Annotated in this window: 53 protein-coding genes, 1 tRNA gene and 1 pseudogene; 19 read left to right on the top strand and 36 right to left on the bottom strand. The window is 67.8% G+C overall.

Annotated elements, in window-relative coordinates:
- Positions 1–792 (bottom strand): terminase large subunit domain-containing protein (locus SPI01S_RS19400; RefSeq protein ID WP_169804554.1); only part of this gene is annotated, 792 nt, incomplete at its 3' end.
- On the bottom strand, positions 789–1,280 hold the full coding sequence (locus tag SPI01S_RS19405; protein WP_066726633.1) for a hypothetical protein: 492 nt from the start codon (positions 1,278–1,280) through the stop codon (positions 789–791). The genes SPI01S_RS19405 and SPI01S_RS19400, both read right to left, overlap by 4 nt.
- 270 nt (positions 1,281–1,550) lie before the next feature.
- Here SPI01S_RS19405 and SPI01S_RS19410 point away from each other — a divergent pair, with 270 nt between their 5' ends.
- Positions 1,551–2,564 carry an alpha/beta hydrolase gene (locus SPI01S_RS19410; RefSeq protein WP_218017636.1) on the top strand — a complete coding sequence of 338 codons (1,014 nt, stop codon included), beginning with the start codon at positions 1,551–1,553 and terminating at the stop codon, positions 2,562–2,564.
- Between the two features lie 41 nt (positions 2,565–2,605).
- Here SPI01S_RS19410 and dapF read toward each other — a convergent pair whose 3' ends face one another.
- Complete coding sequence (dapF, locus tag SPI01S_RS19415) at positions 2,606–3,553, bottom strand: diaminopimelate epimerase (protein WP_066726637.1); 948 nt, start codon at positions 3,551–3,553, stop codon at positions 2,606–2,608.
- 10 nt (positions 3,554–3,563) lie between these two features.
- Positions 3,564–4,238 (bottom strand): glutathione S-transferase family protein, encoded by a 675-nt coding sequence (locus SPI01S_RS19420; protein WP_066726638.1) that lies wholly within the window; start codon positions 4,236–4,238, stop codon positions 3,564–3,566.
- Positions 4,239–4,337: 99 nt separating this feature from the next.
- Between SPI01S_RS19420 and SPI01S_RS19425 the strand changes: the two genes are divergently transcribed.
- On the top strand, positions 4,338–6,797 hold the full coding sequence (locus tag SPI01S_RS19425; RefSeq protein ID WP_066726639.1) for a DUF2339 domain-containing protein: 2,460 nt from the start codon (positions 4,338–4,340) through the stop codon (positions 6,795–6,797).
- Here the strand turns inward: SPI01S_RS19425 and SPI01S_RS19430 are convergent.
- Positions 6,790–7,233, bottom strand: a complete 444-nt coding sequence (locus SPI01S_RS19430; protein WP_066726640.1) for a DUF6456 domain-containing protein — start codon at positions 7,231–7,233, stop codon at positions 6,790–6,792. The two genes, SPI01S_RS19425 and SPI01S_RS19430, sit on opposite strands and share 8 nt — an antisense overlap.
- Positions 7,234–7,322: 89 nt before the next feature.
- On the opposite strand from SPI01S_RS19430, the gene SPI01S_RS19435 reads away from it, so the two are divergent.
- The 4 genes from SPI01S_RS19435 to epsC all read left to right on the top strand — a co-directional run bounded on the left by SPI01S_RS19435 (position 7,323) and on the right by epsC (position 10,721).
- Positions 7,323–7,886, top strand: coding sequence for a helix-turn-helix domain-containing protein (locus tag SPI01S_RS19435; RefSeq protein WP_066726642.1), 564 nt, complete (start codon positions 7,323–7,325; stop codon positions 7,884–7,886).
- 69 nt (positions 7,887–7,955) lie between these two features.
- On the top strand, positions 7,956–8,324 hold the full coding sequence (locus tag SPI01S_RS19440; protein ID WP_066726644.1) for a hypothetical protein: 369 nt from the start codon (positions 7,956–7,958) through the stop codon (positions 8,322–8,324).
- 125 nt (positions 8,325–8,449) lie between these two features.
- Positions 8,450–9,757, top strand: coding sequence for a dicarboxylate/amino acid:cation symporter (locus tag SPI01S_RS19445; RefSeq protein WP_066726646.1), 1,308 nt, complete (start codon positions 8,450–8,452; stop codon positions 9,755–9,757).
- A gap of 4 nt (positions 9,758–9,761) precedes the next feature.
- Positions 9,762–10,721 (top strand): serine O-acetyltransferase EpsC, encoded by a 960-nt coding sequence (gene epsC / locus SPI01S_RS19450; protein WP_066726648.1) that lies wholly within the window; start codon positions 9,762–9,764, stop codon positions 10,719–10,721.
- Positions 10,722–10,808: 87 nt separating this feature from the next.
- On the opposite strand, the gene SPI01S_RS19455 is transcribed toward epsC, so the two are convergent.
- The 8 genes from SPI01S_RS19455 to SPI01S_RS21990 all read right to left on the bottom strand — a co-directional run bounded on the left by SPI01S_RS19455 (position 10,809) and on the right by SPI01S_RS21990 (position 16,782).
- Positions 10,809–10,884 (bottom strand) — tRNA-Val (locus SPI01S_RS19455).
- A 61-nt stretch (positions 10,885–10,945) separates the two neighbouring features.
- Positions 10,946–11,890 (bottom strand): helix-turn-helix domain-containing protein, encoded by a 945-nt coding sequence (locus SPI01S_RS19460; protein ID WP_066726650.1) that lies wholly within the window; start codon positions 11,888–11,890, stop codon positions 10,946–10,948.
- 138 nt (positions 11,891–12,028) lie between these two features.
- Complete coding sequence (locus tag SPI01S_RS19465; protein WP_066726652.1) at positions 12,029–12,904, bottom strand: hypothetical protein; 876 nt, start codon at positions 12,902–12,904, stop codon at positions 12,029–12,031.
- A gap of 12 nt (positions 12,905–12,916) precedes the next feature.
- Positions 12,917–14,392, bottom strand: coding sequence for an NAD(P)(+) transhydrogenase (Re/Si-specific) subunit beta (locus tag SPI01S_RS19470; RefSeq protein WP_066726654.1), 1,476 nt, complete (start codon positions 14,390–14,392; stop codon positions 12,917–12,919).
- Positions 14,393–14,394: 2 nt separating this feature from the next.
- Positions 14,395–14,688 (bottom strand): proton-translocating transhydrogenase family protein, encoded by a 294-nt coding sequence (locus tag SPI01S_RS19475; protein WP_066726656.1) that lies wholly within the window; start codon positions 14,686–14,688, stop codon positions 14,395–14,397.
- Between the two features lie 46 nt (positions 14,689–14,734).
- Positions 14,735–15,490, bottom strand: a complete 756-nt coding sequence (locus SPI01S_RS19480; RefSeq protein WP_066726657.1) for a hypothetical protein — start codon at positions 15,488–15,490, stop codon at positions 14,735–14,737.
- A gap of 34 nt (positions 15,491–15,524) precedes the next feature.
- On the bottom strand, positions 15,525–16,643 hold the full coding sequence (locus SPI01S_RS19485) for an NAD(P) transhydrogenase subunit alpha (protein WP_066726658.1): 1,119 nt from the start codon (positions 16,641–16,643) through the stop codon (positions 15,525–15,527).
- A 1-nt stretch (position 16,644) separates the two neighbouring features.
- Complete coding sequence (locus SPI01S_RS21990) at positions 16,645–16,782, bottom strand: aa3-type cytochrome c oxidase subunit IV (RefSeq protein ID WP_084253615.1); 138 nt, start codon at positions 16,780–16,782, stop codon at positions 16,645–16,647.
- 160 nt (positions 16,783–16,942) lie between these two features.
- Between SPI01S_RS21990 and SPI01S_RS19490 the strand changes: the two genes are divergently transcribed.
- On the top strand, positions 16,943–18,370 hold the full coding sequence (locus SPI01S_RS19490) for a sigma-54-dependent transcriptional regulator (RefSeq protein ID WP_066726660.1): 1,428 nt from the start codon (positions 16,943–16,945) through the stop codon (positions 18,368–18,370).
- On the opposite strand, the gene folP is transcribed toward SPI01S_RS19490, so the two are convergent.
- The 7 genes from folP to glmM form a co-directional block, all read right to left on the bottom strand.
- Positions 18,355–19,452, bottom strand: coding sequence for a dihydropteroate synthase (gene folP, locus SPI01S_RS19495; protein WP_066726662.1), 1,098 nt, complete (start codon positions 19,450–19,452; stop codon positions 18,355–18,357). The two genes, SPI01S_RS19490 and folP, sit on opposite strands and share 16 nt — an antisense overlap.
- Before the next feature lie 94 nt (positions 19,453–19,546).
- Positions 19,547–20,677: a site-specific DNA-methyltransferase gene (locus tag SPI01S_RS19500; RefSeq protein WP_066726664.1), complete on the bottom strand. Its 1,131-nt coding sequence runs from the start codon at positions 20,675–20,677 to the stop codon at positions 19,547–19,549.
- 251 nt (positions 20,678–20,928) lie between these two features.
- Positions 20,929–21,498 (bottom strand): hypothetical protein, encoded by a 570-nt coding sequence (locus tag SPI01S_RS19505; protein ID WP_066726665.1) that lies wholly within the window; start codon positions 21,496–21,498, stop codon positions 20,929–20,931.
- A 228-nt stretch (positions 21,499–21,726) separates the two neighbouring features.
- The gene (gene rnhB / locus SPI01S_RS19510) at positions 21,727–22,353 is read right to left on the bottom strand and encodes a ribonuclease HII (RefSeq protein ID WP_066726667.1); all 627 of its coding nucleotides are present in this window, start codon (positions 22,351–22,353) and stop codon (positions 21,727–21,729) included.
- Complete coding sequence (gene thiD / locus SPI01S_RS19515) at positions 22,346–23,506, bottom strand: bifunctional hydroxymethylpyrimidine kinase/phosphomethylpyrimidine kinase (RefSeq protein ID WP_066726669.1); 1,161 nt, start codon at positions 23,504–23,506, stop codon at positions 22,346–22,348. The genes rnhB and thiD overlap by 8 nt, the downstream gene beginning before the upstream one ends.
- 4 nt (positions 23,507–23,510) lie before the next feature.
- Entirely contained in the window at positions 23,511–23,735 is a 225-nt protein-coding gene (locus tag SPI01S_RS19520) for a DUF1272 domain-containing protein (protein WP_066726671.1), read from the bottom strand.
- Entirely contained in the window at positions 23,735–25,075 is a 1,341-nt protein-coding gene (glmM, locus tag SPI01S_RS19525) for a phosphoglucosamine mutase (RefSeq protein ID WP_066726673.1), read from the bottom strand. The genes SPI01S_RS19520 and glmM overlap by 1 nt, the downstream gene beginning before the upstream one ends.
- Positions 25,076–25,146: 71 nt before the next feature.
- On the opposite strand from glmM, the gene SPI01S_RS19530 reads away from it, so the two are divergent.
- Positions 25,147–26,394, top strand: coding sequence for a dicarboxylate/amino acid:cation symporter (locus SPI01S_RS19530; RefSeq protein WP_066726674.1), 1,248 nt, complete (start codon positions 25,147–25,149; stop codon positions 26,392–26,394).
- A gap of 136 nt (positions 26,395–26,530) precedes the next feature.
- Positions 26,531–26,851: a hypothetical protein gene (locus SPI01S_RS21995; RefSeq protein ID WP_084253616.1), complete on the top strand. Its 321-nt coding sequence runs from the start codon at positions 26,531–26,533 to the stop codon at positions 26,849–26,851.
- Between the two features lie 69 nt (positions 26,852–26,920).
- On the opposite strand, the gene SPI01S_RS19535 is transcribed toward SPI01S_RS21995, so the two are convergent.
- The 6 genes from SPI01S_RS19535 to pgi all read right to left on the bottom strand — a co-directional run bounded on the left by SPI01S_RS19535 (position 26,921) and on the right by pgi (position 31,341).
- Positions 26,921–27,385, bottom strand: coding sequence for a GNAT family N-acetyltransferase (locus SPI01S_RS19535; RefSeq protein WP_066726677.1), 465 nt, complete (start codon positions 27,383–27,385; stop codon positions 26,921–26,923).
- 134 nt (positions 27,386–27,519) lie between these two features.
- Positions 27,520–28,866, bottom strand: a complete 1,347-nt coding sequence (gene gorA, locus SPI01S_RS19540; protein ID WP_066726678.1) for a glutathione-disulfide reductase — start codon at positions 28,864–28,866, stop codon at positions 27,520–27,522.
- A complete protein-coding gene (vapC, locus tag SPI01S_RS19545) occupies positions 28,866–29,276 on the bottom strand; it encodes a type II toxin-antitoxin system VapC family toxin (protein WP_066726680.1) in 411 nt (136 codons plus the stop codon). Before vapC ends, gorA begins: the two co-directional genes overlap by 1 nt.
- Entirely contained in the window at positions 29,273–29,479 is a 207-nt protein-coding gene (locus tag SPI01S_RS19550; protein ID WP_066726682.1) for a type II toxin-antitoxin system VapB family antitoxin, read from the bottom strand. Before SPI01S_RS19550 ends, vapC begins: the two co-directional genes overlap by 4 nt.
- Positions 29,480–29,539: 60 nt before the next feature.
- The gene (locus SPI01S_RS19555; RefSeq protein ID WP_066726684.1) at positions 29,540–29,848 is read right to left on the bottom strand and encodes an alkylphosphonate utilization protein; all 309 of its coding nucleotides are present in this window, start codon (positions 29,846–29,848) and stop codon (positions 29,540–29,542) included.
- Positions 29,845–31,341: a glucose-6-phosphate isomerase gene (gene pgi / locus SPI01S_RS19560; RefSeq protein ID WP_157084803.1), complete on the bottom strand. Its 1,497-nt coding sequence runs from the start codon at positions 31,339–31,341 to the stop codon at positions 29,845–29,847. Before pgi ends, SPI01S_RS19555 begins: the two co-directional genes overlap by 4 nt.
- 105 nt (positions 31,342–31,446) lie before the next feature.
- Here pgi and lepB point away from each other — a divergent pair, with 105 nt between their 5' ends.
- The 3 genes from lepB to era all read left to right on the top strand — a co-directional run bounded on the left by lepB (position 31,447) and on the right by era (position 34,070).
- A complete protein-coding gene (gene lepB, locus SPI01S_RS19565) occupies positions 31,447–32,310 on the top strand; it encodes a signal peptidase I (protein WP_174539138.1) in 864 nt (287 codons plus the stop codon).
- Positions 32,311–32,312: 2 nt separating this feature from the next.
- Positions 32,313–32,978, top strand: coding sequence for a ribonuclease III (gene rnc, locus SPI01S_RS19570; protein ID WP_066726686.1), 666 nt, complete (start codon positions 32,313–32,315; stop codon positions 32,976–32,978).
- 183 nt (positions 32,979–33,161) lie between these two features.
- Positions 33,162–34,070, top strand: coding sequence for a GTPase Era (gene era / locus SPI01S_RS19575; protein ID WP_066726687.1), 909 nt, complete (start codon positions 33,162–33,164; stop codon positions 34,068–34,070).
- A gap of 125 nt (positions 34,071–34,195) precedes the next feature.
- Here era and SPI01S_RS19580 read toward each other — a convergent pair whose 3' ends face one another.
- From SPI01S_RS19580 to SPI01S_RS19595, 4 genes are all read right to left on the bottom strand, one after another.
- Entirely contained in the window at positions 34,196–34,486 is a 291-nt protein-coding gene (locus SPI01S_RS19580; RefSeq protein WP_066726688.1) for a UvrB/UvrC motif-containing protein, read from the bottom strand.
- 45 nt (positions 34,487–34,531) lie between these two features.
- Entirely contained in the window at positions 34,532–35,065 is a 534-nt protein-coding gene (locus tag SPI01S_RS19585) for a hypothetical protein (protein ID WP_066726695.1), read from the bottom strand.
- Positions 35,066–35,132: 67 nt separating this feature from the next.
- Complete coding sequence (locus tag SPI01S_RS19590) at positions 35,133–35,873, bottom strand: ABC transporter permease (protein WP_218017637.1); 741 nt, start codon at positions 35,871–35,873, stop codon at positions 35,133–35,135.
- Positions 35,870–36,796: an ABC transporter ATP-binding protein gene (locus SPI01S_RS19595; RefSeq protein ID WP_066726725.1), complete on the bottom strand. Its 927-nt coding sequence runs from the start codon at positions 36,794–36,796 to the stop codon at positions 35,870–35,872. Before SPI01S_RS19595 ends, SPI01S_RS19590 begins: the two co-directional genes overlap by 4 nt.
- Positions 36,797–36,878: 82 nt before the next feature.
- On the opposite strand from SPI01S_RS19595, the gene SPI01S_RS19605 reads away from it, so the two are divergent.
- From SPI01S_RS19605 to SPI01S_RS19615, 3 genes are all read left to right on the top strand, one after another.
- Positions 36,879–37,367 (top strand): DUF2975 domain-containing protein, encoded by a 489-nt coding sequence (locus tag SPI01S_RS19605; RefSeq protein WP_157084804.1) that lies wholly within the window; start codon positions 36,879–36,881, stop codon positions 37,365–37,367.
- On the top strand, positions 37,367–37,609 hold the full coding sequence (locus tag SPI01S_RS19610) for a helix-turn-helix domain-containing protein (protein ID WP_066726701.1): 243 nt from the start codon (positions 37,367–37,369) through the stop codon (positions 37,607–37,609). The genes SPI01S_RS19605 and SPI01S_RS19610 overlap by 1 nt, the downstream gene beginning before the upstream one ends.
- A gap of 130 nt (positions 37,610–37,739) precedes the next feature.
- Entirely contained in the window at positions 37,740–38,015 is a 276-nt protein-coding gene (locus tag SPI01S_RS19615; RefSeq protein ID WP_066726703.1) for a DUF1488 family protein, read from the top strand.
- A 95-nt stretch (positions 38,016–38,110) separates the two neighbouring features.
- Here SPI01S_RS19615 and SPI01S_RS19620 read toward each other — a convergent pair whose 3' ends face one another.
- The 4 genes from SPI01S_RS19620 to SPI01S_RS19635 form a co-directional block, all read right to left on the bottom strand.
- A complete protein-coding gene (locus SPI01S_RS19620; RefSeq protein WP_066726705.1) occupies positions 38,111–38,944 on the bottom strand; it encodes a TauD/TfdA dioxygenase family protein in 834 nt (277 codons plus the stop codon).
- 97 nt (positions 38,945–39,041) lie between these two features.
- Positions 39,042–39,464, bottom strand: a complete 423-nt coding sequence (locus tag SPI01S_RS19625; protein WP_066726707.1) for a DUF2147 domain-containing protein — start codon at positions 39,462–39,464, stop codon at positions 39,042–39,044.
- 150 nt (positions 39,465–39,614) lie between these two features.
- On the bottom strand, positions 39,615–40,760 hold the full coding sequence (locus tag SPI01S_RS19630; RefSeq protein ID WP_084253618.1) for a sensor histidine kinase: 1,146 nt from the start codon (positions 40,758–40,760) through the stop codon (positions 39,615–39,617).
- Positions 40,745–41,440 (bottom strand): response regulator transcription factor, encoded by a 696-nt coding sequence (locus SPI01S_RS19635; protein WP_218017638.1) that lies wholly within the window; start codon positions 41,438–41,440, stop codon positions 40,745–40,747. The genes SPI01S_RS19630 and SPI01S_RS19635 overlap by 16 nt, the downstream gene beginning before the upstream one ends.
- Positions 41,441–41,602: 162 nt before the next feature.
- On the opposite strand from SPI01S_RS19635, the gene SPI01S_RS19640 reads away from it, so the two are divergent.
- Positions 41,603–42,277, top strand: coding sequence for an outer membrane protein (locus tag SPI01S_RS19640; RefSeq protein ID WP_066726713.1), 675 nt, complete (start codon positions 41,603–41,605; stop codon positions 42,275–42,277).
- 233 nt (positions 42,278–42,510) lie between these two features.
- Here the strand turns inward: SPI01S_RS19640 and SPI01S_RS19645 are convergent, their stop codons facing one another.
- Positions 42,511–42,903, bottom strand: coding sequence for a TetR-like C-terminal domain-containing protein (locus SPI01S_RS19645; RefSeq protein WP_157084805.1), 393 nt, complete (start codon positions 42,901–42,903; stop codon positions 42,511–42,513).
- On the opposite strand from SPI01S_RS19645, the pseudogene SPI01S_RS23400 reads away from it, so the two are divergent.
- The 3 genes and pseudogenes from SPI01S_RS23400 to SPI01S_RS23405 all read left to right on the top strand — a co-directional run.
- Positions 42,902–43,030, top strand: a pseudogene (locus tag SPI01S_RS23400) (BlaI/MecI/CopY family transcriptional regulator); the annotation flags it as partial. The gene SPI01S_RS19645 and the pseudogene SPI01S_RS23400 overlap by 2 nt on opposite strands.
- Before the next feature lie 181 nt (positions 43,031–43,211).
- Positions 43,212–43,841 (top strand): hypothetical protein, encoded by a 630-nt coding sequence (locus SPI01S_RS23155; RefSeq protein ID WP_066726716.1) that lies wholly within the window; start codon positions 43,212–43,214, stop codon positions 43,839–43,841.
- Positions 43,723–44,076, top strand: coding sequence for a hypothetical protein (locus SPI01S_RS23405; protein ID WP_084253621.1), 354 nt, complete (start codon positions 43,723–43,725; stop codon positions 44,074–44,076). The genes SPI01S_RS23155 and SPI01S_RS23405 overlap by 119 nt, the downstream gene beginning before the upstream one ends.
- A 167-nt stretch (positions 44,077–44,243) precedes the next feature.
- On the opposite strand, the gene SPI01S_RS19660 is transcribed toward SPI01S_RS23405, so the two are convergent.
- Positions 44,244–44,855 carry a hypothetical protein gene (locus SPI01S_RS19660; RefSeq protein ID WP_066726719.1) on the bottom strand — a complete coding sequence of 204 codons (612 nt, stop codon included), beginning with the start codon at positions 44,853–44,855 and terminating at the stop codon, positions 44,244–44,246.
- Between the last annotated feature and the right edge of the window lie 411 nt (positions 44,856–45,266).

Genomic DNA, 45,266 nt, shown 5'->3' on the forward strand with positions numbered 1-45,266 from the left:
GGGCCGCGCCCGCCGCTGCCGCTCGATCAGCGCGCGCGGCCACAAGGCGCCGGCCACATCGTCGACCATCTCGCCGTCCAGCTCCTGCCGACCGAGCCGCGTGCCCGCATACTCGGCCAGCATCGCCTCGACGAAGCTGCGCGGCAGGTGGAGGTTGTCGCGGGTACGCCCGCGCGTCTCGTGCACGCCGGGCAGCGCCATCACCCGCCGCATCAGCTTCACCGGGCGCGGCGTCGTCGTCACCACCACGCGCGGCTGCGCGCCGCGCCGCATCCCCATCATCAGATTGTCCCAGGCCGCATCGCCGCATCCGGCCGACCATTTCGCCAGTTCGTCCGCCCAGGCGAAGTCGTGCTCGGGCCCGCGCAGCTTCTCCGGCGCCTCGGCCGAATAGACCAGCGCCCGCGCGCCCGATTCGAACACCAGTTCGCCCGCCGTGGCCCGCCAGTGAAGCGTCTCGCCCTCCAGCCCCACGGCAAGCAGGCCGGACGGGCCCTCCACCATCACCCGCCGCGCATCCTCGATCGTCGCGCCGATCAGCGCGATCCGCGCGCCCGGCACGTCGCGCGCCATCTGGCTCACCCATTCGGCGCCCGCGCGCGTCTTGCCGAAGCCGCGCCCGGCGCGGATCAGCCAGACCCGCCAGTCGCCCTCGGGCCAGAACTGGCCGTCATGCGCCCACCGTTCCCACCATTCGTTGAACACGCGCAGCTCGCTGTCGGACATGCGCTCCAGCATCCGGGCGCGTTCCCTGGGCGGCAGCAGCGCCAGCCGCTCGAGCGGATCCCTCATGTGCCCTTCTCCGCCTTGAGCCGCTTTTCCAGTGCGTCCAGCCGCTTCGACAGCGCGGCCTGTGCCTCCTCTCGGCTGATCCGCTGTACCGGCCCGCCGGGGCGCTTGCGCCGGCCCTCTACCGTGGGCCGATGGTTGCGCAGCAGGTTGAGCGCCAGTTCGGCATCGAGCGGTTCCTCCGGACCGTCGCCGGTGCCGAATTCGACGTCGTTCACGCCCGCGCCTGCCCGGCGCAGCAGCCTTTCCTCCAGCCGGTCATACCCCATCAGCAGCGCGTCGCGCCAAAGTGCGGCGAATTCCGGATCGCGCCGGCGCAGCGCATAGACGCCTGCATTGGACATCCCGGTCTCCGCGCAGGCAAGGCCCACGTTGCAGGTCACCGCCAGCATATCGAGGAAGGTCTGCCGCTTCTCGCGCGTCCAGCCGCGATCCGATACGCTTCGGATCTGCCGCCGCCGCTGGTTCCCCGAAGCGATCGTCAGTGCCATCCGCTCTCTCCCGAAAACGCGAACGGGCCGAAGCACCCCGTGCCCGGCCCGTTCCCTCAAGCCGCGCCCCGCGACTCGCAATTCTTCAGCGTTCCTGTTTTGTGCCACAAGAGCGTGACGATGTCAAGCGCTTTTAACCTGATTGGTACATTCAGGCGGCTTCCCGGGTGGCGGGAGTCGGTGGATAGCTGAGGTTCGACAGTAGCATCCGCGATGGGCTTCCAATTTCAACGCCCGCAGGTAATTGGTCAGCCGACCAAAGGGGGAATGATGACGAGATTTTACCGCGCGGCACTCGCAGCTGCGTCTGCCTTCGGCCTGGCCAGCGCAACGCCGGCCCAAGTCACGGCGCCATCGACCGAAGGCGACCTGGCGGTGTATGCACGCCCCCAGAAGCTTGTGGCACTTCCAGACGGGCGCCGCATGAACCTGTATTGCACCGGTAGAGGCGCGCCGACGGTGCTCCTGGAAGGCGGATGGACCACGACCACGATGTGGTGGCGCGCGATCCAGGCCCGGGTTTCCTCGACGACCCGCGTCTGCAGCTATGATCGCGCTGGGTATGGCTTCAGCGATGCGGGACCTCTGCCCCGCAGCGCAGCGGCAATGGCCAAGGATCTGGGGCTGATGCTGAATGCAGCTGGCGAGCGCGGGCCCTATGTCGTCGTTGCCCATTCGCTCGGCGGCCTGGATGCGCGCATGTTCGCCACCGAACATCGCCGCGAGGTGAAGGGCATGTTGCTGATCGATCCGACTGTTCCCGGGCAAGTCGCCAAGATGGGGGCAGCATCGGCGTCGTACAAAGCCGACATGGATGGGTTGACCGCGGCCGTGGCACGGTGTTCGCAAGGCATCATCGCGGGCACGATCAAGCCGGATACACGCGAAAGCCGCGCCTGCGTCGATCCAGAGAGCAAGGCACTGCCTGCTGCGATCAACGCGACGCATCGCGCGCAACAATTGACGGCCGGCTACCAGCAGACTGCCGCTTCGGAACTGCAGAGCCTCGATCGATCGAGCCGGGAAGTCGAAGCGGCCCAGCGGTCCTATGGCACGATGCCGCTGATCGTGATGACCGCCGGCAAGTCGAACTTCAATCCGGACCTGCCTCAGAAGGAACAGGCCGAGTTGGATCGCACCTGGTTCGGTCTCCATGAGCAAGTTGCCAAACTGTCAAGGAACGGCCAGCACCGGGTCGTATCGGAGTCGTCGCACTTCATCCCGAAGGACGATCCCGATTCGGTTGTCGCTGCGATCGGCGAACTGGTTCGCCAAGCCAGGTAATCTTGTGCCGAACGGCGGCTTCGAGCGGAGCCGCCGTCTGGCTATCCCGCCAAGCCGGCGACCATCGCGTCCCACGCCGCGCGCTCCTCGTCGCGCGCGCGCAGCATCTCCACCGCGCCCAGCGTTCCGGCGGCGAGGTCCAGCTCTACCGCCCGCTCCGCCTCGAAGGTCGCGTTGCCGCTCAGCATCACCCGCCGGTCCGCCTCGGCCTGGCCGCGGACCATGCCGCCGCGGTTGAACACCTCGATCGGCGTGCCGAACGGCACGCGGCCGGTGAGGGCGGCGCTCAGCACCGAGGCCGCCATCGCGCTGCCGCAGCTGTCGGTCAGGCCCACCCCGCGTTCGAAGGTGCGGACGAACAGCCGGGCGGGGCCGCGCTGTTCGACGAACGAGACGTTGCCGCGCGCCGGCAGCAGCGTCGGGCGGCTTTCGCACCAGGTACCCAGGGCGACCAGTTCGGCCTCGTCGACCCGGTCGACAAAGGTCACCAGATGCGGGTTGGGCATCGCCACCGCGGTGAAGGCGCGGGGGTTCGGCAGGCCGTTGATAGGCGCCTCGATCACCTGCTCGGGCGCGCCGACCAGGCCGACATCGGCGGCAAGGATCGAGTTGGGCCCGACCAGCGTGCGGATCGTCGCCACGCCGGGGGCGATCTCGGGGTCGCGGGCGACGCTGGCGGAACTGGTCTTCAGCTTCACCTGCGCGGCGTCCAGCCCCAGCAGGTCGAAACCGAGCCGGGCGGTGCAGCGCAGGCCGTTGAGGCACGTCTCCGCCTCCGAACCGTCCGAATTCCACATCCGCATGCCGAAGGCATGGGCCCCGTCCCCCGGCACCAGCGCCAGCAGGCCGTCGCCGCCGACCGGGCCGTCACGGTCGGCGAGCAGGCGGGCGAGGGTCGCCCATTCCGCTTCGACGAGCGTCAGCGCGCGGGCGTCGATCAGCGGGAAGTCGTTTCCCGAGCCATGGCATTTGGTGAAGGCGATACGCATGGCCGTCCATCTAGGCGGTGACGGCCGCCTTGGCTACGCCTCCACCCAACGCCGCCACCTGCGCCCTGTCGCGCGCGATGATCGTCGCGAAGCTGGGCCGCGCGTGGATCGCCTCGACATAGGCGGCGGTGCGCGGATAGCGCGCGGGGTCGACGCACACGCCGACGCAGCCCAGCGTGGCGAGCGGACTGGCGATGGCGATATCGGCGAGGGTCAGGCGGTCCTCCACCAGGAAGCCGCTGTCGGGGATGGTCTTCTCCAGATAGGCGAAGATCGGCGGCAGCTGCTCGTTCTCGGCCTGGTCGGCGGCGTCGTGATCGCACGGCAGCCGCATCACCCGCGGCTTGACGAACCGATTGGAGAAGATAGCCGAACCCGCCCCCATCATGACAGTATCCGCCAGCTCGTCGAACCAGATCGTCCGCGCACGGGCTTCCGGCGCCGGCGGTATCAGGTTGGGCTCGGGGAACTTGGCCTCGAGATAGGTCACGATCGCGGTCGAATCGGCGATGGTGAACTCGCCGTCGCGAAACCCCGGCATCTTTCCGAACGGGCTGATCGCGCGGAATTCCGGATCCGGACTGCCGGGGCTGGTGAACTTCAACTGCAGTTCCAGCCCCTTCTCGGCGCCGAACACCATGCATTTCCGGACGTATGGCGACAGTGTTGAACCATAGACGATCATCAGCGTCCTCCCCTTTATGCCGCACCACATAGCCGATTTTACGGCACGTTGCGCGCCTCTTGCGCGACAGGGCCGCTCGAACATGCAAGGCTCGGCGCGATGAACGGTTTCGCTTTCCTGCTGCTCGCCTGTGCCACGGCAACCGCCTTTGCCCTGCTCAAGCGGCGGATCGACCGATTGGAGCGCGACGTGCGGGCAATGACGGCCCGGATCGCGCGCCTCGATGCGGCCGAGGCGCTCGCCCCGTCCGAGCCGCGAGAGGCCGCCCCTATCGAGACGCCGGGCGACATGCCCACCCCCGTGGCGCCCCCGAAGCCGGCACGCGCGGCCGCCCGCAGCTTCGCCCTGCCCCGGTTCAGCTTCGAAACGCTGGTGGGCGGGCGCCTGCCGATCTGGATCGGGGGCGTCGCGCTGGTACTCGCCGGCTTCTTCCTCGTCCGCTACTCAATCGAACAGGGCCTGCTGGGGCCCGCCGCGCGGACGGCCATCGCCGCGGTGTTCGGCCTGGCCCTGATCGCCGCGAGCGAAGGCGTACGCCGGTTGCCCGCGACCCGGGACGACGCGCGCCTGGGCCAGGCACTCGCCGGTGCCGGCATCGCCAGCCTCTATGGCACGCTCTACATGGCGGCGGCGCTCTACCATCTGGTCACGCCGCTCACCGTCTTCGGCACGGTGGTGCTGGTCACGCTCGGGGCGATGGGGCTGGCGCTGCGCCACGGCCCGCCGACCGCCGTCATGGCACTCGCCGGCGGTTTCCTCGCGCCGCTGGTCGCGGGATTCGAAGCTGCAGGCATTGCACCGCTGCTCGTCTATCTGGGCCTGTTCGTTGCCGCATTGTTCGGGCTGGCGGTGCATCGCCGCTGGGGTTGGCTGGCGCTGGCGGCGAGCGTCGCAGGACTTGCCTGGACCCAGTTCCTCATCGCCGTGCTCGACGGGCGCGGCAATCTGTCCGCCATCGGCTTCTACACCATGCTGCTGGCGGGCGGCGCGAGCGCGGCGCTTCCGGCCGCCGGGCTGCGCAATCGCTGGCTCCGCCTGGCGCCGCTGCTCGCCGGGCTGCTGCAACTGGTGGCGATCGCGCCGGGGCTCGATTTCGGCCCGCTCGCCTGGAGCTTCTACCTCGTCCTCGCCGCCGCCACGCTGCTCCTCGCCTGGCGCGATCACGTGTATCTGCCGGGCGCGCTCGCCAGCGCGGTGCTGCTGCTCGCGCTCGAGTCGCTGGCGCTGACATCGCCGCACCGGGGCGCCGCCCCGGTCGCTGCAATCGTGGCGACCTTGCTGTTCACCGGCGCCGGGCAGTGGCGCTGGGGGCGCGGCCCCGGCTGGGCGGCGCTTGCGCTGATCGGCGCAGCAGGGCCGGTGCTGGTCGCGCATGGTCTTGCGCGGGACCTGCTGCCGGCCGCGGCGTGGGGGCTGATCGAGGGGCTCGCGGCGACCGCCTGCGCGCGGCTCGCCTGGCAGCTGCGCCGCGAGACGGACGATCGCCTGCTCGCCGCCGCCACCCTCGCAACGGCGCTGCTCGCCGCCGTCGCGCTGGCGCAGTTCGTGCCGCAGGGCTGGATCTCCGTGTCGTTCGCCGCGGTGCTCGGCGGGCTCGCGCTCTGGGCGCGGCAGGTGCGCGCGCCGGCGCTGTTCGCCCTGCCGATCCTGCCGCTGCTCGCCGCGCTGGTCGCCGCCGCGCTGCCCCTGAGCGACCTGCTCGCCGCCATCGGCACGTCGCTGTCCGGCGGCCGCCTGCCCTATGCGGACCTGCCGCGCTTCGCCGATTTGCTGCGGGTCCTCGCCTTGCCAACGGCCGCTGCACTTGCCTTCCTGGCCGATCCGCGCGCGTTCGGCCGCGCCCGGCGTGCGGCCGCTGTCCTCGCCGCGACCGGCGGCGTGCTGCTGCTCTACGTGCTCGCCAAACAGCCCTTCGGTATCGCGACGCCCGACCGGTTCCTCGCCTGGGGCTTCATCGAGCGCGCGCTGCTGACCCAGGCCGCGCTCGCCGCCGGCTGGGCGCTGTTCCGCGGCACACGCCTGCCGATGCTGGCCCGGGCGCTGTTCGTCCTCGGCCTCGCCCGCCTCTTCTGGTTCGACTTCCTCGTACTGAACGTGGCGATCGTCGCCCAGCGCGCGGGCCCGCTGCTCGCCCTGCACCTCGCGCTGGCCGCCTTCTGGTGCTGGACGCTGCCCCGGCTCCGCATCCCCGCCGCCCTGCTCAGCGTCGCGGCGGCCCTCGCGACGGTGCGCTGGCTGACCCATGGCATGCTGCTCACCGGCGCGATCGGCAGCCTGGAGAATGGCGGCTATTCGGCCATGCTCCTCGTCCTTGCGCTCGCCTGGCTGTGGCGCGGCATCGCCGCCGGACGGCACGACCTGCGCCTCGCCGGGCTCGGCCTGCTGACCGTCACGACCTGCAAGGTTTTCCTGGTCGATGCCGCTGCGCTCGACGGGCTGCTGCGTATTCTCTCGTTCCTCGGCCTGGGCGTGGCGCTGATCGCGATCGGCTGGGCCTATGGCCGCTTCCTCGCCGCCCCCGGGCCTGCCTCCGTCGACGCACCGCCACCCGTCACCTGAGCCGATAATGATCCGCCACCCGGTCGAGCGCGAGGCACAGCACCAGCTTGCCCGCGCGGGCCGGCCAGCCCAGCCCCTTCTCCGCGACGCTCAGCCCCTCTCCCGCGCACACTACCCGCCACAGGATATCCGAGAGCCCGGCCCCGGCTGCCGCGATGGCCGCATCGAAACGGCGCTTCGCCGCGATCTGCGCCAGCGTCGGGTCCAGCGGCTCGGGCGCGGCGCGGCGTCCGCCCTCGCGCGGCGCGGGATCCCAGCGCATCGTCACGCGGGGGCCCAGCGACGCCATCTCATAGTCGCCCCGCAGCCGCTCGCCCGCTTCATATTGTCGCGCATCGACATGGCCGCGGGCCCGCAGCCAGTCGAGCGGCGACTCGGCCAGGTTCACGGTCACGCTGCGGCCACGACCGGCCGGTCGCTCCACCAGTTCGCGCATCCTTCGATCTCCTTTTGTTCCCTTCCTGCCTCTTGCCACGGCGGCGCATCTGTAGGAAACCGCAAAACCGATTTGGTTAGGAGCAGGACATGATCACCGCCATTCGCGAGGTCCGACGCGCCAAGGGACTGACGCTCGACGACGTCGCGCGCCGCTGCACGCCGCCGACCACCGCGCAGACGATCGGCCGGCTCGAGACCGGCACGCGCACCGTATCGGTCGCCTGGCTCAACCGGATCGCCGCCGCGCTGGAGGTGGATGCTGCCGACCTGGTCCGGCTCCCCGACCGGCCCGATATTCCCGTCGCGGCACTGCTGGAAGCAGACGGCGCCCACGCGCCGCGTCGCCCCGCGACCCTGGTATCGCCGCGACCGGACGCGGGCACCATCGCCATCGCCGTCGAGGCGAGCATCGGCGAGTATCGCGCCGGCGACGCCATCTGGTGCGAACCGCTTCCCCCTGCGGCGTTCGGCCGCGCCCTCAACCGCGACGTGCTGGTGCCGCGCCCCGCCGGCCGCTTCCTGTTCGGCCGCCTGATCGGCCGCGAGGGAGACCGGTTGCAGCTGCTCCCGCCCGGCGCGGGCGGCCGCCAGCAGGTGGTGTCGGATCCCCCCTGGATCGCCGTCGCCGTCCAGCTGATCCGCGCGCTATAGGCATTGTTACGCCCTTGCCCGCTGCAGCTGTTGCGCGCAAAATGCTGCGCAACAGGAGGGAAGAAGACCATGAAGAAACTGGCTTTGATTGCATCCGCAGCGATTCTCGCCGCAGCCGCCCCCGCGCTGGCCGACGATTGGGATTTCATGCTCACCAATGCCACGGGCAAGGCGATCGCCAAGATCGAAGTCGCGCCTGCCGGCAGCGGCAGCTGGGTCGACAACAAGGTCGATGCCGAGCTCAACAAGGACGGCAAGGTGAAGGTCGGGGGCAAGACCACCATCCATTTCGACAAGGCGGCGAGCGCCTGCAAGTTCGACCTGCGCGGCACCTTCGACGACAAGACGACCGCCGTCTGGCCGAACATCAACCTGTGCGACAACAGCTATGTCACCCTTGCGTTCACGGGCGACAAGCCGACCTTCAAGGCCAATTGATCCGGCGACGGGCGGCCCCGCGCCGCCCGGCCGCCCCAAGCCCGGGCAGCGGGCCTGATAGCAATTCTTTGTTCTCCTAGCACATCAGTGGGATATCTAGGCAGCTCGACAAGGAGCTGCCCCGCATGGCCCATGCCATCCCCACCCGCTTTCGTTTCAGTTTCGCGCTTCAGGTGCTGCTCGGCATGGCCGCCGGCCTCGCCCTCGGCTTTGCGGTCCGCGCGACCGGCCACGCCGCGTTCGGCGAGATGCTGCACACCATCGGCCAGCTGTTCGTCCAGCTGCTGAAGGCGCTGGTGCCGCCGCTGGTGTTCACCGCCATCGTCGCCTCCATCGCCGCCCTGCGCGACCTCGACAATGCCGCGCGGCTGGTCGCCCGCACGCTGTTCTGGTTCGCCACGACGGCACTGATCGCGGTGGTGATCGGTATCGCGCTCGGTCTGCTGCTCCAGCCCGGCCTCCACGCCGGCGTTGCCGCCAGCGCGGCCAAGGCGCCGTCGAGCACCGGCTCCTGGCTCGATTTCCTCAAGGGCGTCGTCCCGGCCAACTTCCTCGGCATCACCGCCTCGACCACGCTGAAGGACGGCGCGGCGAGCACCGGGCTCTCGTTCAACGTCCTCCAGATCATCGTCGCGGCGATCGCGATCGGTGCGGCGGCGGTGCGCGTCGGCGAGGCAGGCAGCGCCTTCCTCCAGTTCAACGCGTCCGCCCTCGCCATCTTCCGCCGCCTGCTGCGCTGGGTGATCGCGCTGACGCCGCTCGGCACCGCCGCGCTGATCGGCGATGCCGTCGTCCGCTATGGCTGGGATGCGCTGTCGGCACTCGGCGCCTTTGCCGCGGCCGTCTATATCGGCCTCGCGCTGGTGCTGCTGGTCGTCTACCCCGCCCTGCTCGCCCTCAACGGTCTCCACCCGCTTCGCTTCTTCGCCACCGCCTGGCCGGCGATCCAGCTCGGCTTCGTCTCGCGCTCCTCGGTCGGCACGCTGCCGGTGACCGAGGAGGTGGTAGAGCGACTCGGCGTCCCCGCCGCCTATGCCGCCTTCGCGGTGCCGCTGGGCGCCACTACCAAGATGGACGGCTGCGCGGCGATCTATCCCGCGGTCTCCGCCATCTTCGTCGCGCAGTTCTTCGGCGTGCCGCTGCACCTGGCCGATTACGGACTGATCGCCTTCGTCGCGGTGGTCGGCTCCGCCGCGACCGCCGGGCTCACCGGCGCGACGGTGATGCTCACCCTCACCCTCTCCACCCTGGGCCTGCCGCTGGAGGGCGCCGGGCTGCTGCTGGCGATCGACCCGATCCTCGACATGGGGCGGACGGCGGTGAACGTCGCCGGCCAGGCGCTGGTGCCGACGATCGTCGCCCGCCGCAGCGGCCTGCTCGCGCCCGACGCGCAAGGCGCGCAAGGCACGCCCGCCCGTGTCGCCTCGGCCTGACGCCATGTCCCCAGCCGTATCGGATCACAGCTTCGCCGCCGAGATCGCCGACGCGGTGTCGGCGCTGAACGCCATCCGCTCGGACTGGCGCGAGCGTCGCGCCGAGCATCGCGGCCTGTCGCACTTTCCCGCGCCGACCGAGCTTGCCCGCTTCCTGGAGCATGTCGCCGCCGCACTCTTCCCCACCCGGCTGGGCGGTTTTCGCGGCGGCATCGCGCGCGAGGACGATTTCGTCGCCGAACAGCTGGCGCTGGGCCTCGCCATCCTGCGCGAACAGCTCGTCGCCGAGTTCGACTATTGGCAGCTGCACAGCGCCACGCCGTTCGACAGCGACCAGCCGGACCTGCTCGTCCGCCTGTTCGCCGCCGCGCTGCCGGAGATCCGGAGCCTGCTCGACGAGGACGTGGACGCGGCGTTCGTCGGCGATCCCGCCGCACGCAGCGTCGACGAGATCCTGATCAGCTATCCCGGCGCGCTGGCGATCCTCCACTATCGCATCGCCCACCAGCTGCACGGCCTGGGCGCGGTGATCGTCGCGCGGATCCTGTCCGAACTCGCCAATGCCCGCACCGGCATCGACATCCATCCCGCCGCGACGATCGGCCCCAGCTTCTTCATCGACCACGGCACCGGCGTGGTGATCGGCGAAACCGCGATCATCGGCCGCAACGTGCGGCTTTACCAGCACGTGACGCTCGGCGCGCGCAGCCCGCTGGGCCTGGCACCGGCCGGGCCGCGTAGTCGCTATGCCCGCCACCCGATCATCGAGGACGACGTGATCATCTATGCGGGTGCGACGATCCTCGGTCGCGTGACGATCGGGCGCGGCAGCACCGTCGGCGGCAATGTCTGGCTGCTCGACGACGTGCCGCCGTACAGCGTGCTGGTGCAGCCGGCGGCGGTGCCGCTCCACGGCGATGCGCAGAACAACCTGGCGGCGCGGCTGGCCGAACATCGCGACTAGAATATTTTCAAGGTGACCCTTTACGGCGAACCGCTCGGAAAATGCGGCAATCAAACCCCTAGAACGGGATGACATGCTCTGGGGGAATGGTGGGCGGTGACGGGCTCGAACCGCCGACCCTCTCGGTGTAAACGAGATGCTCTACCAACTGAGCTAACCGCCCGCGCGTCGCCTTGGCGACCGCGTGGGACGCCGATGCCAAAGCTGCGCGCCGAGGGCAAGCCTCAAACGAGATTCAGTCCCGCCCGCTTCACCGCGCCGATGTATCGCTCCATGCCCCGCCGCGCGGCGTCGCTGAGGGCAATATAGGCGCGGCGTCGGTCATTCGGATCGGCCTTGCGATCGAACAGCCCGGCCTCGTTCAGCGTGCCGATCCAGCGCAGCGCCGTCGTCGGCGGCACCGCCGCGGCGATGCACAGGCTGGAAACCGAGATCTGGCGATGCTCCAGCTCGGCCGCATAGAGATCGAGCAGCATGTCCCAGGCCGGATCGGCGAACAGGTCGCCCTCGAAGAATTCCGCCCGCATCCGTCGCGCGCGAATCACGCGGCGGATTTCGCTGGCGTCGGTCTCGACGCTTTCGGTCTCCGTGCGAAAGGCGAAGGCCTCCGAACGGATGCCGGCGGAACGATCCGGCAATTCGTTGCGGGTGAGCCGGGTGAGCGAATCGGCGATTCGCGCCACTTCTTCCTGGAAGCGCCGCATCCGCAGGGCTTCCTGGTCGCGCATCCCGTCGTGCAGCCGCGTGGTGGGCGCGCGCTGCGCCGTCAGGGCTGCACCCAGGCGATCGGCATCGCTCGGCGCACACTGCACCACCGCCGAGGCAGGCAGCAATCCGCTCGCCAGATCGAGCTGCTCCGGCGTCACCGTCGCGATCAGCGGAACCCCGCGCGCCTCCGCCAGCGCACCGATGCGCGACAGCAGCGGCTCCAACAGCGGCGGCTCGATACCCTCCGCTTCCAGCAGCAGCAGCTGCACGCCGTCGAGCAGCGTATCGATCTGCATCGCGGTCTCCGCGTCGACGGGCTGTCGCGCCCGCAACCCGGCGAGCGCCACGGTGCGTTCCGCCGCTGCCATCCCCGCGGCGGTGCCCGCCACGATCTGCGCGACATCGACTAGGATGTCATACGCAATGCCCTGGAGCCCCCCGGCTCCCGTCGCTTCGTACATGTCTGCCCCCATGGTTCGACATCTGTTCCCCACAGATGCCGTATCGCTCCGAAATGGCGGAGTCTGTCTTACTCCAATTCGGATGGATCTGGCAGGGCGTTCCCGGCTTTTCTCCGAAGCGGAGCAAATGGCGGGGAACTATCCGCGCCGTCGCCGCAAATCCTCGATCTGCCCGTCCTGCAATCCCAGCATGGTCCTCGCCGCGCTGGCCAGGGTCGCCGTGGCGAGGACGAAGCCCAGTGCCATGAGCGCGAGCATGGCCGATACCAGCATCAGCTGCGAGATCGCCGGCAGGTTCTTTGCGGCGATGGCCATCATGAGCAACGTTTCGATCAGCGCACGGTCGTTGATGCCGGTCTGCACCAGCGTCGCCAGCACGGGTGCGAAGAAGACGGCGAGCAGCACGAGGCCGGCCAGCGCCAGCAGCAGCGCAAGCACCGCAAAGGCGCCGAAGATCGACCAGAAATGACCGCGCGATTGCGCCCAGGCCTCGTCCACGCTGATCGCTTCGTAGAGATAGGTGAGCGGCAGGGCGATCGACAGGCGCACCTGCACGAAGACCAGCGCCGCCAGTTCGGCCAGCAGCAATACGGCGCCCGCCCAGTTTGCGGCAGCGGGCGAGACGAGCAGGCCGAGCGACGAGAGCAGGACGTGGTTGGCCAGCACCAGCAGGAAGGTGATCACCACGCTCGCGATCGTCAGCATGGCGAGCAGCGCGAAGACGCGCAGCTCGTTGCCGCCCAGCCGCAGATAGCAGGCGCCCCGCTTGTAGGGGTGCAGCGTGGCGCGTGTCGCCGCCGTGACCAGCACCGCCACCAGCGCGATTGCCAGCCCCTGGCTGAGCAGCCCGGCACCGATCGCGCCGGCGACGCTCTGCGGATCGGCGGGCGCCACCAGGGTCCGCAGCAGCCCGATCGCGATGATGCCGGCAAGGTAGAGGATCGACCAGGCCAGCACCGAGAGCGGATGCCGCCGCAACAGGCGAAACGCACCGCCCAGGATCGATCCGATCACGCGAAATTCCCCTCAATCAAGCGACTTGACGATTTCCTCCACCATCTTCTTAGCATCGGCGAGCAGCATCATCGTGTTGTCGCGGTAGAAAACCTCGTTGTCGACGCCGGCATAGCCGACGCCGCCCATGCTGCGCTTGATGAACAGCACGGTCTTGGCCTTCTCCACGTCGAGCACCGGCATGCCGTAGATCGGCGAGGACTTGTCGGTCTTGGCCGCCGGGTTGGTCACGTCGTTGGCACCGATCACGAAGGCGACGTCGGTCTGGGCGAACTCCGAGTTGATGTCCTCCAGCTCGAACACCTCGTCATAGGGGACGTTCGCTTCGGCGAGCAGCACGTTCATGTGCCCCGGCATGCGGCCCGCGACCGGGTGGATCGCATATTTCACGCGCACGCCGTGCGCCTTCAGCTTGTCGCCCATCTCGCGCAGCACGTGCTGGGCCTGTGCCACCGCCATGCCGTAGCCGGGGACAATGATCACCTGCTCGGCCTGGGACATCAGGAACGCCGCATCCTCGGCACTCCCGCGCTTCCACGGCCGGTCGACCGCCGCGGCCGCGCCACCACCGCCGCCGGCATCACCGCCGAAGCCGCCGGCGATCACGCTGATGAAGCTGCGGTTCATCGCCTTGCACATGATGTAGCTGAGGATCGCACCCGAGCTGCCGACCAGCGCGCCGGTGATGATCATCGCCGAATTGTGCAGCGTGAAGCCCATCGCCGCCGCCGCCCAGCCGGAATAGCTGTTCAGCATCGACACCACCACCGGCATGTCCGCGCCGCCGATCGGGATGATCAGCAGGAAGCCGATCAGGAAGCTCAGCACCGTGATCGTCCAGAAGATCCACGGCGACTGATCCTGCACGAAATAGCCGATCAGGCCCAGGATGGCGGCGAGCAGTCCCAGATTGATGACGTGGCGGCCCGGCAGCATAATCGGCTTGCCGCCCATGTTGCCGTTGAGCTTGAGGAAGGCGATCACCGATCCGGAGAAGGTGATCGCGCCGATCGCCACGCCCAAGCCCATCTCGATGCGGCTCACCTGGTGGATCGATTCGAACGGCGCGCCGATCAGCGGGATCACCAGATCGGCGATGCCGAACGCGGCAGGGTTGAGGAACGCGGCGCAGGCGACCAGCACCGCCGCCAGGCCGACCAGCGAGTGGAAGGCGGCGACCAGCTGCGGCATCGCCGTCATCGGGATCCGCCGCGCCGTGACAATGCCGATCGCGGCGCCGATCAAGATCGCGGCGAGGATCTCACCCGCGATCAGCGGGTCGATCGCGATGCCGGCAGCCGTGCTCTTCACCTGCGGGAAATGGGTGACCAGCGTGGTGACGACGGCGATCGTCATCCCGATCATGCCCAGGCGATTGCCCCGCTGGCTGGTGCTCGGGCTGGAAAGCCCGCGCAGCGCGAGGATGAAGCAGATGCCGGCGACGAGATAGGCCAGCGCTGCCCAGGGGCTTTGTGCGATGCTCTCCATGCTCAGCGCACCTTCTTCTTGTACATCGCAAGCATGCGCGCGGTCACCGCGAAGCCCCCGAAGATGTTGATGCTGGCCAGCACCACCGCGAGCAGGCCCAGCCACTTGGCGGTCTCCCCCGCGCTGCCGACGCTGCCCGCCGCGCTGGCGATCAGCGCACCGACGATGATGACGGAGGAAATGGCGTTGGTCACCGCCATCAGCGGCGTGTGCAGCGCCGGCGTGACCGACCAGACGACGTAATAGCCGACGAAGCACGCCAGCACGAAGACCGACAGGATCGAGATGAAGTCCATCAGCACTGTTCCTTCTTGGTCGGGTCGACCTTGCGTGGGGCGGCCATCAGTAGAACCGGACCGTCGTTGTCTTGACGACGCCAAAGGGCTGCGCGGGCATCGCCCGATCGACCCGCACCGTCATCTTGCCGTCGGCCTCGCGGAGTGCCGTGAAGCGCGCGCCCATCACCGTCAGCTCCTTCGGCATCTCGGCCGATTTGAACGAGGTGGGTGTGGTCAGGCGCTCGATCTGGCCTTCGTGGCCGAAGGCGATCATGAAGCTTTCCCGGCTGTAGATATTGAAGAAATTGCGCCGCTCGATGGCAACGAAATACACGTCCCGCATCGTTGTCGGCGGCACCACCGTGTAGCGCGTCTCCCCGAGCAGTTTGGGCTTCTTGGGGCGCCGCCCAGCAAGTGTCAGCAGCCCCTTGGTCTGGCTGACGCCGCTGAACCAGCCTTCGAAGTCGCCGTCTCCGTCCTCGTCCACCAGGCACGGCTGGAACGCTGCCCCGATCAGCTTCTGCTTGGCGACCTCGGACGCACAGAACACCTTGGCGCCCTCGGTCTGCGCCTCGATCAGCTGGGTACCCGTCGGCAGCGTCGTGGTGCCGAGCGTCGCGTCGGCGGCAAGCTCGGCCAGTCCCAGCGGGAGAAGGCGCTGCTTGAGAACGAACTCGCCCCCGGCCAATGTGCGCTCGCCGGCCGGCGGAGCGGATGGAACGATCACCCAAAGGGTCGAGAGATCCCGCGACTGTGCCCCTGCCGGCGCGGCGCTGAGCATCGCCAGCGCGACGATCGGTCCGGCTGCGATCGACTTCATTTCGGTCCTCCCCCTGTTGCCTGTGAAGACAGGCTTATTGCAGCCTCTCGTGCACCACCTTGCCGCCCTGCGTCACTCGCACGGCGATGCCGATCTCCTCGTCGAGCACGGGCTTGCCTGCCTCCTTGTCCCAGAAGGCCGAGAGGAAGTTGAACAGGTTGCGCGCGAACAACGCCGAGGAGTCCGCCGCCAACCGGCTCGGCACGTTGCGATGGCCGACGATCTTCACGCCGTGCCGCTCCACGATTTCGCCCGGCACCGAGCCTTCGACGTTGCCGCCCTGCTCCACCGCCAGGTCGACGATCACGCTGCCCGCGCGCATCGTCGCGATCTGCGCGTCGCTGATCAGCCGCGGCGCGGCGCGACCGGGGATCAGCGCCGTGGTGATGACGATGTCCTGCTTGGCGATGTGCGACGAGACCAGCTCGGCTTGGGCCGCCTTGTAGGCGTCGCTCATCTCGGTGGCATAGCCGCCCGAACCCTCGCCTTCGATACCCGCCACATTCTCGACGAAGATCGGCTTGGCGCCGAGCGACAGGATCTGCTCCTTGGTCGCCGAGCGGACATCGGTGGCGGAGACCTGCGCGCCCAGCCGCCGCGCCGTGGCGATCGCCTGAAGCCCGGCCACGCCGACGCCCATCACGAACACCTTGGCCGCGCTCACGGTGCCCGCCGCGGTCATCATCATCGGGAAGGCGCGATCATATTCGCCCGCCGCATCGAGTACCGCCTTGTAGCCGGCGAGATTCGACTGCGAGGACAGGATGTCCATCGACTGTGCGCGGGTGATGCGCGGCATGAACTCCATGGCGAGCGCCTCCAGCCCCAGCGCGGCATAACGCTCGATTCGCGCCCGTTCGCCGAACGGGTTGAGTCCGGCTACCAGCCATGCGCCGGGTTTCAGTCCCGTCAGGCTGTCCGGATCGGGACCCTGGACCGCCAGCACGATGTCGGCATCGGCCAGCACCTCGCTGCGCGATCCGATCGTCGCTCCGGCGTCGCGATAGGCCGCGTCGGCATAGGAAGCGGCAAGTCCCGCGTCCGCCTCCACGGCTACCGAAGCCTTCAAATTCATGAATTTCTTGACGGTTTCCGGCGTAGCCGCGACACGTCGTTCGGCAATCGCCGCTTCCTTGAGTACCGCTATCTTCACGTCAGCGGGCGATCAGGAAGACGACGAACGCAGCGATGAGGAATACCGCCACCGTGCCCCACTTCATCAATGCAGTGAAACCATGGAAGGTTTCGACGTGCGATTGGATCTCGCCGGTGCTTTCACCTGTTTCAGCCATTGATGCGCTCCTCTCCTAGGTGCCCAATGTCTTATACCGCTGCTTCGGCCACCCTCAACCCCGTCGCCCCAAGAACTGTTTCGGCCCTGCTTAAGCCGAACTTTACGCCTCTGGTCTAACCGATGCGGCTCGAAACGGGACATTTGGGACTGGAGTCGGCATGACGCGCAACGGGCAACGTCTTCTGTTGCTGATCGATTCGGAACCGGCGCAGCGGCGCCTGGTCGCCGCGATCGCCTCGCGCCGCAGTTGGCGGACGATCTTCGCGGACGATGCGGAGAGCGCGCTGGCGACGCTCGGCACGCCCGACGGCCTGGCGGTCGACGCGATCCTTCTCGACCATCCCGCCTCCGATGCCGATGCCGCGATCCTGATCGCCGAGCTGCGCGCGCGCCGGCCGCACATGCCGATCCTCGTGCTTGCCGCCAACGGCTCGGTGGCCGCCGCGGTGGGTGCGATGCGCGCCGGGGCCAGCGACTTCCTGGTCAAGCCGATCGCCTCGGAGCGACTGCTCGCCGCGCTGGAAAGCGCGATGGGCGGCAGCAGCGCCGGCGAGCTGCGCCCGCTTACCGAGAAGCTGACCGCCAATCTCGGCTTCGCGGAGATCGTCGGTTCCGCGCCGCAATTCCGCGCAGCATTGGCAGTCGCCGCCAAGGCCGCGCGCGCCCGCGTGCCGGTGCTGATCGAAGGCGAAAGCGGCGTCGGCAAGCATGTCGTCGCCGAAGCGATCCATGGCGCGTCGCCGCGCGCACGCAAGGAATTCCTCTGCGTCAACTGCGGCTCCATCCCGGCGAATCTCGTCGAATCGGAACTGTTCGGTCATGAGGAAGGCGCCTTCACCGGCGCGTTCGAGCGCAAGATCGGGCGCCTGCAGGAGGCCGACGGCAGTACGATCTTCCTCGACGAAGTCAGCGAGATGCCGCTGGAGGCACAGGTGAAATTGCTGCGCATGCTGCAGACCGGCGAGATCCAGCCGCTCGGCGCGCGCCATCCGCGCGAAGTCGATGTCCGCGTCATCGCCGCCAGCAACGTGCCACTGCTCGCCGAGGTCGAAGCCGGCCGGTTCCGCGAGGACCTCTACTACCGGCTCAACGTCGTCCAGGTGACGATCCCGCCGCTCCGGGAGCGTGCGGGGGACATTCCGGCCCTGGTCCGCCACCTGCTCGCCCGCATCGCCGAGCAGCCCGGCCTGCTCCCGCTGGGAATCACCGACGACGCGCTACAGCTGCTCACCGCCTATGAATGGCCGGGCAATGTCCGCCAGCTGCAGAACGCGCTGTTCCGCGCCGCGGTGCTCTGCGACGAGGAAGGGCTGACCCGCGACGATTTCCCGCAGATCGCCCAGATCGCGCAGGGCAAGCCGATGTCGTCGGGGCCGGTGGCCAGCCAGTCGGGGATGGGCGGCATCACGCTGTTCCGCCCGGACGGCAATCTCCGCCCGCTCGACGAGATCGAGGCGGACGTGATCCGCCTCGCGATCGGCCATTATCGCGGACGGATGACCGAGGTCGCGCGTCGCCTCGGCATCGGCCGCTCGACGCTCTACCGCAAGCTCGGCGAGCTGGGGATCGATCAGACCGCGGCGTGAGGCGCGGTGAGCGCGGCATCCTGCATGCCGCGCCACACCCGCAGCGCCTGCACGCTTTCGAACGCGTCGTGGACGCGCAGCAGCTGCACGCCCAGGCCAGCGCCCTTCAGCGCCAGTGCGAGCGATCCGCCCAGCCGTTGCTCGGCCGGCGCCTCGTTGGCGAGCGCCCCGACGATCCGCTTGCGGCTGGCGCCGAGCAGGATCGGGCAGCCGATACCGTGGAACAGCGCCAGCCCGTTCATCAGCGCGAGATTGTCGGCCAGCGACTTGCCGAAGCCGATGCCGGGATCCACGACGATGCGCGCGCGGTCCACCCCCGCCGCGACCACCGCGTCGACCCGCGCCTCAAGCCAGTCATAGACCTCGATCAGCGGATCGGCGGTACCGCCCTTGCCCTTGGCCCCGTGCTTGGGATCGCTCGCGTGCATCAGCACCACCGGGCAGCCGGCCCGCACCACCACGTCCAGCGCACGATCGTCGTAGAGCAAGGCCGACACGTCATTGACGAGATGCGCGCCGGCCGCGAGTGCCGCCTCCATCACTCCCGCCTTGCGCGTATCGATCGAGATCGCCGCGCCGCTCGCCGCGAGCCGCTCGATCACGGGCACGACGCGCGCGATCTCGTCGCCTTCCCAGACGGTTTCCGCGCCGGGGCGGGTGGACTCGCCGCCAACGTCGAGGATCGCGGCGCCGGCGATGCTCATGTCGACGCCCGACTGCGCGGCGGCCGCCAGATCGCCGAGATGCTTGCCGCCGTCCGAAAAGCTGTCGGGCGTCATGTTGAGGATCGCCATCACCTGCGGCTGGTCGAAGCGCAGCGTGCGGCTGCCCAGGGTCAGCGGCGCGCGCGGCGCAGTGATGCGCGCGGCGATGGAGGCAAGGCGGGGATCGGCGTGCGCCTCGGCGATCGAGAGGGTGCGCTGCAGAACGCGCCTGCCGTTCTCCACGACGATCAGCGCATAGGCGGAGAACCACAGCAGCCCCCCGGCCAGCCGCGCGACCTCGCCGTCCCGGCCGACAGGGGTGTCAACGAACTGGATCGGGCAGAGATACAGGCGCGCGGCGGGCGGAAGGTCGAGCATCCCGCCCTGCTACCGGCCGAACGCCAAAGAGCAAGGCGCTACGCTCGTCGCTGACGCTCCCCGCCCGCAAGCGGGAGGGGAACCTGGAAGCACGTTACGGCTGCGTTGCCAGCAGATAGGTCTGGCGCAGCGCGTCGATCGGCTTCAGCCCGCCCTGGTCCTCATAGTGCCAGAAGGTCCAGCCGTTGCAGCTCGGCGCCCCCTGCAAGGTCGCACCCAGCTTGTGGATCGAGCCGGCCTGGCCTTCGCAGCTGAGCGACCCATCCGCGCCGACGGTGGCCCGCCAGCGCGCCTTGTGGTCGCACAGGACCGTGCCGGGGGCGAGATAGCCATTCTCGACCAGCTGGCCGAACGCCACGCGCGGCGCGGCCTTGGGGGCCTGCATCGTCTGCAGCGCGCTCTCGTCGAGCGGCAGCGCCGCCGCGATGCGCTCCAGCGCCGCCTCGACATAGACGCCCTCGCGATCGATGCCGATCCAGCGCCGGCCGAGGCGCTTGGCCACCGCGCCGGTGGTGCCGGTGCCGAAGAACGGATCGAGCACCACGTCGCCCGGCTTGGTGCACGACAGCAGCACGCGGTACAGCAGCGCCTCGGGCTTCTGCGTCGGGTGGACCTTGTGCCCGTCCTTCTTCAACCGCTCCTGCCCGCTGCAGATCGGGAATTCCCAGTCGCTGCGCATCTGCAGTTCGTCGTTGAGCGTCTTCATCGAGCGATAGTTGAAGGTGTAGCGCGACTTCTCGGCCTTGGAGGCCCAGATCAGCGTTTCGTGCGCGTTGGTGAACCGCGTGCCCTTGAAGTTGGGCATCGGGTTGGCCTTGCGCCAGATGATGTCGTTGAGGATCCAGAAGCCCAGGTCCTGGATCGCCGAGCCGACCTTGAAGATGTTGTGATAGCTGCCGATCACCCAGATCGTGCCGTCGTCCTTCAGGATGCGCCGCGCCTGCGCCAGCCATTCGCGGGTGAACTTGTCATAGGCGGCGAGGCTGTCGAACTTGTCCCACTCGTCGGTCACCGCGTCGACATGGCTGCCGTCGGGGCGATTGAGGTCGCCGCCCAGCTGCAGGTTGTACGGCGGATCGGCGAAGATCATGTCGATCGACTTGTCGGGCAGACCGCGCATCGCCTCGATGCAGTCCTGGCGCAGGATCGTGTCCAGCGGCAGCACGGCCGGCGCCTGCTTCGCGACGCGCGCACCCGCCCGTTTGACCTTCTCCAGCACGCCCATGAATCATTGCCCCTTCGCTCAAAAGGCACCCCTATTCGGGGCCGAGCGACTCCTCCGTCAAGAGGGGGGATCGCCGGGTGGTGACCCAGAGCAGGTGCCTGGGGAGGCGGAACATTTCGGCACCCGCCATATCTTGAGTCAAGAAGTTATCCACAGGCCCAAGCGCTGGTGGGTGTGGCCGAAAAGACTCAGTTCCGGGACCGTGAAAATTTTCCTCCCCTGTGGATAAGCTGGAACGTTCCGCAAACGATTCAGCCGATCGCGATGGCCTCGCCGCCGCCCGCGACGCTGGCCGCAAGCCGCGCGCGGGCCTGGGTGAACAGCCCCATTTCGTACAGCGCCTGCGCCTCGCGGCCGAACCATTCGGCCTCGCCGCCGAATCGGATGCGTGCGGCCACGCACAGCGCCACGCGGACCTCCCACGAGGTGCCTTGTGCCTGGATCGCGGCGCGCAGCGCCTTGCGGGTGGCACGCGGCGCCAGCATGTCGGAGGGAAGCCGGCACGCCAGCGCGCGCTCCCGCCACGGCGCGATTTCGCCGAGATCGGCATAGTCGCTGGCCAGCACGGGATCGCGCAGCGTCTCGAGAAAGGCGATGTGCAGCGGATGGGTGGAATCGACGAGCACGGCATCGTCGTCGAAGCGGAAGCGGATCGCCCCCAGCCCGCGCGATTCGGCGTAGCGGACCATCGCCGCCATCTCGTGGAAGCTTGCCGGGCCGACGATCGCTTCGCGGAGCAGTTCGGCCAGCACCGGATCGTAGCGCGTCGTCGGCTGAAATCCGCCGACAGAACCCCGTATCATGCTGCCCAGATATGCCATGCCCGCTCCTCCCGCTGCTATCCTTTCATTGTAGGACGGCGGCGGGGCCTGCGGGCGGGGTAGGCAAAATTTGCCGGGTGGGGGCTAGCCGCAGCCCCGCCCTCACCGCCGTCATCCCGGCGGAAGCCGGGATCCATTGGGGTCTACGGCACGGCTCCTGCCGCACCCGAGTGGCGAACGGATTCCGGCTTTCGCCGGAATGACGAACAAGATGCAATTCGCGCGAATCTACTCCGCCGCGATCGGCCCGAAATCGAGATGCGCCTGCGCGACCGGTGCGAAGCTTCGGCGATGGTGCGGGGTCGGCCCCAGGCTGCGCAGCGCCGCCTGGTGCGCCTTGCCGCCATAGCCCTTGTTCGACGCCCAGCCATAGCCGGGGAACTGCGCATCCAGCTCCACCATCATGCAGTCGCGGCGATGCTTGGCGACGATCGAAGCCGCGGCGATCGACAGGCACAGTGCGTCGCCGCTGACGATCGCCTCGCTGCGGTGGTGCCATTTCGGGCAGCGATTGCCGTCGACCAGCACGAAGGCGGGCGGGAAGCCCAGCGCCTCCACCGCGCGCGTCATCGCCAGCATCGTCGCCCAGAGGATGTTGAGCCGGTCGATCTCCTCGACGCTGGCGATGCCCACTCCCACCTTCGCGCAGGCGAGCAGTTCCTCGCACAGCCGCGCGCGCTTGGCGGCGGTCAGCGCCTTCGAGTCGTTGATGCCCTCGGGGATGCAGTCCGGGTCCAGCACCACCGCGGCGGCGACCACCGGCCCGGCCAGCGGGCCGCGCCCAGCTTCGTCCACCCCGGCGACCGGGCCGGCATGGAGCTGGAAATAGCGGGTTTCGTGGCTAAGGTCAGGCATCGTCCTCGATCCGCCATGGCGGAAAGCGACGCATCTCGCCAGCCTGATAGAGACGAACGGCATTGCCGGCAGGATCGCGCAGGCGCGCCTCGCGCCAGCCCCATTTCTCGTCGCGCGGTTCCTGCTCGAAGCGGAAGCCCTGCTGCTGCAGATAGGCGACCGTCACGTCGAGGTCGCCGCATTCGAAATAGACGACCGGCGCGGTGTAGGATTCGTCGGTAGCGATCGAGAAGGTTGCCCCGCCCTCGGTCTCGAACCGGGCGTAGCGGGGGGATGCCCGCACCACCTGCCGCAGTCCGAGCTGTCGGTAGAAGCGCTCGCTCGCCGCAAGATCCTGCGCCGGCACCGTCACCTGGTTCAGCATCGGCTCGAAGAAGCTCATGTTGAGGTCGAGCCGCACCGCCTGCTGCGCCATCGGCCCATGGCCGCGCCCCAGCCCCTCGGCCTCGCGCATCGCGATCCGCACGAAGCGGCGGGCGCGGCTCACCGCCTCGGGCAGATCCCATTCGCACGCCAGCCCGGCGGCGATCGCCGAGGCCAACGTGCAGCCGGTGCCATGGGTGCTCTCGGTCTCGATCCTGGGATCGCGCCATTCGATCTGCGGCGGGTCCTCCGGATCGGACGAGTAGAGCGTATCGACCACCTCGGGCCCGGCACCATGCCCGCCCTTGACCAGCACCGCGCAGCCATGCGCCGCCACGATCTCCTGCGGGTCGCGCCCCAGCGCCTCCAGTTCGGGCAGGTTCGGCGTCACCACCGTCGCCCGGTCCATCAGCCGCTCGAACGCCGCGACGGTCGCCTCGTCGGCCAGCCGCGCGCCACTGGTAGCGACCATCACAGGATCGAACACCACCGGCACGCCGGGCAGCTCGTCCAGCCGCTGGGCGACGGCCAGCGCGGTGCGCGCCGATCCGATCATGCCGATCTTCACCGCATCCACGCCGATGTCGCGCACCACCGAATCGATCTGCGCGAGCACCATGTCGGTCGGCACGGGATGCACCGCCTGCACGCCGATGGTGTTCTGCGCCGTGATCGCGGTGATCGCGGTCATGGCGTGACCACCCAGCATGGTGACGGTCTTGATGTCCGCCTGGATCCCGGCGCCGCCGCCGGAATCCGAGCCTGCGATGATCAGCACGCGTGCGCCCATGGCCTTACCCCTTGTGCTTGCGCTCGGTGGATGCGGGATGCCGCTTTAGCGCATCGCCCACCCGTGCGGGACGATCGAGCAGTTCGCCGCCGCAATTGGGGCAGCGCTCGTCGAGTGCATCGGCGCAGTCGGCGCAGAAGGTGCATTCGAACGAGCAGATGAAGGCGCCGCCGGCATCGGCCGGCAGATCCATGCCGCAGCGTTCGCAATCGGGTCGCATTTCGAGCATCAGGCAGCCGCCTCGCGCACGGCGTCGCATACCCGGTCGACCACGGCTTCCACCTGCGCCTTGTCGTCGCCCTCGGCCATGACGCGGATCACCGGCTCGGTGCCCGACGCGCGGATCACCAGCCGGCCGCGGCCCTTGAGCTCGGCCTCGGCGGCGGCGATCACGTCCTGCACGCGTTCGTCCTCCAGTGGCTTGCCGCCGGCGAAGCGGACGTTCTTGAGCAGCTGCGGCAGCGGTTCGAAGCGGTGCAGCACCTCGCTCGCCGGCGCGCCCGCGCGGACGATCTCGGCCAGCACCTGCAGCGCCGCGACCAGCCCGTCGCCGGTGGTCGCATAGTCGGAAAGGATGATGTGCCCGCTCTGCTCGCCGCCGACATTGTAGCCGGAGCCGCGCATCTTCTCGAGCACATAGCGGTCGCCCACCTTGGTGCGCACCAGCCCCAGCCCCTGCGCCGCCAGGTGCCGCTCGAGCCCCAGGTTCGACATGACGGTGGCGACCAGCCCGCCACCGGCGAGCTTGCCCTGCCGCGCCCAGCCGGTGGCGATCAGCGCCATCAGCTGATCGCCGTCGATCACCGTGCCGGTCTCGTCCACCACGATCAGCCGGTCGGCATCGCCGTCGAGCGCGATGCCCAGCGCCGCGCCCGAGCCGACCACCGTCTCGCTCAGTACCTGCGGCGCGGTGGAGCCGACACCGTCGTTGATGTTCTTGCCGTTGGGGGAGACGCCGATCGAGACGACCTCCGCGCCCAGCTCCCAAAGGGCCGAGGGCGCCACCTGATAGGCCGCGCCGTTGGCGCAATCGACCACGACCTTCAGGCCGTCGAGCGTCAGCTCGGACGGGAAGGTCGACTTGGCGAAGTGGATATAGCGGCCCCGCGCATCCTCGACGCGGCGGGCGCGACCGATCGCGGCGGAGGCGGCCAGCGGCACGTCGCCGTCGATCAGCGCCTCGATCGCTTCCTCATCCGCGTCGGAGAGCTTGAACCCGTCCGGCCCGAACAGCTTGATGCCGTTGTCGAAATAGGGGTTGTGGCTGGCCGAGATCATCACGCCCAGATCGGCGCGCATCGAATGGGTGAGCATCGCCACCGCCGGGGTCGGCATCGGCCCCACCAGCACCACGTCCATGCCGACGCTGGTGAAGCCCGCGACCATCGCGTTTTCCAGCATATAGCCGGAAAGCCGGGTGTCCTTGCCGATCACCACGCGGTGGCGGTGGTCGCCGCGGCGGAAATGCGCGCCCGCCGCCATGCCCACCTTCATCGCCATCGCGGCGGTCATCGGGGAGAGGTTGGTGGCGCCGCGAATGCCGTCGGTGCCGAAATATTTTCTTGCCATGTGGTTCGTTCTCGCGCCCTTGTGGCGTTGTGTGCGTGCTGTGATAGCGGCGAAAATCTCAAAGGGCGAGCATGTCGCAACCTACCCGTATTCTTCTTTCCCTGCTGGCCGGGCTGGCGGTCGGCGCAGCGCTGGCGGCCTTCTCCCCGCAATGGGGCCTGGCTGCAGCAGACTGGGCGCAGCCGGTCGGACAAGCCTGGCTCAACGCGCTGCAGATGACGATCGTCCCGCTGGTCGTCGCGCTGCTGATCACCGGCGTCACGGCTACCGCCGAAGCCGCTGCCGCCGGCCGGCTCGCCGGCCGTGCGATCGCGCTCTACGTGACGCTGCTGTTCTGCTCGGCGCTGCTCGCCGCGCTGCTGACGCCGCTGTTCCTGCAGATCGCGCCGCTGCCGCAGGAATCCGCCGCCAGCCTGCGCGCCGCACTGACCGGCGCCGAGAAGATCGGCCCCGTGCCGCCGCTGGGCGAGTTCCTGGCCGCGATCATCCCCGCCAACATCGTCAAGGCGGCGGCGGAGAACGCCTTCCTGTCGCTGATCATCTTCGCGCTGGTCTTCGCCTTCGCGATCACCCGCGTGGCGGCGGAATCGCGCGCGCTGCTCACCAACTTCTTCGTTGCGGTGCGCGACGTGATGCTGGTGGTGATCGACTGGGTGCTGTGGATCGGCCCCATCGGCGTGTTCGCGCTGGCGCTGGTCGTCGGCGCCAAGGCGGGCACCGGCGCGTTCGGCGCGCTGCTCCACTATATCCTGGTCGTCGCGAGCGTCGGCGGCGTGATCACGCTGTTCGCCTATCCCGCGGCGGTGTTCGGCGGCCGCATCGGCGTCGCCCGCATGTTCCGCGCGGCGCTCCCCAGCCAGGCGGTGGCGATCAGCACCCAGTCGTCGCTCGCCACGCTGCCGGTGATGATCGAGGGCGCCGAGGAAGTGGGCGTGCCGGTCGCCGTCTCGGGCGTCACCCTGCCGCTGGCGGTGGCGATCTTCCGCTCGACCGGGCCCGCGATGAACTTCGCCGTGGCGATCTACATCGCCGAATGGTTCGGCGTGCCGCTGCATCCGGCGACGCTGCTGGTGGGCGCCGTCGTCGCCACGCTGACCTCGCTCGGCTCGGTCAGCCTGCCCGGAACGGTGAGCTATGTCAGCGCGATCTCGCCGGTCGCGGCGACGATCGGCGCGCCGATAACCCCGCTGGGCCTGCTGGTCGCGGTGGAGACGCTGCCGGACATCATGCGCACCGTCGGCAACGTCACCTGGGACCTCGCGACGACGATCTGGCTGTCGCGCAAGGCCGAGGCGCCGGTGGCAGCACCGGCCGAATAGCGGCCGAGAGTCCGGCAGGAACGCGGCGCGGCCGGGTTAGGTCGTGCCCCCGACGAAGGAGCGGGTCCGCTGCAGCGCGCGGAATGGCGAAATGTGGTGGATTGCGGTCATGGCTTAGGTGCGCCAAAATCCTCTGATGCTTCACACTCGCGACCTCGCCGACAGCATTGAAGTCGACGGCTTAACCTATGAGTGGGCAGTCCAGCGGGAACCGCAATGGTGCACGGCTGATGGCTGGCGGGGCTTGGTATTATCTATCCGGCAGGAAGGCGAGCAGCGCGAAGCGCTGTTGGAGTTTCCAATGCCGAAGTCTGGGAATGGTTCGCCGCACCGCAGGCGACCTAAGATCGACAAAGCGATAGTTTCCAATGGCGTCCGCGCTGCATTGGCGGCGGGCTGGGAGCCGACTTCACGCGGTAAACCGAAAACCTACATGGTCGATGCAAACGGCTGCTAATGGGCGGGATCGGCCGCTCCCGCTACCAACTCGGAACGGCGTGTTTTGGGGCGGTTGTTGCCAATCTTGCTACAGGAGAAGGCCGAGAAACGACGCGCCCGGAACTGGATTGAAGGAAATCGGCTCCGCTGCGACGAAGTTGAAGGCGTCATAGAGTTTCCGGGCGGAGACGGACTTCTCTTGCACGTCGAGCCTCATGTCGCGGTACCCGACGCCCCGAGCCTCCGCGATTAATCGTTCAACCAGCTTGTGGCCCACCTGTTTGCCCCGCGCTTCCGGACGCACATAAAGCCGCTTCATCTCACATATGCCGGCATCGACCTCGCGCAACGCGACGCAACCTTCGATGACGCCGCCCCGATCTGCGAGCAGAATGCATCCTTTTGGCGCCGCATATTTGCCAGGCAAATTTGCAAATTCGGCGTCGTTCCCCTGATAGTCGAGATTGACCGGGGAGTTGGCGATGAACTCACGCCAGATGCTCAGCACCGAAGCGGTGTCATCGGGGAAGGTCGCATGCCTGATGAGCGTCATAGCATCATAGGCTAGCGAATATCGTGGCGGTAATTTGACGTCGTTGTAGCGACCCTGAACGGCAAGAAGTGGGCGCTTTCTGCCGCGCCATTTGTCTCCGCGCGGCTGCCGCCGGGCAACCGCGCGGGCCTAGCCTATTTGAGCAGCACCAGTTCCTCGGCCATCGTCGGGTGCAGCGCCACGGTGGCGTCGAAGTCGTCCTTGGTCAGCCCCGCCTTCACCGCGACGGCCGCCGCCTGCAGGATCTCCGGCGCGTCCGGCCCGATCATGTGGAGGCCCACCACCCGGCCGGTCACGCCGTCGCAGATCATCTTGTAGAGCGACCGCTCGTGCCGCCCGGCGAGCACGTTCTTCATCGCCCGGAAGTCCGAGGTATAGACCTTCACCGAGCCGAGCGTGTTGCGCGCCTCGCCCTCGGTCATCCCCACCGCAGCGATCGGCGGGTGGCTGAACACCGCGCTCGGGATGCAGTGATAATCGACCTGGTGCGGCTTGCCGCCGAACAGCGTGTCGGCAAAGGCCTGGCCCTCGCGGATCGCCACCGGGGTCAGCTGCACGCGGTTGGTCACGTCGCCGACCGCATAGATGCTGTCCACCGAGCTGCGATTGTCGGCATCCACCTTCACCGCGCCCTTGTCGTCGAGTTCGACGCCGACCGCCTCCAGCCCGAGCCCCTTGGTGTTGGGCACGCGGCCGGTGGCGAACAGCACGCAGTCCACCTCGATCGGGTCGTGCCCGCTCATCGAGACCAGCAGGCTGCCATCGGCCTGCTTCTCGATCTTCTCGAACTCGGCGAAGAAGCGGAAATCGATGCCCTTGGTCATCGAGATCTGCAGCAACCGGTCACGAACCTGTGCGTCGTAGCCGCGCAGGATCACGTCCGTGCGGTTGACCAGCGTCACCTTCGCGCCGAATTCGTTGAAGATGCCGGCGAACTCGTTGGCGATATAGCCACCGCCGGCGATCAGCACACGGCGCGGCATCGTCTCGAGGTGGAAGACCTCGTTCGAGGTGATGCCATGCTCGCTGCCGGGGAAGCTCGGCACATGCGGGTGCGCGCCGGTGGCGATCAGGATCGTCTTGGCGCTGACCTTGCGGCCGCTGCCCAGCGTCACCTCGTGCGCGCCGGTAACGGTGGCGCGGTCGAGGAGGATCTCGACGCCGTTATTCTCCAGCCCCTGGGTGTAGAGGCCGTTGAGCCGGTCGACATCGGCCAGCACATTGTCGCGCAGCACCGGCCAGTCGAACCGGCAATCGGGCACGTCCCAGCCGAAGCGGCGCGCGTCCTTCAGGTCCTCGGCGAAATGCGCGCCGAAGATGAGGAGCTTCTTGGGCACGCAGCCGCGGATCACGCAGGTGCCGCCGACGCGATACTCCTCCGCCACCGCGACCTTGGCGCCGTACGCCGCCGACATGCGCGAGGCCCGGGTGCCGCCGGAACCTGCGCCGATCACGAACAGGTCGAAGTCATAGTCGGACATCAATTCACTCCTGGACGGTTGACCGCCGAGACCAGCCCGAGATGCTCGACAAAGGGCTCGAAGTCGCGGTCAGAAAAGAGCAACGGGCGGTTTTCCCGAATGCAGTAGGTGGCGATCAGCGTATCGATCGTCTTGCGGATGGTAATGCCCTGGGCGCGCAGCAGCCGGTAATTGGCGGCCGCAGCAATCGCCAATTCGGCCCCGCCCAGCGTCACGACGTCCAGCATCGTCAGCAGGTCGCGCGCCAAGGCGAAATCCTTGTCGGTGCGCGTTCCCTGCAGCACTTCGGCCAGCACCAGATCGGCGGTACACAGCGAGAAACGCGGCAATGCCTGCTTGAGCCAGTTGGTTTCGCGCGTGTCGCGGGCATTGAGAAAATCGATCCAGACGCTGCTGTCGACCAGGATCATTCGGCGGGGAGGTGCTTGCTGGTGCGCATCGCCTCCAGATCACCGTCCCAGCCGCGCCCCCAAAGCTGCAACAGCGCCTCCTGCTGGCGCAGGCGCAACGTTTCGCGCAGCGCGCGGTCCACCGCCTCGCGCTTGGTGCGCGCGCCGGTGAGCCGCATCACCTGCGCCATCAACTCGGGGTCGATGTCGATATTGGTCCGCATGGGGATACACATCCTTCCCGCCAAGCATACACATAGGCGCGGTGCATCCCCACAACAAGCTCACCGCTTGCGGACAAACTCCGCGCGCAGGACGAGACCCTTGATGCCGTCGAACTTGCAGTCGATCTCCTGCGCGTCGCCGGTCAGGCGGATCGACTTGATCAGCGTGCCGCGCTTCAGCGTCTGGCCCGCACCCTTCACGGTCAGGTCCTTGATCAGCGTCACCTGGTCGCCGTCCTGCAGCAGGTTGCCGACCGAGTCGCGCACTTCCACCACGTCCGCCGCATCGGCCTTGGCCGCGGCCTCGGCGGCGGGGACCCACTCCCCGCTCGCCTCGTCGTATACATAGTCTTCGTCGCTGCCGCTCATGCGCCAAATGCCCTTTGAATCAGATCGTTGGTGGAGGGATCGAAATCGAGCCCGCCCTTGTCGGCCGCCTTGGCCATTTCCTTGCCCAGCTCGACGCCGAACTGGTCGAACGGGTTGATGCCGAGCAGCACCGCATTCACGAACACGCGGTGCTCGTAGAAGGCGATCAGCGCGCCCAGCGTGCGCGGATCGAGGCTGTCGAGCAGCAGCGTCGACGACGGCCGATCGCCCGGATAGCTGCGCGCAGGGTCTTCATGCCCCTTGCCCGCCATCAGCGCCGCGCCTTGCGCGAACATGTTGAGCAGCAGCTGGCGGTGATGCTCGGGCGCCAGCGCATCGCCCGCCTCGATCACGCCGACGAATTCGAGCGGCACCAGGTGCGTGCCCTGGTGGAGCAGCTGGAACACCGCATGCTGCGCATCGGTGCCGACGCCGCCCCAGGTGATCGCCGCAGTCGGCCAGGTCACGACCTCGCCCTCGGCGGTGACGCGCTTGCCGTTCGATTCCATCTCCAGCTGCTGGAGATAGCTCGGCAGCAGCTTCAGCCGCTCGTCATAGGCGAAGGTCGCCCGCGTCTCGCAGCCGCGCGCCTGGGTGTAATAGAGGTCCGCGAACGCCGCGAGCGCCGGGGCGTTCTGGTGGAGATCGGTCAGGCGGAAGTGGCGGTCCATCTCGGCCGCGCCTTCCAGCAGTTCCTCGAACGCGTCCCAGCCCAGCGCCAGCGCCGCCGGGAAGCCGATCGACGACCACAGCGAATAGCGGCCGCCGACGCTCTCGAAGAACGGCAGCACGCGCGTCTCGTCGACCCCCCATTCCACCGCCTTGTCCGGCGAGGCGGTCAGCGCGATTACCTGGCCATAGGGATCCTCGACACCGCCCTCGGCCATCCAGCTGAGCGCGCTCTGTGCGTTGAGCATCGTCTCGGTCGTCGTGAAGGTCTTGCTGGCGATCACCAGCAGCGTCGCCTGCGGATCGAAGGCGTCCATCGCGTCTTCGAGCGCCACGCCGTCGACATTGGAGACGATCGCCACGTCATAGCGGTCCATGTCGCGGCCCAGCGCGTCGACCAGCAGGTCCGGCCCCAGCGCGGAGCCGCCGATGCCGATATGGAGGATGTGGCGGATCGGCCCCAGCGCCTCGGCCTCGATCGCGTCGATCAGCGCGCGCATGCGGGCATGCTGGCCGCGGGCGCGGGCGACGCTCTCGGGGGCGCCCTCATAGCGCTCGGCGGTGTGCTCGGCGGCGCGGCCCTCGGTGACGTTGACCACCTCGCCCGCAAACAGCGCATCGCGCTTGCCCGTGAAGTCCATCTGCTGCGCCAGCGTGGCGAAGGCCGCCACGGCATCGGCGGTCAGGTGCGTCTTCGACCAGTCGAAATGGATGCCCGCGACATCGGCGCTCAGCCGCGACAGCCGCTCGGCGTCGGCAGCGAACAGGTCGGTCAGCTTGGTTTGGGGGAGGGCTTGGATCGGCGTCCAGTCGGGCAAGGCCATATTCATCTCCTTGGTGGCAGGGGTTCCCCTATCGTCCCGCACCGGCCCATTCCAGCCTCATTCCGCCGCTTGACCTCCCCGCCGCGCCCTAGCAGAGCAGTGCCCATGGAAACGCCCGCCTCCACCGAACCCGTCGCCACGCGCCCCGAAAACGTGCAAGCGCCTGTCGCAAAGCCGGAAAAGCCGAAATCGGAGTGGCGGGACCTCGCCACCTTCCTGCTCAAGCTGGCGCTGATCGTGTTCGTGGTGCGCAGCTTCATCTTCTCGCCGTTCAGCATTCCGAGCGAGTCGATGCTGCCGCGGCTGCTGATCGGCGACTATCTGTTCATTACCAAGTGGAACTATGGCTATTCCAAGCACTCGCTGCCGTGGAGCGTGCCGCTGATCCCGGGCCGCATCCTGCCGCGCGACCCTTCGCGCGGCGATGTGGTGGTGTTCAAGGCGCCGAACCATAATGGCGAGGACTGGATCAAGCGCGTGATCGGCCTGCCGGGCGACACGATCGAGATGGTGAACGGCCAGGTGATCCTGAACGGCAAGCCGGTGCCCAAGCAGCGTATCGCCGATTTCGTGCTGCCGATCAGCCCGAACTTCACCCATTGCCCGACGCAGTTCCAGACGGCGGACGCCAAGGGCGCGCCCGTCTGCCGCATCCCGCAGTTCCGCGAGACGCTGCCGAACGGCAAGCAGTATAATGTGCTCGACCAGGACAATCTGCCGCAGGACAACACGCAAGTGTTCACCGTCCCCGCCGGCCACGTCTTCCTGATGGGCGACAACCGCGACAACTCCACCGACAGCCGCTTCCAGCAGCCGCCCTATGGCTCGGGCATCGGCTTCGTGCCGATCGAGAATATCGAGGGCAAGGCGGTCGTGAACTTCTGGTCGACCGATGGCGGCGCCAACTGGCTCCTCCCCTGGACCTGGTTCACCGCGGCCCGGTGGAACCGGATCGGAGAAGGCTTCTGAGCGTGCCCGATCTGGGCGGCTGGGTCGCAAAGACCTTCGGCCGCCCCGCGAAAGACCTGCCCGCCTTCCAGCGCGCGCTGACGCACGGCAGCCAGGCCGCCGGCAACTACCAGCGGCTCGAGTTCCTCGGCGACCGCGTGCTCGGCCTGATCGTCGCCGAATGGCTGTTCGAGCGGTTCCCGGAAGAGCCGGAGGGTGCCTTGTCGCGCCGGCTCAACTCGCTGGTCACCGGCCCGGTCTGCGCCGATGTCGCGCGCGAGCTGGGCGTGGTGCCGCACCTCCGCCTCGGCAAGCAGGCGCGCGACGACGGTGCTGCGGACAGCGACAATGTGCTGGGCGACGTGATGGAGGCGCTGATCGGCGCCTATTATCGCGAGTCCGGGCTCGACGCGGTGCGCCTCTTCATCCGCAGCGCCTGGGGCGACCGGATCGATGCGCACGCCAAGGCGCCCAAGCATCCCAAGTCGGCGCTCCAGGAATGGGCGGCTGCGCGCAATCGCAAGCCCCCGGAATATGAGATCGTCGATCGCTCCGGCCCCAACCACGCGCCGCGCTTCACGGTGAAGGTGTCGATCGGCAAGCTGGCGGAAGCCAGCGCCGAGGGCAGCAACAAGCAGGAAGCCGAAACCGCCGCCGCCGCGGCGCTGCTCGCGAAGCTGGGCGGCTGACCGAAGTATCCCTGCGCCCAAAGCATCGTCATCCCGGCGAAAGCCGGGATCCAGAACCTTCTACGCCATGGCTCGAGCCGAGCCGGTGAGGGCAATGGATCCCGACTTTCGTCGGGATGACGGGTTTTCGGCTTCAAACAGCCCCCTCGCCCCCATCCCCATTCCCCAGTACAATCGGAACCCATGACCGAACCCACCACCCAACAATCCTGCGGCGTCGTCGCGATCCTCGGCGCGCCGAATGCCGGCAAGTCGACGCTGGTCAACGCCCTGGTCGGCCAGAAGGTCGCCATCGTCAGCCCCAAGGCGCAGACCACCCGCGCCCGCGTGATGGGCATCGCCATCGAAGGCGACGCCCAGCTGATCCTGGTCGACACGCCCGGCATTTTCGAACCCGAACGCCGGCTGGACCGCGCGATGGTCGCCGCCGCCTGGGAAGGCACCGACGGCGCCGACCTCGTCGCGCTGGTGGTTGACGGCAAGGGCGGCATCGGGCCCAAGGTCTATGCCGTGCTGGAGAGCCTGCGCACCCGCAAGGAGCGCAAGATCCTGATCCTCAACAAGGTCGACATCGCCGACAAGCCGCGCCTGCTCGGCCACACCGCCAAGCTGAACGAGGCGCTGCCGTTCGACGAGACCTATTTCGTCTCGGCCCAGACCGGCGACGGCATCCCCGAACTCAAGGCCGCGCTGGCCAAGGCGATGCCGCAGGAAGACTGGCACTTCCCCGAGGACCAGGTCTCCGACGCCACCGACCGCATGCTCGCGGCGGAGGTCACGCGCGAGCAGCTCTACCTCCAGCTCCACGCCGAGCTGCCCTATGCCAGCGCGATCGAGACCGAGAAGTATAGCGAGCGCGAGGACGGCTCGGTCGAGATCCACCAGCAGATCCTCGTCGCGCGCGATACCCAGCGCGCGATCGTGCTCGGCAAGGGCGGCCAGCGCCTGAAGGAAATCGGCAGCCGCGCCCGCGCCGAACTGTCGAAGCTGCTGGGCGTGCCGGTGCATCTGTACCTGCACGTGAAGGTCAACCCGAAGTGGGAAGAGGACCGCGGCCTCTATCGCGAGATCGGGCTCGACTGGGTCGACTGACCCGCATCAAGGGGCAGAACGGCCGCACATCACCATCCTTTCCAGCCAGGACCGTTTCGCCGCCTGGCCAGTTAGCAAGGGTGGCGGAGCGCACGCATCCAGTGTCACCTCGTGAGCGCTGCGCGTCATCCCTTGCGCTTGCGACCGTGCCTGGAGCGACCGGCCGTCATCGGATCGGGCCTGGCCGGGGGGCGCCATCCTGCCGGCGGGGTCCGCTTCTGCTGGCTCGTTCCCAAGCCCATTGCGCCTGGTTCCTGACGCGTAAGGCCCTCGAAGCGCGCCGCTTCCGCCTCGACAGCCGTGGCGCCGCCGCGCATCGCGTTGATCATGTCGCGGCACCGGCTCGCTTCCTCGAAATCGAGAGCGGCGACGGCCTCTTCCATTCGCTGTTGCAAGATCTTGATCGTCACTGGCATCCGGCCGCAACGCACGATGGTGCCTCCAGGACGCACGGCGGCCCGTCAAGCGGCCCCCGCTTCGCGCGGATCGCGCCGAGATGCGACGTCAGCATGGAGCGAACGCGCTGCAACGTGCCAGGCGGTCACCAAAGACGATGGCGGCGGTGACGGCGGAGAGTAGCAGATACAGGAAGAGATAGTCGCGTCTTCGAACCTGGAGCGCGGTGGCGCCGTGCCAGGCAGGCCGCTCAGCACCAGCGACACCGCGAGCGGCAGCGTCCAGTAGCCGAGGTGGAGCGCGGAGCCGATCCGCGCTTCGTCATTCGGCAACAGGATGCTGATGCCGCTTGCCACCACGCGCATGAAGGCGGCCCAGAGCAGAAACGCGAATGCGGAGGTGCTCGCACGGCTGCGCACAACCCTGTAGGCGATCACTGCCTGCAGGATGGTGACCAGCGGCCCCGCTGCCGACATCAGGAGATGCTGCGCAGCGGTTGCCGGGCCTCTGGGGGTCACCCCGTTGAGGCTGTAGCGGACGTCCAGCCCGATCGATCTGCCGACGATCCAGTGCGCGCCCTCGTGGACCAGATAGGTCAACAGCCCGGCCAGGACGAGAACGGCGTAGAAGCGGCCGTCGAGAATGGGCCGGGCTGGGACACGGGCATCACAACACCTCGCGGCGCGAGAGGTGCGCAACCACTGCGACGCTCGCGAATGCCCCGCCCCCCATGCCGAGCATCAGCGCGACCTCGCCTCGCCACGCAACGGACGCGAGCATGTTGATCGGCATCTGCCAGGGCAGGAATACGCCCTGCCAGGCGGCGTTCGAAACGATCGCGAAGAAGGCGCCCGCAATGCCGACCGATATGGCCGGTACGAAGCTGGTGAAGCGGATCGCCAGCCACAGCTGGATGGCAGTCATCAGCAACGCGGCACCGTACATCTTGAGCAGGATGGTCGCCACCAGCGCGAGGCGGAGCGTCCCGCCTGGCCGGATCGCCGGCTTGATCCAGGCGGCCGCCTCGATCGCGATCAGGGTCAGTGCCAGCAGGATGACGGTCATTGCGCCGACCAGCACGGCGGTGCAGATCAGCTTCGCCGCGTACAGCATCCAGCGGGGAACCGGCAGCGCGCGCAGATGGTCCCAGCTTTTTGGCGCATGCTCCATCTGGGCCATCAGCGCGGTCAGCGCCGTGATCGAAAGCGGCAGCATGAACGCACCCCATAAGCCGGCCATGTTGTTCATCCACACCGACCACGGCACCGCGTTCCGCATCTTGACGACATTGAAGAACATGAAGACGGCGATGATCGCCGGTGCGGCGACGGCGAGCAGCGCAGCAAGCGAGCGTCGGAGCTTGCGCACTTCGACGGCGACGACGGTGCGAAGGTGCGGGACCATCATGCGGCCTCCCGCACGGCATCGGCCACGGCGACGTTGTAGAGGTCCTCAAGCGAGGCGCCGCACTCCCGGATCGCGGTGAAGGGCAAGGCTGCACCGAGCAGCCGTGTGCTGATGGATGCAACCACGGCCGCAAGGTCCTCCCCCGGTTTGAGGTGGATTGCCACGTTGTCCCGTCCTGCAGTGACGTCGAAGACAGAGGACAGGCAGGCGGCGGCGCGCGCAGCCGCCGCACTTTCTACAAGGACGCGGCGCGCCGCGCCTTTCTTCAGCGCCTGCAACGCGCCCTCGCGCACCAGGCGGCCGCCATGCATGATGCCGACATGGGTCGCGCTATGCTCTACCTCGCCCAGCAAATGGCTCGACACCAGCACCGTGACGTTGCTGCGTGCGGGCAGATCGCGCAGAAAGCCGCGCATCTGCGCGATCCCGTCGGGATCGAGGCCGTTGGTCGGCTCATCCAGGACCAGCAGCCGCGGTGCGCCGAGCATGGCGCGGGCAATCCCCAGCCGCTGGCGCATCCCGAGCGAATAGCCTGCCACGCGTCTGTCCGCAGCATGTCGCAGTTCCACAAGCTCGAGCAGGCGGTCGATCTCCGTCGCCGGCAGCCCGAGCAGGCGGCGGGAGAGATCCAGGTTCTGGGCACCCGTCAGATTGGGGTAGAAGCCCTGCGCCTCCAGCAGCGCGCCGACCTGCCGCGCGATCGCAAGCCGCTCCCTGCCGACGTCCAGCCCGGCGATGGTGATCCGTCCCTCGCACGGTGCCAGCAGGCCCAGCAGCATCTTGAGGGTCGTCGTCTTGCCCGATCCGTTCGGGCCGACGAAGCCGTAGACGGCGCGTTCCGGCACGGTCATCGTCACGCCGTCCACCGCCAGCACGCCGCCGAAGCGGCGCCTGAGCCCTTCCGTGCACACCAATCCGCCCACCAAGCCCTCCCGAATCGTTTAATTCTAACTTAAATGATCGGCGGCCAGCTTTAAGTCAAAGCTAAACGTGGTATGGACGTGCATGCGGTACGTCTCCCCCACCCGCTTCAGAGCGGACTGCGCCCGGTTCCGGCTGCTGGCCTTCATTACCGCCGCGTGCATCGTCGTCGCGCTCGGGCTGGCATCGACCGTACCGATCGCGCGCGGGACGCTCGCCATGTCCGATCCCCACTTCGCGGCGGACCTGGTGCGGCTGCTGCCGGCCGCCTGCTACGTGCTCGGCATCGTGTTCGTCGGCCAGGCGGTGGGACGGCTGGCATCGGGGCGCCCGGTACAGCAGACGCTGGCCTCGGCCCTGCGCCGCATCGGCGTGGCGCTCGCTTCGGGTGGCGTGTTCAACGTCTTCCTGGTCACCAACCTCGAGCGCATGATCCTCGGCACGCGCGGCGGCTACGTCTTTTTCGACGTCGGCAGCATGACGCTGGCGGTGATCGGGGCCGCGCTGGTCCTGCTCGCGCATGTCGTCGATCAGGCGGTGCTGGTGCAGGCGGAACTGGACGAGATGTTCTGATGCCGGTTCGCGTCACCCTCGATGCGCTGATTACCGCCCGCGGGATCAAGGCCCGCGATCTGGCGGCGGCCGTGAACCTGAGCGAGACGCAGCTGTCGCTGTTCCGTTCGGGCAAGGTGAAGGGCATTCGCTTCAGCAGCCTCAACCGGCTGTGCGCGGTGCTGCAATGCACGCCGGGCGATCTGCTCGCCTACGACTTCGATCCTGCCGACCTTGCGCCGGGCGACGAGGAGCCGGCGTGACCGGCGGCGAATCCCGGCCCCCTCGGCCTGATTGCAGCAAGCGCGCCGCGTGCTCCTTCCGCCATGCGGCTCGGAACCCGATCGATGCTCATTCGGTTACGAGCAGTTGAACTCTCATGGAGCGCATTGAATGCCCGCTACGCAGCTCGAAATCGATGCGACGTCCATCTTCGACAATCTGGATGAGCGCCAAGTTGAATTTGATGGCGAGGTGGATGGCGAAGAATACCAGTTCGCGGTGCAGTACAGCGTTCTGGAAGCTCTGACGGGCGATCAGCCGGACGGCGACGCCGAAGAGAGCTTTCGCCGACACGAGGACACTATCAAGGAAGCTGCCCTCGCAGCACTTTCCAAGGGTCCAGATCGCCCCATCATCGTGATCAGTGAGAATGACCTGGCGCGATAAAAGGATTCATGATCGCGGCGTGCCGCCCCGCGCCGTTCAGCGCAAGCTTGCGAAGGAGAAGGGCCGGTTGCGCCGGGGGAGTCGTGGAACTGGCGCTAGGCGAAAGCCTCCTCCCCCTCCAGCTTGGTTCGAATCATCAGCCGCCCGCATAGCGGATCATAGGCTTCTGCGCGGTGCATCGTGCCGGTATTGTCCCACATCACCAGGTCGCCGGCGCGCCACGCATGGCTGTAGCTGAACGTCGGGCCCGTGGCCCATTCGCGAAGACCCGCGAGCAGCGCCGCGCTCTCCTTGTAATCAAGCCCCACCACGTTGCGGGCGGTGCAGCCCAGAATGAGCGACTTGCGACCCGATGCATGGTTCCACACCAGCGGCAGCTCCTTTTCCCCTAACGCCTGCATCGCCCTGAGCGTCTGCAGGCGCGGTTCCGGATCATAATAAGCGAGCGAGGCCCAGGGCGCGTGAACGACGCGCCTGCCGTCGCACACCGCCTTTTCGGCGAGCGGAAGGTCCTCCCAGGCCGCGTAGGTATTGCAGAAGCCGGTGTTGCCGCCCCGCGCCGCAGGCACCTTGCAGGACAGCAAGGAGGCGCGGATCGGCACATCGCTGTTCGTGCCGTCGATGTGCCAGTACAGCGATCCCTTCAGGAATGCGGCTGCTTCCGGATTTTCGCGCGCGTCGAGCGACACCCTGGTGACGACCCGTCCGTCCCTGCCTTCCGCCGCGGGCGTGCCCAGCATATGGGTAAACACGACCTGTTCGGCTTCGGTGAAGCCGATCCCGGGAAAAACGAGCACGCCGCGGGCCTCGAGCAAGGCAAGGATGTCGCTGGCGAGCGCGCCGCCAAGCAGTTCCAGCTTGTCGTTGAACACCCGGCTGCCGATTCGCGCGTTGATCGGCTCGCTGACCAACCGTGTGATGGTACGCATACGCTCTCCTCGTTGCCGGTGCGGTGCGGCACCGGCGTCTTAAGGTTCGTGGAAAATGCGCCGGAGCGCGGATCGGCGGAGGCCGAACGGCGGCGGACTAGCCTGCGGGGGTCCAGATCGGGCCGCGGCACAGAAAGGCTACGCAGCCCTCGACCTTCAGCGTGCCGTCGGCATTGCGCGTCAGCTTGGCGGCATAGGTCTTGCCCGAATCCGGGTTGTAGATCTTGCCCTTCCAGAGCGCGCCCGCGTCCTTGAAACCCGTGAGGATGAAGGTCCCTTCGATCGGGTTGTTGCGCTTGGCGGGATCCGGATTGGCGATGTCGGTGGTGGGTTTGCCGGGTTCGCGGCGCAGTACCTTCACGATGCGCCCGCACATGGCATCCCCGCACGGCTCGATCCGCACCAGGGCCTTGCCCCCTTCGGTCATCCAGGTGCCGGTGATCGGTGCCGCAGCCAGCGCCGCGGTGCTGATCAACAGCGAGGCGAGCGCCGCGACGGTGGCGGTATAGGTCTTGTGCATCGATTCAATCTCCCATCGCCGTTGCCGGGGCAATGGCGGCGTGGTGGCCGGCGGGACGGCCCCGCCTGCACCCTTCCAAGCAGCGGGGCATGGAGGCTGGATGGAGATTCGCGGGAAAAGCCGTGGATATGCCTTGCCGCTGTCGATCGCTCAGGCAGGCAGCCAGGCGGAAAAGCAGGCGCCCGATCGCTCGACGTGGTTCTGGGCGACGATCCGGCCGCCATGCGCCTCGGCGATCTTCGCGGCGAGCGTCAGGCCGATGCCGCTGCCGTGCCGCCCGGCGAGCTTGTCGGCACCCGCACGCCAGAACGGCATGAACAGGCGTTCGGCATCCTCGGGCAGGAACCCTTCGCCTTCGTCCGCGACGCGCACGATCGCCCATCCCTTGGCAAGGCTCAGCGATATCTCGACCGCACTGCCGCTGGGCGCGTGCTTGATCGCATTGGTCAGGAGGTTGGTGACGATCTGGGTCAGCCGGACCGGATCCCCCTGCACGCGAACCGGCACATAGCGCTCCGCCAGCGTCACCGCGCGCTCGGCCGCCATGCCGCGCAGATCGGCGACGGCAACCCCCAGCAGCGCGTCGAGATCGACGGTGCGGCGATCGAGGTCCAGTTCGCCGGCATCGGCATGGGCAAGCGTGCGCAGGTCATCGACCAGCCGCGACAGATGCTCGACCTGACGCAACAGCCGATCCGCTTCCCCCTTGGCCGGATCGATCACGCCGTCGGCGAGGCCGTGAAGCCGGCCCTTCAGGATCGTGAGCGGCGTGCGCAGCTCATGGGCGATGCCGGCGGTCAGCACCGTCCGCTCGCGCTCATAGGCCTGGATATCGGACGCCATGCGGTTGAAGCTCTCGATCAGCTCGCCGGTCTCGCCCGAGGTTCCGCCGCGATCCACCCGCACCGAGCGCTTGCCGGCGGATACCTGCGCGGCGGCCCTGGCGACGGCGGTGATCGGTCTGCTGATCCGCCGGGCGAACACCATCGCCACGCCGCCGCCGACCAGCAGCGAGACGAAGGCGATGGAACCGATAAAGCCCATATCGGTAATGCCCGGCGTGCTGGCGCCATAGCGGTTGAACAGTTCGAAATAGCGGTCGCTGCCCTCCTGATGGGTGCGCACCAGGCGTTCGAGTTCGGCCCGCGCCTTGGGGGGCATGTGGCTGGTCGCGACGTCCAGACGGTAATGCACCGCCGCCAGATAGGCGAACAGGCCGACCAGCATCGTGATCAGCGTGGTCGCCGCCGCCAGCACGACCATCCGGCTGACGATGCGGTTCAGCATTGGGACCATAGCCGGTACCCCAGGCCCCGAACCGGCTCGATCATGTCGGTGCAGCCGGCCGCGGCCAGCTTCTGGCGCAGCTTCGACAAGTGGCTGTCGACCACCCGGTCATAGGCCTCGCTGTCCGGCGAGGCGGCTTCGAGCAGTTCGGCGCGCGAGAATGCGCGGCGGGGGTGGCGTGCCATATGGGCCAGGATCCCGAACTCGCTGGGGGTCAGCGAAAGGCTGACGAACGCGTCCCCGTCCGCGGCCTGGCACTGCACCAGCCGCGCATCGAGTTCGATCCGCAAGGGCCCCACCGACAGCGTCCGCCGGCTGGTCGAGCCGTGTGTGCGCCGCAGCACCGCCCGGATGCGCTCGACCACTTCGGACGGGCTGAACGGCTTGACGATATAATCGTCGGCACCAATGCGCAGCGACGAGAGCTTGGTGATCTCGTCGTCATGCGCGGTGATCATGATGACCGGGGTGTCGACGCGGCGGCGGATCGCGGTGAGGACATCGATCCCGTCTCCGCCCGGCAAGCCGATATCGAGCAGCACCAGCGCAGGGTTCGATTGACTGTGAGCACGGATGGCGTCCTGCACCGTTCCCGCCCGGACGACCTCGAAGCCCGCCTTTTCGACATAGGCGGCAAGCAGCTCGGCGATCTCGCGCTCGTCCTCGACGATCAATATTCGGTCGCTCACACGCGCTCCCTTCGGCATCGCCTTTGCCGAATTGCATGGACGAACGATGGAGGGGGCAACTCCACGGAACCTCCACGAAACCTACGACGAGCGTTCATCGCCGTCCACCATCAGCCGATCGGAGCCGCCGCAACGAGGTGGCGATTTCACGAAAGGCACTTCATGACCCACATTCTTCCGCCCGCCTTCGCAGCCTTCATGGCGACGGTGATGCTGGCATCGGCGGCGCAGGCGCAGAGCGAAGCGCCCCGCGGCATCTATGCGGTCGCGCGTGCCGGCGCCTCGATCAACTCCGACCAGAAATTCGATGTGGCGCGGCTTCCGTCGCAGTTCGACGACAAGACCAAATACAAGACCGGGCTGACCGGCGAAATCGGCGGCGGCTATGATTTCGGGATGTTCCGCATCGAGCAGACGATCGGCTACAACAGCAACAACCTCGACCTGAAGGGGATCGGCAGCCGCGATCTGCCGGCGTCCGGCCGCACGCGCGCCTATAGTGTCAGCATCTCCGGCTATGTCGACATCCCGCTCCATTCGGTGTTCGTGCCCTATGTCGGCGGCGGCATCGGCGCCGCGCGCGTGGATGCCAACCTCTCGCGTACCGGGGCGGGCGGGCTGGTCAGCCAGTTTTCGGGCAAGGACTGGGGCATGACGTGGCACGGCGATGTCGGCATCGGGATCAACGTCTCGGCCAAGACCACCCTCGAAGTCGGCGGCCGCTATTCGCAGACCAGCAAGCTCGCGTTCGACGGGACCAGCAGCGGCGTCGCGACGCGCTTCGAGCCGACGCTGCGGACGCTGTCCGCCATGGCAGGCGTTCGGCACATGTTTTAAAGCGCGGGAGCGAAGACGGTCCTTGTCCTCGCTCGCGGCGCCCGCCCCGCGCTCCGGTGAAGACTGGCCTCGGGTTTTTCGATCGGCCGACGGCGACAATCCGTTATCGGAACAGGCGGCAGCGGCGGGGGTGGCGCTGCCGCTTTCCGTTGCTCCGCGGCGTTGGAGGCATGCGTGTTTCTCGGCGCGGTCCTCTGCCGGCCAGACGCGTATCGGCAATCGTAAGGCTGGTATCACGGACCTTTGGCTTGCAGACCAACGGAAGCGGGAAACCTGCTGCGCGTGCCTGTCACTGGCGAAACAAGCCGGATGCTTCGCACCAGGCGCTCCGATACCCGGTCGGTCAGCAAATCCGTCTGAAGCGAGGTTTCCAGGTATCGAAGGTGGTCGAGCTCGAGCAACGTGTACCCGTGCAACAGCGACCAGACGGTCACCACGGCGGCAGAGAGATCGTCCGGGTCGTCCGCATCGACGGCAAAGACACCGTCTCTTCCGCCCCGTATCAGCAGCGTACGCAAAACCTGACGGGAGCCGTCCGCCGCGTGGCGGAGTTCCGGTGCAATTCCGCCGTCCGCCATCCTCTGCGAAGGGGGTGAGATGACCGCGACGACCGTTCGCGAGCGCATGGCTTCCGCGCCCAGCTATTCCGCGGTGCGGACGCTGATCGCGCGCCTGGAGGAGCGCGGCTATCTGACGCACGAATTGCGCGGCGGCGCCAATGTCTATCGGCCGACGGCGTTGGCCGAGGACGTGCAGTCGGCCACCCTGCAGGACGTGGTGCAGACCTTCTTCCGCGGCTCGGCGGTCAGTGCGGCGACGGCTTCGCTCAACCTCGGAACATGGGTAAAACGTAGATGCGTATCACCACGTCCAGTCGCTCCGCGCCGGCGCATTCCGGACATCGTCGACGTCGGGGGACTCTTGCGCCAATCTGGTGCTGGTCGAGCAGGACGGCGTGGCGACGCAGCGCCAGGTCTATGCTTCGCCGCCGTCGCAAAGCCATTCCTGGAGCGGCGAAGCGCGGGTTTCGCGACTGCTCATCGACGGGCCGCGCAAGCACCTCCTCACCGTGAACCTGCGCGGGCGCGACAACCGCTCGCTCTATGGGGACAGCGTGGGCGTCGATCTCGGTACGGCGGCGCTTCGCGAGACGGTTGATGTCGCAAAACCGCCCGTACAGTTCGGCGCGTACACGGTCGACATCACCCGCCAGCGCGCCGGCGGGATTTCGTACGGAATCAACTGGGCAGGCCTGGGGGCGGCGACCTTCGGCATGCAGCGCACCGCCTGTACCAAGGATGTTGCCTTGCCGGACGTCGGTCGCATCCGCGGGACAAGCTATGAGTGGCTCCCATCGGCCAGCGCGGCCGTGCCGCTCGGCAAGGCTCTGTCGGCCTATGCCAGCTATGTCAAAGGTCTGGAGGATGCGGGCGTTGCGCCAAGCTATGCGGCCAACGCCAACCAGCTGCTCCTTTGCGATCCTGACGAACCAGGCCGATGCCGGCCTCCGCCTCAGCGCCAACTATGCGCTGCCGTTCGCTCCCAAGCTGTCGATCGATGGTAGTATCGGCAACGACAGTGCCGTGGCCGCGAATGTGGCCAACACCGTCTTCGTGCCCGGGCAGACGCTGTACCGGCTCTGCGCGCGCTACCAGTTCGCCATTGCCGGCAAACCGCTGACCCTCCGGTTCAACGGGGCCAACCTCTCCAGCGTGTATCGCCTCCGGCCGGTATCGAGCAATGTCTACTCCCCGACCATGCAGCGGAACATCAGCATCTATCTGACGGCGGACGTCTGACAGATGGTGCTGCGCGCGTGCCTCGACGAACGCATCTGCCGCCGAAGATGAGGATCGTCCACGAGCAGGCCGCTGTCTCGCTGCGGCCTATGCTCGCGTTCGAATCGCCTCGGTTGGGATTGCGGTGCGATCGTTAAAGGGCTGGAAATCCGGCCCTGCCCCCGGCTTCAGGCCGTTCGGGCGGTGCCGTCGTCCAAACCGAAACATCGTTTGGCGCCTTGAGCGAGCGGCCCGATCTGGGCGTCGGTCAGGACGTAGCGCGAGAGATACAGAAGGCCAGCACGGCGCGCTTCTTCGGTCGGAATCGCGAACAATCCGGTCTTCGGACCGAATTTCTTCCGAATGGTGCTCTCCAAAAGAGGATGCGCGCGCCCCGACAACGCGGTTCGCGCAAGCGAAACATCGACCAGATAGCGGCCGAATATCATCCAGACATGTCCGTCAAAATCGGGCGTGCTTTCCGAAAAAACACGATCGCCTCTGATGGGAGAGTTGTTGCCGAATATATAGGCCCCGTTGATCTTAACCGCACCCGCAACGACGGCAAACGGCACGTCAATGGCTGCACGCACGCGCTCGGCGAGTAAGGCGTTCATCAGCGTGCAAGCACCCGGAGTAGGGCCGATATCTTCCATCACGGACCGGCAAACATCGCTGAAAAGGTACAGCGTCGCCTGATCAAAATCGTACGCCTCGAATCGCTTGGCGCAGTCAGCGCCATGCGCGGCGCGGACCAGGTCGACGAGTGGCCTGGGGTGCAATGCGGGGGAAATCGCCATTCGCGCCACATCGATCGACTTGGGACGCAGGTCAATGGAGAGACAGCGTCGAGGCGCTCGCTTCCGCCAGTTCCTTGTCGGGCCGCGCTTCAAGAACCAAAAAATGCGGCGGTCAAACGCTCATGGTCTGCTCAACTGTGCAGCATGCGCCGGCCTGGTCGCAGGTACAGCGCACGGTTGCAGGTGCTGCGGGCGTCGTCGCGGTTCTCATGCTACGCTGGCGCTGCCTGCGCGAAAGTCTTGCCGGCGGGGTCTCTCTCCTGCCCGATCGCCGCCCTGCCTCTGAGCGCCGGCAGTTGCGGCTATCCCGGGGAATACCCGCCAGAAGCAAATCGACGTCCTGGCGTTGATCGGGGCCGAAGCGGCAAACCGAGACGCCGCGGAAGACAGGCACAAAAAAACCGCCTCAGA

The sequence above is a fragment of the Sphingomonas pituitosa NBRC 102491 genome (genome assembly GCF_001598435.1).
Lineage (GTDB): Bacteria > Pseudomonadota > Alphaproteobacteria > Sphingomonadales > Sphingomonadaceae > Sphingomonas > Sphingomonas pituitosa.

Excerpts from the sequence above, each read along its gene's own strand:
- SPI01S_RS19405 (WP_066726633.1), bottom strand. The coding sequence starts at position 1,280 with ATGGCACTGACGATCGCTTCGGGGAACCAGCGGCGGCGGCAGATCCGA.
- SPI01S_RS19410 (WP_218017636.1), top strand. The coding sequence starts at position 1,551 with ATGACGAGATTTTACCGCGCGGCACTCGCAGCTGCGTCTGCCTTCGGC.
- dapF (WP_066726637.1), bottom strand. The coding sequence starts at position 3,553 with ATGCGTATCGCCTTCACCAAATGCCATGGCTCGGGAAACGACTTCCCG.
- SPI01S_RS19420 (WP_066726638.1), bottom strand. The coding sequence starts at position 4,238 with ATGATCGTCTATGGTTCAACACTGTCGCCATACGTCCGGAAATGCATG.
- SPI01S_RS19425 (WP_066726639.1), top strand. The coding sequence starts at position 4,338 with ATGAACGGTTTCGCTTTCCTGCTGCTCGCCTGTGCCACGGCAACCGCC.
- SPI01S_RS19430 (WP_066726640.1), bottom strand. The coding sequence starts at position 7,233 with ATGCGCGAACTGGTGGAGCGACCGGCCGGTCGTGGCCGCAGCGTGACC.
- SPI01S_RS19435 (WP_066726642.1), top strand. The coding sequence starts at position 7,323 with ATGATCACCGCCATTCGCGAGGTCCGACGCGCCAAGGGACTGACGCTC.
- SPI01S_RS19440 (WP_066726644.1), top strand. The coding sequence starts at position 7,956 with ATGAAGAAACTGGCTTTGATTGCATCCGCAGCGATTCTCGCCGCAGCC.
- SPI01S_RS19445 (WP_066726646.1), top strand. The coding sequence starts at position 8,450 with ATGGCCCATGCCATCCCCACCCGCTTTCGTTTCAGTTTCGCGCTTCAG.
- epsC (WP_066726648.1), top strand. The coding sequence starts at position 9,762 with ATGTCCCCAGCCGTATCGGATCACAGCTTCGCCGCCGAGATCGCCGAC.
- SPI01S_RS19460 (WP_066726650.1), bottom strand. The coding sequence starts at position 11,890 with ATGTACGAAGCGACGGGAGCCGGGGGGCTCCAGGGCATTGCGTATGAC.
- SPI01S_RS19470 (WP_066726654.1), bottom strand. The coding sequence starts at position 14,392 with ATGGAGAGCATCGCACAAAGCCCCTGGGCAGCGCTGGCCTATCTCGTC.
- SPI01S_RS19475 (WP_066726656.1), bottom strand. The coding sequence starts at position 14,688 with ATGGACTTCATCTCGATCCTGTCGGTCTTCGTGCTGGCGTGCTTCGTC.
- SPI01S_RS19480 (WP_066726657.1), bottom strand. The coding sequence starts at position 15,490 with ATGAAGTCGATCGCAGCCGGACCGATCGTCGCGCTGGCGATGCTCAGC.
- SPI01S_RS21990 (WP_084253615.1), bottom strand. The coding sequence starts at position 16,782 with ATGGCTGAAACAGGTGAAAGCACCGGCGAGATCCAATCGCACGTCGAA.
- SPI01S_RS19490 (WP_066726660.1), top strand. The coding sequence starts at position 16,943 with ATGACGCGCAACGGGCAACGTCTTCTGTTGCTGATCGATTCGGAACCG.
- folP (WP_066726662.1), bottom strand. The coding sequence starts at position 19,452 with ATGCTCGACCTTCCGCCCGCCGCGCGCCTGTATCTCTGCCCGATCCAG.
- SPI01S_RS19500 (WP_066726664.1), bottom strand. The coding sequence starts at position 20,677 with ATGGGCGTGCTGGAGAAGGTCAAACGGGCGGGTGCGCGCGTCGCGAAG.
- SPI01S_RS19505 (WP_066726665.1), bottom strand. The coding sequence starts at position 21,498 with ATGGCATATCTGGGCAGCATGATACGGGGTTCTGTCGGCGGATTTCAG.
- rnhB (WP_066726667.1), bottom strand. The coding sequence starts at position 22,353 with ATGCCTGACCTTAGCCACGAAACCCGCTATTTCCAGCTCCATGCCGGC.
- thiD (WP_066726669.1), bottom strand. The coding sequence starts at position 23,506 with ATGGGCGCACGCGTGCTGATCATCGCAGGCTCGGATTCCGGCGGCGGC.
- SPI01S_RS19520 (WP_066726671.1), bottom strand. The coding sequence starts at position 23,735 with ATGCTCGAAATGCGACCCGATTGCGAACGCTGCGGCATGGATCTGCCG.
- glmM (WP_066726673.1), bottom strand. The coding sequence starts at position 25,075 with ATGGCAAGAAAATATTTCGGCACCGACGGCATTCGCGGCGCCACCAAC.
- SPI01S_RS19530 (WP_066726674.1), top strand. The coding sequence starts at position 25,147 with ATGTCGCAACCTACCCGTATTCTTCTTTCCCTGCTGGCCGGGCTGGCG.
- SPI01S_RS21995 (WP_084253616.1), top strand. The coding sequence starts at position 26,531 with ATGCTTCACACTCGCGACCTCGCCGACAGCATTGAAGTCGACGGCTTA.
- SPI01S_RS19535 (WP_066726677.1), bottom strand. The coding sequence starts at position 27,385 with ATGACGCTCATCAGGCATGCGACCTTCCCCGATGACACCGCTTCGGTG.
- gorA (WP_066726678.1), bottom strand. The coding sequence starts at position 28,866 with ATGTCCGACTATGACTTCGACCTGTTCGTGATCGGCGCAGGTTCCGGC.
- vapC (WP_066726680.1), bottom strand. The coding sequence starts at position 29,276 with ATGATCCTGGTCGACAGCAGCGTCTGGATCGATTTTCTCAATGCCCGC.
- SPI01S_RS19550 (WP_066726682.1), bottom strand. The coding sequence starts at position 29,479 with ATGCGGACCAATATCGACATCGACCCCGAGTTGATGGCGCAGGTGATG.
- SPI01S_RS19555 (WP_066726684.1), bottom strand. The coding sequence starts at position 29,848 with ATGAGCGGCAGCGACGAAGACTATGTATACGACGAGGCGAGCGGGGAG.
- pgi (WP_157084803.1), bottom strand. The coding sequence starts at position 31,341 with ATGGCCTTGCCCGACTGGACGCCGATCCAAGCCCTCCCCCAAACCAAG.
- lepB (WP_174539138.1), top strand. The coding sequence starts at position 31,447 with ATGGAAACGCCCGCCTCCACCGAACCCGTCGCCACGCGCCCCGAAAAC.
- era (WP_066726687.1), top strand. The coding sequence starts at position 33,162 with ATGACCGAACCCACCACCCAACAATCCTGCGGCGTCGTCGCGATCCTC.
- SPI01S_RS19580 (WP_066726688.1), bottom strand. The coding sequence starts at position 34,486 with ATGCCAGTGACGATCAAGATCTTGCAACAGCGAATGGAAGAGGCCGTC.
- SPI01S_RS19590 (WP_218017637.1), bottom strand. The coding sequence starts at position 35,873 with ATGATGGTCCCGCACCTTCGCACCGTCGTCGCCGTCGAAGTGCGCAAG.
- SPI01S_RS19605 (WP_157084804.1), top strand. The coding sequence starts at position 36,879 with ATGCGGTACGTCTCCCCCACCCGCTTCAGAGCGGACTGCGCCCGGTTC.
- SPI01S_RS19610 (WP_066726701.1), top strand. The coding sequence starts at position 37,367 with ATGCCGGTTCGCGTCACCCTCGATGCGCTGATTACCGCCCGCGGGATC.
- SPI01S_RS19615 (WP_066726703.1), top strand. The coding sequence starts at position 37,740 with ATGCCCGCTACGCAGCTCGAAATCGATGCGACGTCCATCTTCGACAAT.
- SPI01S_RS19620 (WP_066726705.1), bottom strand. The coding sequence starts at position 38,944 with ATGCGTACCATCACACGGTTGGTCAGCGAGCCGATCAACGCGCGAATC.
- SPI01S_RS19625 (WP_066726707.1), bottom strand. The coding sequence starts at position 39,464 with ATGCACAAGACCTATACCGCCACCGTCGCGGCGCTCGCCTCGCTGTTG.
- SPI01S_RS19630 (WP_084253618.1), bottom strand. The coding sequence starts at position 40,760 with ATGGTCCCAATGCTGAACCGCATCGTCAGCCGGATGGTCGTGCTGGCG.
- SPI01S_RS19640 (WP_066726713.1), top strand. The coding sequence starts at position 41,603 with ATGACCCACATTCTTCCGCCCGCCTTCGCAGCCTTCATGGCGACGGTG.
- SPI01S_RS19645 (WP_157084805.1), bottom strand. The coding sequence starts at position 42,903 with ATGCGCTCGCGAACGGTCGTCGCGGTCATCTCACCCCCTTCGCAGAGG.
- SPI01S_RS23405 (WP_084253621.1), top strand. The coding sequence starts at position 43,723 with ATGCGGCCAACGCCAACCAGCTGCTCCTTTGCGATCCTGACGAACCAG.
- SPI01S_RS19660 (WP_066726719.1), bottom strand. The coding sequence starts at position 44,855 with ATGGCGATTTCCCCCGCATTGCACCCCAGGCCACTCGTCGACCTGGTC.